Source organism: Streptomyces sp. AN091965 (assembly GCF_022698285.1).
Lineage (GTDB): Bacteria > Actinomycetota > Actinomycetes > Streptomycetales > Streptomycetaceae > Streptomyces.
The window spans coordinates 4,555,788-4,612,164 of sequence record NZ_JALDMY010000001.1 but is presented as its reverse complement, the minus strand read 5'-3'; the positions used below and the strand labels follow the sequence as shown (position 1 = coordinate 4,612,164).

General features: G+C 73.7%; 50 protein-coding genes (2 of these 50 only partly in view). 28 read left to right on the top strand and 22 right to left on the bottom strand.

The annotated features are described in order from the left end of the window. On the bottom strand, positions 1 to 338 hold the 5' end (the start) of the coding sequence (locus MQV74_RS19305; protein ID WP_242719366.1) for a FecCD family ABC transporter permease. It extends 661 nt beyond the left edge of the window; 338 of the gene's 999 nt are visible here — the first part of the coding sequence; it begins with the start codon at positions 336 to 338; its stop codon lies off the left edge, out of view. A 138-nt stretch (positions 339 to 476) separates the two neighbouring features. Here MQV74_RS19305 and MQV74_RS19300 point away from each other — a divergent pair, with 138 nt between their 5' ends. Continuing rightward, positions 477 to 1,142 carry an HAD family hydrolase gene (locus MQV74_RS19300; RefSeq protein WP_242719365.1) on the top strand — a complete coding sequence of 222 codons (666 nt, stop codon included), beginning with the start codon at positions 477 to 479 and terminating at the stop codon, positions 1,140 to 1,142. On the opposite strand, the gene MQV74_RS19295 is transcribed toward MQV74_RS19300, so the two are convergent. Further along, positions 1,106 to 1,369: a hypothetical protein gene (locus MQV74_RS19295; RefSeq protein ID WP_138960378.1), complete on the bottom strand. Its 264-nt coding sequence runs from the start codon at positions 1,367 to 1,369 to the stop codon at positions 1,106 to 1,108. The genes MQV74_RS19300 and MQV74_RS19295 overlap by 37 nt on opposite strands. A gap of 211 nt (positions 1,370 to 1,580) precedes the next feature. Between MQV74_RS19295 and MQV74_RS40820 the strand changes: the two genes are divergently transcribed. Next, positions 1,581 to 1,964: a cold-shock protein gene (locus MQV74_RS40820; protein ID WP_030363393.1), complete on the top strand. Its 384-nt coding sequence runs from the start codon at positions 1,581 to 1,583 to the stop codon at positions 1,962 to 1,964. A gap of 103 nt (positions 1,965 to 2,067) precedes the next feature. On the opposite strand, the gene MQV74_RS19285 is transcribed toward MQV74_RS40820, so the two are convergent. The 4 genes from MQV74_RS19285 to MQV74_RS19270 form a co-directional block, all read right to left on the bottom strand. After that, the gene (locus MQV74_RS19285) at positions 2,068 to 2,925 is read right to left on the bottom strand and encodes a 1,4-dihydroxy-6-naphthoate synthase (protein ID WP_242719363.1); all 858 of its coding nucleotides are present in this window, start codon (positions 2,923 to 2,925) and stop codon (positions 2,068 to 2,070) included. Then, the gene (locus MQV74_RS19280) at positions 2,918 to 3,619 is read right to left on the bottom strand and encodes a futalosine hydrolase (protein ID WP_242728860.1); all 702 of its coding nucleotides are present in this window, start codon (positions 3,617 to 3,619) and stop codon (positions 2,918 to 2,920) included. Before MQV74_RS19280 ends, MQV74_RS19285 begins: the two co-directional genes overlap by 8 nt. 2 nt (positions 3,620 to 3,621) lie before the next feature. Beyond that, on the bottom strand, positions 3,622 to 4,125 hold the full coding sequence (locus MQV74_RS19275; RefSeq protein ID WP_242719361.1) for a DUF2771 domain-containing protein: 504 nt from the start codon (positions 4,123 to 4,125) through the stop codon (positions 3,622 to 3,624). Positions 4,126 to 4,400: 275 nt separating this feature from the next. After that, complete coding sequence (locus tag MQV74_RS19270) at positions 4,401 to 5,810, bottom strand: MFS transporter (RefSeq protein WP_374120646.1); 1,410 nt, start codon at positions 5,808 to 5,810, stop codon at positions 4,401 to 4,403. 433 nt (positions 5,811 to 6,243) lie between these two features. Between MQV74_RS19270 and MQV74_RS19265 the strand changes: the two genes are divergently transcribed. The 4 genes from MQV74_RS19265 to MQV74_RS19250 all read left to right on the top strand — a co-directional run bounded on the left by MQV74_RS19265 (position 6,244) and on the right by MQV74_RS19250 (position 12,497). Continuing rightward, positions 6,244 to 7,221 (top strand): DUF3027 domain-containing protein, encoded by a 978-nt coding sequence (locus tag MQV74_RS19265; protein ID WP_242719357.1) that lies wholly within the window; start codon positions 6,244 to 6,246, stop codon positions 7,219 to 7,221. Positions 7,222 to 7,492: 271 nt separating this feature from the next. Then, positions 7,493 to 10,681: a sacsin N-terminal ATP-binding-like domain-containing protein gene (locus MQV74_RS19260; protein ID WP_242719355.1), complete on the top strand. Its 3,189-nt coding sequence runs from the start codon at positions 7,493 to 7,495 to the stop codon at positions 10,679 to 10,681. 167 nt (positions 10,682 to 10,848) lie between these two features. After that, positions 10,849 to 11,676 (top strand): calcium-binding protein, encoded by an 828-nt coding sequence (locus MQV74_RS19255; RefSeq protein ID WP_242719353.1) that lies wholly within the window; start codon positions 10,849 to 10,851, stop codon positions 11,674 to 11,676. A gap of 41 nt (positions 11,677 to 11,717) precedes the next feature. Beyond that, the gene (locus MQV74_RS19250) at positions 11,718 to 12,497 is read left to right on the top strand and encodes a calcium-binding protein (RefSeq protein WP_242719351.1); all 780 of its coding nucleotides are present in this window, start codon (positions 11,718 to 11,720) and stop codon (positions 12,495 to 12,497) included. Positions 12,498 to 12,500: 3 nt separating this feature from the next. Here MQV74_RS19250 and MQV74_RS19245 read toward each other — a convergent pair whose 3' ends face one another. Continuing rightward, positions 12,501 to 14,903, bottom strand: coding sequence for a cation-translocating P-type ATPase (locus MQV74_RS19245; RefSeq protein ID WP_242719349.1), 2,403 nt, complete (start codon positions 14,901 to 14,903; stop codon positions 12,501 to 12,503). An 81-nt stretch (positions 14,904 to 14,984) separates the two neighbouring features. After that, a complete protein-coding gene (locus MQV74_RS19240) occupies positions 14,985 to 15,260 on the bottom strand; it encodes a DUF2530 domain-containing protein (protein WP_242719347.1) in 276 nt (91 codons plus the stop codon). Positions 15,261 to 15,463: 203 nt separating this feature from the next. Here MQV74_RS19240 and MQV74_RS19235 point away from each other — a divergent pair, with 203 nt between their 5' ends. Beyond that, positions 15,464 to 16,912, top strand: a complete 1,449-nt coding sequence (locus MQV74_RS19235; RefSeq protein ID WP_242719345.1) for an NCS2 family permease — start codon at positions 15,464 to 15,466, stop codon at positions 16,910 to 16,912. 65 nt (positions 16,913 to 16,977) lie between these two features. Here MQV74_RS19235 and MQV74_RS19230 read toward each other — a convergent pair whose 3' ends face one another. After that, on the bottom strand, positions 16,978 to 17,154 hold the full coding sequence (locus MQV74_RS19230) for a ribbon-helix-helix protein, CopG family (protein ID WP_242719343.1): 177 nt from the start codon (positions 17,152 to 17,154) through the stop codon (positions 16,978 to 16,980). A gap of 167 nt (positions 17,155 to 17,321) precedes the next feature. Here MQV74_RS19230 and MQV74_RS19225 point away from each other — a divergent pair, with 167 nt between their 5' ends. Then, positions 17,322 to 17,759 carry a MarR family winged helix-turn-helix transcriptional regulator gene (locus MQV74_RS19225; protein ID WP_138960366.1) on the top strand — a complete coding sequence of 146 codons (438 nt, stop codon included), beginning with the start codon at positions 17,322 to 17,324 and terminating at the stop codon, positions 17,757 to 17,759. Positions 17,760 to 17,844: 85 nt separating this feature from the next. Continuing rightward, complete coding sequence (locus MQV74_RS19220; protein ID WP_242719341.1) at positions 17,845 to 19,191, top strand: MFS transporter; 1,347 nt, start codon at positions 17,845 to 17,847, stop codon at positions 19,189 to 19,191. 50 nt (positions 19,192 to 19,241) lie between these two features. Here MQV74_RS19220 and MQV74_RS19215 read toward each other — a convergent pair whose 3' ends face one another. Next, on the bottom strand, positions 19,242 to 19,790 hold the full coding sequence (locus MQV74_RS19215; protein ID WP_242719339.1) for a GNAT family N-acetyltransferase: 549 nt from the start codon (positions 19,788 to 19,790) through the stop codon (positions 19,242 to 19,244). 17 nt (positions 19,791 to 19,807) lie between these two features. Here MQV74_RS19215 and thpR point away from each other — a divergent pair, with 17 nt between their 5' ends. Then, a complete protein-coding gene (gene thpR, locus MQV74_RS19210; protein WP_242719337.1) occupies positions 19,808 to 20,386 on the top strand; it encodes an RNA 2',3'-cyclic phosphodiesterase in 579 nt (192 codons plus the stop codon). 289 nt (positions 20,387 to 20,675) lie between these two features. On the opposite strand, the gene MQV74_RS19205 is transcribed toward thpR, so the two are convergent. Together MQV74_RS19205 and MQV74_RS19200 are read right to left on the bottom strand one after the other, a co-directional pair. Next, positions 20,676 to 21,197 (bottom strand): NUDIX domain-containing protein, encoded by a 522-nt coding sequence (locus tag MQV74_RS19205; protein ID WP_242719336.1) that lies wholly within the window; start codon positions 21,195 to 21,197, stop codon positions 20,676 to 20,678. Further along, positions 21,194 to 22,459, bottom strand: coding sequence for a helix-turn-helix domain-containing protein (locus MQV74_RS19200; RefSeq protein ID WP_242719334.1), 1,266 nt, complete (start codon positions 22,457 to 22,459; stop codon positions 21,194 to 21,196). The genes MQV74_RS19205 and MQV74_RS19200 overlap by 4 nt, the downstream gene beginning before the upstream one ends. A gap of 238 nt (positions 22,460 to 22,697) precedes the next feature. Here MQV74_RS19200 and MQV74_RS19195 point away from each other — a divergent pair, with 238 nt between their 5' ends. The 4 genes from MQV74_RS19195 (at position 22,698) to tgmC (ending at position 25,557) form a co-directional block, all read left to right on the top strand. Further along, complete coding sequence (locus MQV74_RS19195) at positions 22,698 to 23,120, top strand: ATP-binding protein (RefSeq protein ID WP_242719332.1); 423 nt, start codon at positions 22,698 to 22,700, stop codon at positions 23,118 to 23,120. A gap of 84 nt (positions 23,121 to 23,204) precedes the next feature. Next, positions 23,205 to 23,471: a putative ATP-grasp-modified RiPP gene (gene tgmA, locus MQV74_RS19190; protein WP_242719330.1), complete on the top strand. Its 267-nt coding sequence runs from the start codon at positions 23,205 to 23,207 to the stop codon at positions 23,469 to 23,471. Then, complete coding sequence (gene tgmB / locus MQV74_RS19185) at positions 23,471 to 24,436, top strand: ATP-grasp ribosomal peptide maturase (protein ID WP_242719329.1); 966 nt, start codon at positions 23,471 to 23,473, stop codon at positions 24,434 to 24,436. Before tgmA ends, tgmB begins: the two co-directional genes overlap by 1 nt. Beyond that, positions 24,433 to 25,557: an ATP-grasp peptide maturase system methyltransferase gene (tgmC, locus tag MQV74_RS19180; RefSeq protein ID WP_242719327.1), complete on the top strand. Its 1,125-nt coding sequence runs from the start codon at positions 24,433 to 24,435 to the stop codon at positions 25,555 to 25,557. The genes tgmB and tgmC overlap by 4 nt, the downstream gene beginning before the upstream one ends. A 288-nt stretch (positions 25,558 to 25,845) precedes the next feature. Here tgmC and MQV74_RS19175 read toward each other — a convergent pair whose 3' ends face one another. Next, positions 25,846 to 26,838: an aldo/keto reductase gene (locus MQV74_RS19175; RefSeq protein ID WP_242719325.1), complete on the bottom strand. Its 993-nt coding sequence runs from the start codon at positions 26,836 to 26,838 to the stop codon at positions 25,846 to 25,848. Positions 26,839 to 26,977: 139 nt separating this feature from the next. Beyond that, positions 26,978 to 27,421 carry a MarR family winged helix-turn-helix transcriptional regulator gene (locus tag MQV74_RS19170; protein WP_242728857.1) on the bottom strand — a complete coding sequence of 148 codons (444 nt, stop codon included), beginning with the start codon at positions 27,419 to 27,421 and terminating at the stop codon, positions 26,978 to 26,980. A 447-nt stretch (positions 27,422 to 27,868) separates the two neighbouring features. On the opposite strand from MQV74_RS19170, the gene MQV74_RS19165 reads away from it, so the two are divergent. Then, positions 27,869 to 28,381, top strand: coding sequence for a carboxymuconolactone decarboxylase family protein (locus tag MQV74_RS19165; RefSeq protein ID WP_242719323.1), 513 nt, complete (start codon positions 27,869 to 27,871; stop codon positions 28,379 to 28,381). A gap of 207 nt (positions 28,382 to 28,588) precedes the next feature. Further along, entirely contained in the window at positions 28,589 to 32,092 is a 3,504-nt protein-coding gene (locus tag MQV74_RS19160) for a BTAD domain-containing putative transcriptional regulator (RefSeq protein ID WP_242719321.1), read from the top strand. Here MQV74_RS19160 and MQV74_RS19155 read toward each other — a convergent pair. After that, positions 31,996 to 33,309: a DUF418 domain-containing protein gene (locus MQV74_RS19155; protein WP_242719319.1), complete on the bottom strand. Its 1,314-nt coding sequence runs from the start codon at positions 33,307 to 33,309 to the stop codon at positions 31,996 to 31,998. The two genes, MQV74_RS19160 and MQV74_RS19155, sit on opposite strands and share 97 nt — an antisense overlap. 149 nt (positions 33,310 to 33,458) lie before the next feature. Next, positions 33,459 to 34,136: a GDSL-type esterase/lipase family protein gene (locus tag MQV74_RS19150; RefSeq protein WP_242719317.1), complete on the bottom strand. Its 678-nt coding sequence runs from the start codon at positions 34,134 to 34,136 to the stop codon at positions 33,459 to 33,461. A gap of 86 nt (positions 34,137 to 34,222) precedes the next feature. Here MQV74_RS19150 and MQV74_RS19145 point away from each other — a divergent pair, with 86 nt between their 5' ends. Beyond that, on the top strand, positions 34,223 to 35,212 hold the full coding sequence (locus tag MQV74_RS19145) for a WD40 repeat domain-containing protein (protein ID WP_242719315.1): 990 nt from the start codon (positions 34,223 to 34,225) through the stop codon (positions 35,210 to 35,212). Between the two features lie 55 nt (positions 35,213 to 35,267). Here the strand turns inward: MQV74_RS19145 and MQV74_RS19140 are convergent, their stop codons facing one another. Together MQV74_RS19140 and MQV74_RS19135 are read right to left on the bottom strand one after the other, a co-directional pair. Then, a complete protein-coding gene (locus MQV74_RS19140) occupies positions 35,268 to 36,245 on the bottom strand; it encodes an EamA family transporter (protein WP_242719313.1) in 978 nt (325 codons plus the stop codon). A gap of 121 nt (positions 36,246 to 36,366) precedes the next feature. Beyond that, a complete protein-coding gene (locus MQV74_RS19135; protein ID WP_242719311.1) occupies positions 36,367 to 39,180 on the bottom strand; it encodes an FAD-binding and (Fe-S)-binding domain-containing protein in 2,814 nt (937 codons plus the stop codon). A 511-nt stretch (positions 39,181 to 39,691) separates the two neighbouring features. Here MQV74_RS19135 and serC point away from each other — a divergent pair. Beyond that, entirely contained in the window at positions 39,692 to 40,810 is a 1,119-nt protein-coding gene (gene serC, locus MQV74_RS19130) for a phosphoserine transaminase (protein ID WP_242719309.1), read from the top strand. A gap of 82 nt (positions 40,811 to 40,892) precedes the next feature. Here serC and MQV74_RS19125 read toward each other — a convergent pair whose 3' ends face one another. Next, a complete protein-coding gene (locus MQV74_RS19125; protein WP_242719306.1) occupies positions 40,893 to 41,735 on the bottom strand; it encodes an ABC transporter permease in 843 nt (280 codons plus the stop codon). Beyond that, positions 41,732 to 42,739, bottom strand: a complete 1,008-nt coding sequence (locus tag MQV74_RS19120; protein WP_242719304.1) for an ATP-binding cassette domain-containing protein — start codon at positions 42,737 to 42,739, stop codon at positions 41,732 to 41,734. Before MQV74_RS19120 ends, MQV74_RS19125 begins: the two co-directional genes overlap by 4 nt. 132 nt (positions 42,740 to 42,871) lie before the next feature. Between MQV74_RS19120 and MQV74_RS19115 the strand changes: the two genes are divergently transcribed. The 9 genes from MQV74_RS19115 (at position 42,872) to MQV74_RS19075 (ending at position 53,259) form a co-directional block, all read left to right on the top strand. After that, the gene (locus MQV74_RS19115; protein WP_242719302.1) at positions 42,872 to 43,639 is read left to right on the top strand and encodes a TetR/AcrR family transcriptional regulator; all 768 of its coding nucleotides are present in this window, start codon (positions 42,872 to 42,874) and stop codon (positions 43,637 to 43,639) included. 31 nt (positions 43,640 to 43,670) lie between these two features. After that, positions 43,671 to 44,147 carry a PPOX class F420-dependent oxidoreductase gene (locus MQV74_RS19110; RefSeq protein WP_242719300.1) on the top strand — a complete coding sequence of 159 codons (477 nt, stop codon included), beginning with the start codon at positions 43,671 to 43,673 and terminating at the stop codon, positions 44,145 to 44,147. A 417-nt stretch (positions 44,148 to 44,564) separates the two neighbouring features. Continuing rightward, positions 44,565 to 45,368 carry a TIGR03084 family metal-binding protein gene (locus tag MQV74_RS19105; RefSeq protein ID WP_242719298.1) on the top strand — a complete coding sequence of 268 codons (804 nt, stop codon included), beginning with the start codon at positions 44,565 to 44,567 and terminating at the stop codon, positions 45,366 to 45,368. A gap of 116 nt (positions 45,369 to 45,484) precedes the next feature. Next, on the top strand, positions 45,485 to 47,188 hold the full coding sequence (locus MQV74_RS19100) for an acyclic terpene utilization AtuA family protein (protein WP_242728840.1): 1,704 nt from the start codon (positions 45,485 to 45,487) through the stop codon (positions 47,186 to 47,188). Continuing rightward, the gene (locus MQV74_RS19095; RefSeq protein ID WP_242719296.1) at positions 47,185 to 48,783 is read left to right on the top strand and encodes an acyl-CoA carboxylase subunit beta; all 1,599 of its coding nucleotides are present in this window, start codon (positions 47,185 to 47,187) and stop codon (positions 48,781 to 48,783) included. The genes MQV74_RS19100 and MQV74_RS19095 overlap by 4 nt, the downstream gene beginning before the upstream one ends. Positions 48,784 to 48,795: 12 nt before the next feature. After that, entirely contained in the window at positions 48,796 to 50,715 is a 1,920-nt protein-coding gene (locus tag MQV74_RS19090; protein WP_242719294.1) for an ATP-binding protein, read from the top strand. A 5-nt stretch (positions 50,716 to 50,720) separates the two neighbouring features. Beyond that, positions 50,721 to 51,887 (top strand): acyl-CoA dehydrogenase family protein, encoded by a 1,167-nt coding sequence (locus MQV74_RS19085; protein ID WP_242719292.1) that lies wholly within the window; start codon positions 50,721 to 50,723, stop codon positions 51,885 to 51,887. 29 nt (positions 51,888 to 51,916) lie between these two features. Continuing rightward, the gene (locus MQV74_RS19080; protein ID WP_242719290.1) at positions 51,917 to 52,666 is read left to right on the top strand and encodes an enoyl-CoA hydratase family protein; all 750 of its coding nucleotides are present in this window, start codon (positions 51,917 to 51,919) and stop codon (positions 52,664 to 52,666) included. Continuing rightward, a complete protein-coding gene (locus tag MQV74_RS19075) occupies positions 52,654 to 53,259 on the top strand; it encodes a TetR/AcrR family transcriptional regulator (RefSeq protein ID WP_242719288.1) in 606 nt (201 codons plus the stop codon). The genes MQV74_RS19080 and MQV74_RS19075 overlap by 13 nt, the downstream gene beginning before the upstream one ends. Before the next feature lie 154 nt (positions 53,260 to 53,413). Here the strand turns inward: MQV74_RS19075 and MQV74_RS19070 are convergent, their stop codons facing one another. Next, positions 53,414 to 54,514, bottom strand: a complete 1,101-nt coding sequence (locus MQV74_RS19070) for a citrate synthase 2 (protein WP_242719286.1) — start codon at positions 54,512 to 54,514, stop codon at positions 53,414 to 53,416. A gap of 326 nt (positions 54,515 to 54,840) precedes the next feature. On the opposite strand from MQV74_RS19070, the gene pdxH reads away from it, so the two are divergent. Then, positions 54,841 to 55,482 carry a pyridoxamine 5'-phosphate oxidase gene (pdxH, locus tag MQV74_RS19065; protein WP_242728838.1) on the top strand — a complete coding sequence of 214 codons (642 nt, stop codon included), beginning with the start codon at positions 54,841 to 54,843 and terminating at the stop codon, positions 55,480 to 55,482. A 46-nt stretch (positions 55,483 to 55,528) separates the two neighbouring features. Here pdxH and MQV74_RS19060 read toward each other — a convergent pair whose 3' ends face one another. Then, a protein-coding gene (locus tag MQV74_RS19060) for an alpha/beta fold hydrolase (RefSeq protein WP_242719284.1) crosses the window boundary here: on the bottom strand, positions 55,529 to 56,377 show its 3' portion. It continues 18 nt past the right edge of the window; only the last 849 of its 867 coding nucleotides appear in the window; its start codon lies off the right edge, out of view — the gene reads right to left on this strand; its stop codon occupies positions 55,529 to 55,531.

Here is a 56,377-nt window from a genome sequence, read left to right as displayed (position 1 = left end):
TGCGTGCCCGCGTACGCGATGGCGACGACCACGCCGACCGACGCGCCCTGGCTGATGCCGAGGATGCCGGGGTCGGCGATGGGGTTGCGGGTGATGCCCTGGAGCGCGGTGCCCGCGACGGCGAGCGCGGCGCCGACCATGACGCCGAGGACCGTGCGCGGCACGCGCATCTCGCGGACCACTTCGGCGGCGTCGCTGTGCCCGCCGTGCAGCAGGGCGTCGAGGACCGCGGACGGCGCGATCGCGCGGGCGCCGACGGCGAGGCTGAACAGGACGGCGAGCAGCAGGGCCACGACGGCCGCCGTCATCACGACGGCGCGTCTGGCGTTCACACGCATCGGCTGGCTCGTTTCGCAGGACGAGGGCGGCGCGGGGCCGCCGAAGAGCGGGGTGAAGATTGGTAAGGCTTGGCTAAGAAGCATAAGGGGGCCCGGCCACCCCGACCGGGCCTTCGACCCCCCGGCACAATGGGCGCCATGACCTCACGGACTGCACGGACCACCCGGGACGGCGGCGCGCTCACCGTCGGCTTCGACCTCGACATGACCCTGATCGACTCCCGGCCCGGCATCCACGCCTGTTACGTGGCGCTGTCCGAGCGGACCGGTACGCACGTGGACGCGGACCTGGCCGTGACCCGCCTCGGGCCGCCCCTCGAACAGGAGTTGGCCCACTGGTTTCCGGCCACCGAGGTCGCGGCGACGGCGGAGCTCTACCGTGAGATGTATCCCACATACGCGATCGCGGCGACGCCCGCGCTGCCCGGCGCCCGCGCGGCCGTCGACGCGGTGCGCGCGGCGGGCGGCCGCGCGATAGTGGTCACCGCCAAGTACGAACCGAACGCCAAGCTCCACATCGAGCACCTCGGCATCGCGGCGGACGCCGTGGTGGGCAATCTGTGGGCGGAGCGGAAGGCGCAGGCCCTGCACGAGTACGGGGCGTCCGTGTACGTCGGCGACCACACCGGGGACGTACGCGGGGCGCGTACGGCGGGCGCGCTCTCCGTAGCGGTGGCGACCGGGCCGTGCGACGCAGAGGAACTGCGCGCGGCGGGCGCCGACGTCGTACTCGACGATCTGAGCCAGTTCCCGGCCTGGCTCGCGGCTCACGTGGCCGATGGGCCCGCCGCTGACCTGGCCTGACGCCGCTGCACGGCGATGGACCTGAACACGCCTGCCCCGGCGATGAGGAAACCCACGCCCATCAGCATGCACACCGCATAGGCGACGGGTGGGAATGGGTCGCCGCCGAGGAACAGCGGAGCCACCGTGACCAGCGTGGCCACGGCACCGACGAAGAAAACGATCGCGCCAATCCGCACGAGGCCGTCGCCCGGTCCGGTGGAATTCGCTTGGGTTTTGTCACGCACCGGACCAGGGTAGTTCCCAGCGCGAAGGAAGAAACCGGGGACGTCTTGTCACCGGCCCCGGGACCAATAGTCTTGGTGCTGGCGGGTCGTGCGACCCGCTGTAGTGCTATCCAGAGCCGTTTTCGCCCGGCGGACGGGGACCGGAAGGGTCCACGCCGAAGGCGGCGCGGTGCCGCCGATACGACGACTAGTACGAGGACGAGGACTTCACGTGCCTACCGGCAAGGTCAAGTGGTTCAACAGCGAGAAGGGCTTCGGCTTCCTCTCCCGCGACGACGGCGGCGACGTCTTCGTGCATTCCTCCGTACTGCCCGACGGCGTCGACACACTCAAGCCCGGCCAGCGCGTGGAATTCGGCGTGGTCGCCGGCCAGCGCGGGGACCAGGCCCTTTCGGTGACGCTTCTCGACCCCACGCCGTCGGTCGCCGCGGCACAGCGCCGCAAGCCGGACGAACTGGCCTCGATCGTCCAGGACCTCACCACCCTCCTGGAGAACATCACCCCCATGCTGGAGAAGGGGCGTTACCCCGACAAGGCCTCGGGCGCGAAGATCGCGGGCCTCCTGCGCGCGGTGGCGGACCAACTGGACGTGTGACCACGGCGGACGGGCTGAAAGCCCTCGGCCAGGGCCGTGGGAATTCAGCCCGTCCGCCGTTTGAGGACGAGGCGCGGAGCGCCGATGAGGCGGGAGCCGCCCGTCAGGGGAACGAAAGCGCCCCCGGGGCCAAGGCCGGGACCAGGCCCTCCGCGGCGGCACGGGTCAGGAGGCCGCGCACCGCGGCGTAGCCGTCCTCTCCCAGGTCCGCGGTGAACTCGTTGACGTACAGGCCGATGTGCTGGTCGGCCACCTTCGGATCCATCTCCTGGGCGTGCTCCAGGACATAGGGGCGCGAGGCCTCGGGGTCGTCCCACGCCGCGCGCACCGACGCCCGCGCGGCGGCCGCGAGCTCGCGCAGCGCGTCCTCGCCGAGGGACCGCTTCGCGATGATCGCGCCGAGCGGGATCGGCAGGCCCGTCGTGGCCTCCCAGTGCTCGCCCATGTCGGCGAGCCGGTGCAGGCCGTAGTTCTGGTACGTGAAGCGCGCCTCGTGGATGACGAGCCCCGCGTCGACCTCGCCGTCCCGCACGGCGGGCATGATCCGGTCGAAGGGCAGCACGACGATCTCCCCGACGCCGTCCGCGAGGACGTCCGCCGCCCACAGCCGGAACAGCAGGTACGCCGTCGACCGCTCGCTCGGCACGGCGACCCTCTTGCCGCTCAAGTCGAGGCCCGGCTCCCGGGTCAGCACCAGCGGCCCGCAGCCCCGCCCGAGGGCGCCGCCGCAAGGCAGCAGCGCGTACTCGTCGAGGACGTACGGCAGCACGGCGTACGACACCTTGAGCACGTCGAACTCGCCGCGCTCGGCCATGCCGTTGGTGATGTCGATGTCCGCGAACGTCACGTCGAGCGCGGGCGCGTCCGGCACCCGGCCGTGCGCCCAGGCGTCGAAGACGAAGGTGTCGTTGGGGCAGGGCGAGTACGCGATGCGCAGGGCCTCGGGGGTGGTGTCAGTCATGCCTGTTCCAACTCTCCAGTACGGGCGCGAACTTCCCGAACGCCCCGGTGAGCGCGGCGAGCGCGTCGCCGATGCGCCAGGCGGCCCGGTCGCGCGGGCCCACCGGGTTCGAGACCGCGCGCACCTCGCACACGGGAAGCCCGTGCACGGCGGCGGCCTCGGCGACGCCGAAGCCCTCCATCGCCTCCGCGAGCGCACGCGGATGGCGGGCGCGCAGCGCGGCCGCGCGCTCGGCGGAACCGGTGACGGTCGACACCGTCAGGACCGTGCCCGTCGCGGCGCCCGACACGGCGGCCAGCTCCCGCACGAGGGCGCCCGGCGGCTCGTACGTGACCCGGCCGAAGCCCAGCTCGGTGACCGGCAGGAAGCCGTCGGCCGTCTCGGCCCCCAGATCGGCCGCGGTCACGGCGTCGGCGACGACCAGCGACCCCACCGGCGCGTCCGGCGGGAACCCGCCGCCGATTCCGGCGGAGACCACGAGGCCGTACGGCGTGCCGTGCGCGGCGGCGGTGGCGAGCGCGGCCGCGGTGCCCGCGGCGGCGGCCGCGGGGCCGACACCGACGGCGAGCACGTCCACGCGGCCCGCGCCGCCCGCGGGGCCGGCCCCGGCGGACAGGCCGGAGGCCACCGCGTCCCGCTCGGCGGGTACCGCGGTGGCCACCAGGACGCGTGGGCCCCGCCCGGTCCCGGTCAGGGTCAGGCGTCCTTGTCCTTCTTCAGCTTGAACGACCACAGGCCCGTGGCCTTCGGCGCGCCGCTCTCGCTCTTGCCGCCCTCAAGGAGGCTGACGGTCGTCGAGGAGCCGCCACCGCCGTACTGCTGGTTGAAGAACACGCTGCCCGGGATGACGACGTACGTCTTCTTGCTGGCCTCGGTCAGGGGCTGGCCGTTCATCAGCAGCGTCCAGCCCTTGTCGGCGATCTCCGGGTCGACGCCGAAGCGGACCTTCTCGTCGGGGTCGACGGTGATGGACTTGATGTCCTTCGTGTCCTTCAGGCAGTCCTGCACGGCGGACTGCGTGAGCTCCTTGCCGTCCTTGTAGCAGGCGGCCTCGGAGTGCACGGACTTGCTGCCGACCGTCACGGTGGCCAGCGGCGTCGGCTTGTCACAGGCCGACAGGACGAGCAGTCCGGCGGAGACGGCGCCGAGGGAGGCGACGGCGCGGCGGCTGCGCGCTGAGCGGGGTACCAGGGAGGTCATGGCGGAAGGCTATCTCCTGGCCCCTGGGCCCCTGCCGCCCGCCCCGCCGGGCCGCCTCCGGCGCGGCCTCCCCACCCACCGCTACCGCGGCGGGTTTTCTCCCACCCGCCCACCCGTTCCTGCCCCGGCGACCCGGCCCGGCCCCGACCTGGCGGCTTGCGGCCGTCGTCCGGCGGCCCGCCGCTACCGCGGCGGGTTTCTCCCACCCGCCCACCCGTCCCTGCCCCAGTGACCAGGCCGGGCCCCGGCCTGGCGGCTCCCGGCCCGTTCGTGTCCTACGCCAGCACCCTGCGATTGCCTCCCCTGCGGGCCGCCGCCAAGAGGCCTCGTACCGTCGGGAGCCAGCCGACCGCCACGATCGCCGCCGCCACGGAGAGGCCGAGCGTTCCGTTCAGGGGGAGGGCGATGCCGATGCCGCCGCCGACCACCCAGGCCATCTGCAGCAGCGTCTCGGCGCGCGCGAACGCGGACGTGCGCACCGCCTCCGGCACGTCCCGCTGGATCAGCGCGTCCAGCGACAGCTTCGACAGGGCCTGCGCGAAACCCGCGACGGCCGCCAGACAGGCGATGCCCACGGGGCTGTAGAACAGCGCCGCGCACACCGCGACCCCGAGCACCACCGCCACCACGGTCACGATGATCATCTCGGGCGCGCGCGACTTCAGCCACGCCCCGACGGCCGTGCCGAGCGCGTTGCCCGTGCCCGCGGCGACCCCGACGATGCCGAGGGACACCGCCGCGCTCTGCCCGCCGAGCGGATGCTCGCGCAGCAGGAAGGCCAGGAAGAAGATCAGGAAGCCGGAGAGCCCGCGCTGCGCGGCGTTGACGGCCAGGCCGTGCGTCACGGCGGGGCCGACCGTCCGCAGGCCGAGGCGGCTCCTGCGGGTCGAGTCCCCGCGGTCCCTGGCGCGGGCCAGGCGCAGATGCTCCTCGTCCGCCGCCAGCAGCGCCTTGCTCTCGCCCTTCGCCGAGTCCACCTTGCGGGGCAGCGTGAACGAAAGCACGGTCCCGGCGATGAACACCACGCACGCCCCGTACAGCGGCCAGCGCGAGCCGAGTGCCTGGAGCCCCGCCCCCACGGGCGCGGCCACCCCCGTCGCCAGCAGGCCGCTCAACGTCACCCGGGAGTTCGCCTTCACCAGCGAGAAGGCGGGCGGCAGCAGCCGGGGCACGACGGCGCTGCGGACCACGCCGTACGCCTTCGACGCGACGAGCACGCCGAGCGCGGCCGGGTACAGCTCCAGGCCGCCCGTCGCCACCGCGCTCGACAGGATCAGCGCGAGCAGCGCCCGCGCCAGCATCGCGCCCGCCATCGCGGCGCGGCGGCCGTGGGGGAGGCGGTCCAGGAGGGGGCCGATGACGGGGGCGAGGAGCGTGAACGGTGCCATGGTGATGGCGAGGTAGAGCGCGACGCGGCCGCGGGCCTCGTCGGTCGGTACGGAGAAGAACACCGTGGACGCGAGCGAGATGGTGATCAGCACGTCGCCCGCGCCGTTCACCGCGTGCAGCTCGATCAGCTTGCCCAGGCCGGACTCGCCCGCTCCGTGGGCGTGGGTGGCCTTGCGGATGCCGCGGGCCGTTCCGGTGAACGGCAGGTGCAGCGCGCGGGCCAGCGCACGGGCTGCCCTGCGTGCCGGGCGGGGGGAGTGCAGCCCGTGGGACGACGACGACCTGACGCCAGCCACCCAGTCATAGTGCCCCCTTCCGCGCCCGACTAGTGGCACCTCTCCCGCGCGACGTCCCCCCATGTCCCCCCACCCGCCCCTGACCAGGCACTTTTTGTCCTCAATCGCCGGACGCGCTGGATGGCTCCGACCTGGCCCCGGGGCAGGTACGGGCGGGCGGGTGGGAGGGAAAATCCGGTGGGGCGGTCCCGGGCACGGGGGGCTCGGGACTGGCGCCGGTGTGGGCCCAGGGGCCAGGAACAGGTAGCGTGCGTAACGCGCCTGCGGCGGAAGCTCTCGGCCGCGCGCCTCATGGCCATCCCGCAGAATGGATGGCGTAGGCGCGCCCGTGACGTCGGGCGCGGACGTCGACGCGGCCCCCTGGTCCGCTCCGTCCGTGCCCCCGCGTAAGGGTGGCGCACCCGTGAGACGGCGTAGGAGAGAAGCGATACCTGTGAGCGCAGCGACAACGCGAAGCCGCACCCAGCGCACCCCGCGTACCCCCGACCGCCTCTGCGCCGAGGCCGTCGGGTTCGCCCGGGCCGCGGCCGAGGAGGCCGCCGCGCCGGGGGTGGTCGGTGAGCATGTCGAGGTCGTCGTGGAGGGCGACCGCGTCGTCACGCATCTCTTCGAGTGCAAGGAGCTGGGCTACCGCGGCTGGCGCTGGGCGGTGACCGTGGCCCGCGCCTCCCGCGCGAAGGTCGTCACGCTCGACGAGACCGTGCTGCTGCCGGGCCCCGACGCGCTCCTGGCCCCCGAGTGGGTGCCGTGGAGCGAGCGGCTGCGCCCCGGCGACATGGGTCCGGGCGACCTCCTCCCGACGGACGCCGAGGACCTGCGCCTGGAGCCCGGTTACTCCGGCGAGGACGCGCCGCCGCCGAACTCCGTCCTGTCGCAGGAGCTGGCCGAGCGCGCTGACGCGGAGTACACCGACGGCACGGGCGACGCGGACGGCACGGGCGGCACGGACACCGCCCGGGACGCGGACGCCACCGACGCTGCGCCCGCCCGCGGCTCCCTCGCGGCCCTCGCCGAGGAGCTCGGCATGCGCCGCGCCCGGGTCCTCTCCCGGTACGGCCTGCACACCTCCGCCGACCGCTGGGACGAGGGGTACGGCGCGAAGACGCCGATGGCGCAGGCCGCGCCCGCGTCCTGTGTGAGCTGTGGCTTCCTGGTGCCCATCGGGGGCTCGCTCGGGCAGGCCTTCGGCGTGTGCGCGAACGAGTTCGGTCCCGCGGACGGCCACGTGGTCTCGCTCGCGTACGGCTGCGGCGGGCACTCCGAGGCCGCGGTCATGCCGAAGCCGCCGCGCCCCGCCCCGCCGGTCCTCGACGAGACGCGGGTCGACGAGCTGCCGCTGCGGCCCGCCCCCGACTCCGGCTCGGTCCCGCCCGCCGACGCGGGCGCGAACGAGGACCTGGGCCACTCCTAGCCGCCACGGTTTCCGGGGCCGGGGCCCCGGCGACCCGAGTCCTGAGCCCGGGGCGTTGCCTCGGCGGTCCCTCCTGAACGCTTCGCCGGGGTTGTCGGGGCGGTCGCCTGCGGGCTTGTCGTGGCTGGTCGCGCAGTTCCCCGCGCCCCTTCAGGGCGCTGTCGAATCTGCCTGGTCTTGGGCGGGTGGGTGGGAAAGGCCCCCGGAGGGCGCCCCGCGCGGGACGCGGTACCGTTCGCCCCCACAGCCAACCGGAGAAGGGCGACGAACCGTGAGCAAGACCGTGCGGCCTGCCACCGAGGGCACCGACCCGTTCGGCACCGCCCGTCTGCGCCGCTCCGTGCTCGAGGCCTGGGCGGCGAGCCCGGCCCGGTTCCGGGAGGACGCCAACGCCGAGGAGGACCTGGCGCTCGGCGGCTACCGCGACCGCCTGGTCGTCGAGCTCGCGCAGAACGCCTCGGACGCGGCCGCCCGCGCGGGCGTCGCGGGCCGGCTCGCGCTCACGCTCCAGGACGGCGTGCTCGCCGCGGCGAACACCGGCGCCCCGCTGGACGCGGCGGGCGTGGAGTCCCTGGCGACGCTGCGGGCGTCCGCGAAGCGGGAGGGCGACGCCCGGCGGCGCACCACCGGACGCTTCGGCGTGGGCTTCGCCGCCGTGCTCGCCGTGTCGGACGAGCCCGCCGTGGTGGGCCGTACCGGCGGGGTCCGCTGGTCCCTCGCGGAGGCCCGCGAACTGGCCGCGGAGACGGCCAGGTTCAGCCCGGGCCTCGGCGACGAGGTGCGGCGGCGCGACGGCCACGTACCGCTCCTGCGGCTTCCGCTGGCGGCGGAGGGCACCGCTCCGGACGGGTACGACACGGTCGTGATCCTGCCGCTGCGGGACGTCGCCGCCGAGGACCTGGTGACGCGGCTGCTCGCCGGTGTCGACGACGCGCTGCTGCTCGCGCTGCCCGGCCTGGAGGAGGTGTCCGTCCGCACCCCGGACGGCACGACCCGGGTCCTGCGCCGCTCCACCGACGGCGCGGACACCGTCGTGGCGGACACCCGGGAGGGCACGACGCGCTGGCGCACCGTCACTCGTGCAGGGGAGCTGGAGGCGCGGCTGCTCGCGGACCGCCCCGTGGAGGAGCGCCTGCGCCCCTACTGGCAGCTCACCTGGGCCGTGCCGGTGGGCGACGACGGCACGCCGGGGGCGCCCCGGACCAGCCCGGTGCTGCACGCGCCGACCCCCAGTGACGAGCCGCTCGGCGTGCCCGCGCTGCTCATCGGCACGTTCCCGCTCGACACCAGCCGCCGCCACGCCGCGCCGGGGCCGCTCACGGACTTCCTGGTGGAGCGGGCCGCGGACGCGTACGCCGAACTGCTGGCCGGGTGGCGGCCGGTGACGGAGGCGGTCATCGGCCTGGTGCCGGGGCCGCTCGGCCGCAGCGCGCTGGACGGCGCGCTGCGCCAGGCCGTGCTCGACCGGCTGCCGCGCACCGCGTTCCTGCCGCCCGCCGCCGGTCCGGTGCGCGAGCCCGCCGACAGTGCCGTGCGCGAGCCCGCCGACGAGTGGTCGCAGGACGCGGCCCCCGAGGCGCTGCGGCCGCGCGAGGCGGAAGTCGTGGAGGGCGCGGGCGCGGACACCGTGCGGGTCCTTGCCGAGGTCCTGCCCAGCCTGCTGCCCGCGGGCCTGGAGCGCCGGGGCGAGCTGCGCACGCTCGGCGTCGCCCGGGTGCCGCTGACCGAGGCGGTCGACCGGCTCGCCGGCCTGGAGCGGGAGCCTTCCTGGTGGCGGCGGTTGTACGACACCCTCGCCGGTGTCGACCCCGACCGGCTCTCGGGGCTGCCCGTGCCGCTGGCGAGCGGGCGTACGACGATCGGGCCGCGCCAGGTCCTGCTGCCCGCGCCGGGGGACACGGCCGCGCCCGCGGCCCTGGCCCGACTCGGCCTGAAGGTCGCCCACGCGGACGCCGCGCATCCGCTCCTGGAGAAGCTCGGCGCGCTGCCCGCCACGCCGCGCGCGGTCCTGACGACGCCCCAGGTCCGGGCGGCGGTGGCCGCGTCGCTCGACGACGACTCCTGGTACGACGGCCTCGACGAGGAGGCGGGGCTCGGCGCCGACGAGCTCGCGGACCTCGTGCTCGGCCTCGTCCGCGACGCCGACCTCGCGCCCGGTGACGAGCCCTGGCTCGGCGCGCTCGCGCTGCCCGACGAGGACGGCGAAGCCGCGCCCGCCGGTGAACTCGTGCTGCCCGGCAGCGCGTTCGCCGAGGTCATGCGCGAGGGCGAGCTGGCCTTCGTGGACGCGGACGTCGCCGGGCGGTGGGGCGAGCAGCCGCTGGCCGCCTGCGGGGTCCTCGCCTCCTTCACCCTCGTACGCGCCACGGACGTGGTCCTCGACCCGGACGACCTCGAGCCCCGCGACGGGGACTTCGCCGAGCCCGACGACGCGGGCCTGCTCGACGCGGTCGACGTGTGGTGCGAGGACGTGCTCGACCGGCTGCCGGACACGGCGGTGCCGCCCGTGGCCACGGAGATCGTGGCGGTGCGGGACCTGGACCTCGTGGCCGACGACCAGTGGCCGCGCGCGCTCGCGCTGCTCTCCCGGCCACCGCTGCGGGACGCCCTCACCCAGCCGGTGCGGGTGCTGCTCCCGGACGGCACGACGGAGAGCGTGCGTCCGTACACGGCCTGGTGGCTGCGCGGCCACCCGGTCCTGGACGGCCGCCGCCCGGCCGGGCTGCGGGCTGCGGGCGGCGATCCGCTGCTCGACGGCCTGTACGACTCCGCCGACGCGGCCGGCTTCGACGACGAGCAGGTGCTGCGCGCGCTCGGCGTCCGTACGTCCGTGGGCGCGCTGCTCGCCGAGCCCGGCGGCGCCGCCGAGCTGCTCGACCGGCTCGCGGACCCGGAGCGGACCGTTTCCCCGGCCCAGCTGCACGCCCTGTACGGGGCGCTGGCCGACGTCGACCCGGAGCAGGTCACGCTGCCGGACGAGGTGCGGGTGGTCCTGGGCGGCGAGGGCGCGGAGGTCATGTGCGTCGACACCGGGGACGCGGTGGTCGCGGACGCCCCCGACCTGCTGCCGCTGACCGCGGGCCTGCCGCTGCTTCCCGTGGCACCGTCGCGGGCCGGTGACCTCGCGGAGCTGCTCCAGGCGGAGCGGCTGAGCGCGTACGTGCGGGCGGAGGTGGACCCCGCGGCGGGCGTGGAGCACGAGGTTCCCGAGTCCGTACGGGTCCTGCTCGGCCCGGCCACCCCGGCGACGTACCGCGAGCACGAGGAGCTCGTCGTGGACGGCGTGGACCTGGAGTGGCGCCGCACCCCCGACGGCACGGTGCACGCCGCGACCGTGGAGGGCGTCGCCGCGGGCCTGGCCTGGGCGGCCCGCCAGTGGCCGCGCCGCTTCGAGGTGGCGGCGCTCCTGGAGGACCCGTCGCGGACGGGCGAGCTGGCGCGGGACCGCTGGTTCGACTAGCGCGCGGGACCGCTGGTTCGACTGGCCCTGCCAGCGGGTTTCACGGAACGTACAACCTTTGGCCATGGGTGTGGGTCTGATCTGGGAGTCAACAGACTCCTAGATCGATCGGTCCCCGTGTGACGGCTGCGGCACCACGGGGACCCTTCCTCCACCAGGGGAAAAACATGCGCATCCGTGCCACCGTGGCCGCCGTCTCCGGCGCCCTGGCCCTGTCCGTCCTCCTCGCTCCGGCCGCCCAGGCCGCCGGGCCGGACTTCCCCGTCCCGTTGAAGGACGCGCAGAAGGGCGACACCAAGATCACCAAGGCGGTGGTGAACGGCGGCAAGGACATCGTGGTAGGCACCACCGCCAAGAAGAAGTTCACCATCGCGGTCACCGCGACCGACGCCAAGGGCGTCGCGGGCGGCGGCGGTCTCCTGTGGCACGGCCGGAAGTTCGACGAGCAGAACCTCAGCGGTGTGCTCAACCCGACCGCCGACGAGAAGTGCAAGAAGCTCAGCGCCACCAGCGCGACCTGCACGGTGACCATCACGGTGAACCCGAAGGCCTCCTGGGACAAGAACGGCCTCGCCAACCACATGGCGGGCGGCGGCTGGAAGCTCTTCGCCGCCGCGGGCGGCACGGACGACGACTACGTGATCCGCACGGCGTACAAGACGGGCATCCACCTCAAGCGCGCCGCGAAGCTCACCGTCAACGCCTCTCCGGAGCCGGTGAAGAAGGGCAAGACGATCACCGTCGCGGGGGCCCTGACGCGTGCCAACTGGGACACCGGCAGGTACGCGGGTTACACCCAGCAGCCGGTGAAGCTGCAGTTCAAGAAGAAGGGCGCGAGCGCCTACACGACGCTCAAGACGGTGAAGTCCGACGCCAAGGGCAACCTGAAGACCACGGTGAAGGCCTCCGCCGACGGCACCTTCCGCTACGTCTTCGCGGGTACGTCGACCACCCCGGCCGTCACCTCCGCCGGTGACGCCATCGACGTCCGCTGACCCACCCCCGTACCGCACCAGCACCCCTGAGGAACCACCCCATGCGCATCCGCACCACCGTGGCCGCCGTCTCCGGCGCCGTCGTCCTGTCCGGCCTCGCCCTCCCGGCCGCCCAGGCCGCCGACTCGCACAAGGGCCACACCAGGATCACGAAGGTCGTCGTCAACGGCGGCAAGGACATCGTGATCGGCACGTCCGACAAGAAGATCACGATGACCGTCACGGGCACCGACCCGAAGGGCATCAAGGACGGCTTCGCCGCGCTCTGGTACGGCAAGAAGCTCGACTGGGGCCGCCTGGAGGGCATGCTGAGCCCGGCGAAGGACCCCCGGTGCACCAAGATCGACGCGAAGAGCGCCACCTGCAAGATCGTCACCGTCGCCCACCCGCGCGAGCTCAAGAACAGCACCGCGGGCACGTGGAACGTGGTGGCCGGCCTGCTGGGCAAGGGCCGGGCCGAGAACCACGTCATCAAGGAGAAGTACAAGACCGTCCGCGTCCAGCGCGCCGCCAAGCTCACCGTCGACGCCTCTCCGGAGCCGGTGAAGAAGGGTGAGGCGATCACTGTCTCGGGTGCGTTGACGCGGGCGAACTGGGAGTCGCGCACGTACGCGGGCTACGGCCAGCAGTCGGTGAAGCTGCAGTTCAAGAAGAAGGGCGCGAGCGCCTACACGACGGTCAAGACGGTGAAGTCGGACGCCGAGGGGAAGCTGAAGGCCTCGGTGAAGGCGACGGCGGACGGGTCCTTCCGGTATGTGTTCGCGGGGTCGGGGACGTCCCCGGCCGTGGTGTCGGCCGGGGACTTCGTCGACGTGCGGTAGGCGTTACGCCGCGAAGCGGCGGTCGACCCAGCGGAAGGCGAACTCCGTCGCCGCCGAGGCGACCGCCGCGATCGCGACCGCCGCCCACGGCATCGTCGTACCGACCAGCTTCAGGGCGAAGAAGTCCTGGAGGTAGGGGATGGTCAGGACCAGCAGGAAGCCCAGGCCCATGGCCGCCACCAGGCAGATCCGCCACCAGGTGTAGGGGCGGGCGATGATCGCCAGGACCCACAGCGAGACCAGGAAGAGCGTGAGCGTGGCCGCGCTGGTCTCGGCCTCGCGGGCGCCGTCGCCCACGTAGTGGTGGCGGGCGAGCAGATACGTGGCGAAGGTGGAGAGGGCCGCGATGATGCCGCCGGGCAGCGCGTAGCGCATGACTCTGCGGACGAAGTGCGGCTTGGCGCGCTCCTTGTTGGGGGCGAGCGCCAGGAAGAAGGCCGGGACGCCGATCGTCAGGGTGGACAGGAGCGTCAGATGGCGCGGCAGGAACAGGTACTCCACCTGGGAGCAGACCACCAGCAGGGCGATGACGACGGAGTAGACCGTCTTCACCAGGAACAGCGTGGCCACGCGGGTGATGTTGCCGATGACCCGGCGGCCCTCCGCCACCACTGAGGGCAGCGTCGCGAAGCTGTTGTTGAGCAGGACGATCTGGGCCACCGCCCTGGTGGCCTCCGAGCCCGAGCCCATGGACACGCCGATGTCCGCGTCCTTCAGGGCCAGGACGTCGTTCACGCCGTCGCCCGTCATGGCGACCGTGTGGCCCTTGGACTGGAGCGCGCCCACCATGTCCCGCTTCTGCTGCGGGGTCACGCGGCCGAAGACGGAGTTGGCGTCCAGGGCCTCGGCCATCTCGTCCTGGTCGGTGGGCAGCTGCCGGGCGTCCACCGTGTTCTGCGCGCCGGGCAGGCCCAGTTTGCCCGCGACCGCGCCCACGGAGACCGCGTTGTCACCGGAGATGACCTTGGCCTGGACGTCCTGCTCCGCGAAGTAGCGCAGGGTGTCGGCGGCGTCGGGCCGCAGCCGCTGCTCCAGGACGACCAGGGCCGTGGGGCGCGCCCCCGCGGCGAGGTCGGGGGCGTCCAGGTCGCCCGCGGCGCGGGCGAGGAGCAGCACGCGCAGGCCCTGGTGGTTGAGGTCCTCGATCTCGTCGAGCGCCGGGTCCCCGGCGGGAAGGAGTACGTCGGGCGCGCCGAGCAGCCAGGTCGAGCTCTCGCCGTCGCTCTCGCTGAAGCTGGCGCCGCTGTACTTGCGGGCGGAGGAGAACGGCAGCGACTCGGTGCAGCGCCACTCCTCGCTGTCGGGGTAGGCGTCGATGATGGCCTGGAGGGAGGCGTTCGGACGCGGGTCCGACTCGCCGAGGGCGCCGAGGACCTTGCGTACGTAGGTCTCGTCGGAGCCGTTCAGGGGGCGCAGCTCGGTGACGTCCATGCCGCCCTCGGTGAGCGTGCCCGTCTTGTCGAGGCAGACGGTGTCCACGCGCGCGAGGCCCTCGATGGCCGGGAGTTCCTGCACCAGGCACTGCTGGCGGCCGAGGCGGATGACGCCGATCGCGAAGGCCACGGAGGTGAGGAGCACCAGGCCTTCGGGGATCATCGGGACGATGCCGCCGACCGTGTACGCGATCGACTCCTTGAAGTTGTCGTCCTTGACGACGAGCTGGGAGATGACCAGGCCGATCGAGGTCGGGATCATCAGCCACGTCACGTACTTGAGGATCGTGGAGATGCCGGTGCGCAGCTCGGAGTGGACGAGGGTGAAGCGGCTCGCCTCCTCGGCGAGCTGGGCGGCGTAGGCCTCGCGGCCCACCTTGGTCGCCGTGAAGGCGCCGCCGCCCGCGACCACGAACGAGCCCGACATGAGCTTGTCGCCGGGCTTCTTCAGGACCGGGTCGGCCTCGCCGGTCAGCAGGGACTCGTCGACTTCGAGGCTGTCGGACTCGACCGTCTCGCCGTCCACGACGATCTTGTCGCCGGGGCCCAGCTCCACCAGGTCGCCGAGGACGATCTCGGAGGTGGAGATCTCGGCGGCCACGCCGTCGCGCCGGACCGTCGGTTTGGCCTCGCCTATGACGGCGAGCCCGTCGAGGGTCTTCTTGGCGCGCAGCTCCTGGATGATGCCGATGCCGGTGTTCGCGACGATCACGAAGCCGAAGAGGCTGTCCTGGATCGGCGCGACGAACAGCATGATCGCCCAGAGCACGCCGATGATCGCGTTGAAGCGCGTGAAGACGTTGGCCCGGACGATCTCGGCGGTGGAGCGGCTGCTGCGGACCGGTACGTCGTTGACCTCGCCGCGGGCGACCCGCTCGGCTACCTCGGCCGCGCTGAGGCCGGTGGCGCGTCCTGCCGGCGGCGGCACCGGGTGGACCGGGTCGAGCTCGGCGCCCGCGTCGATATGCGTCATGCCTTCGACGGTAAGGGTGGATCAGGGGCTTCACCCCTTGAATGTCTGAAAGATCCGACCACGGTAGGAGGGGGTTTGCCCTCAGGTCGCATCCCGTACTGCGGCGGTACGAGAAGCCTCCGCCCGCTGGATGGCCGCCTCGCGCCCCCGCACGTACCAGATGCCGATCAGGCCGAGGCCGCCGCCCGCGAGGCAGGTCCACACCCACCAGGTGGCGTCGCGGTCGTCGAACCAGCCGTAGAACGGCAGCTGGACCAGGAAGAGGACGAACCAGATGACCGTGCCGCCGGTGATGGTGGCGACGACGGGCCCTTCCAGGGGCTCCGGCGCCTCGTGCTTGGGTGTCCACTTCGCCATGCCCCCAGCTTAGACGGGGCCCTCACCGGCCCAGAGCGCGCTCCGGGACCCCTTGCGCCACAAGGCTCTACGCGCGGAGATAGCCATTTCACGCTCATGTATTCATACTGAAACGGCTTCTTAATGGCCAGTTGCTTTCGTATGAAGATACAAATACGCGCAAGCTCGGCTTATCCCGTTCAACAGAGGTCATGAGGTCCCGCATGTCCCCCTCGGCCACCGCTCCGGTCGACGCCAAGCAGCCGCCCCCGAATCCCCCGCAGGGCGGGCTCGACGGGTTCTTCAAGATCTCGGAGCGGGGCTCGACCCTGGCGCGGGAAGTGCGCGGCGGCTTCGCCACCTTCTTCGCGATGGCGTACATCATCGTGCTCAACCCGATCATCCTGGGCAGCGCGAAGGACATGTACGGCCACCAGCTGGACAACAAGCAGCTGGTCACCGCCACCGTGCTCACCGCCGCGTTCACCACGCTGCTCATGGGCGTCATCGGCAACGTCCCGATCGCGCTCGCGGCCGGGCTCGGCGTGAACACCGTGGTGGCGCTCCAGCTCGCGCCCCGCATGTCCTGGCCGGACGCCATGGGCATGGTGGTGCTCGCGGGCTTCGTGGTGATGCTGCTCGTGGCCACCGGGCTGCGGGAGCGGGTGATGAGCGCGGTGCCGCTCGGCCTGCGCAAGGGCATCGCGATCGGCATCGGCCTGTTCATCATGCTGATCGGCCTGGTCGACGCGGGCTTCGTCTCGCGCATCCCGGACGCCGCCCACACCACCGTGCCGCTCCAGCTCGGCGGCGACGGCCACCTCAACGGCTGGCCGGTGCTCGTCTTCGTCCTCGGCGTGCTGCTCACCCTCGCGCTCCTGGTGCGCAAGGTGCCGGGCGCGATCCTGCTCTCGATCGTCGTGATGACGGTTCTGGCCATGATCATCCACGCGGTCGCCGACGTGCCCTCCTGGGGTCTGACGACCCCCGAGTGGCCCGGCAACCCGGTCGCGACGCCGGACTTCGGGCTCGTCGGCGAGATCAGCCTGTTCGGCGGCTTCGAGAAGGTCGGCGTCCTCACCGGCATCCTCTTCGTCTTCACCGTGCTGCTCTCGTGCTTCTTCGACGCGATGGGCACGATCATGGGCATCGGCGACGAGGCCCACCTCACCGACGACAAGGGGAACTTCCCCGGCATCAACAAGGTCCTGTTCGTCGACGGCATCGCCGTCGCGGCGGGCGGCGCCTCGTCCTCCTCGGCCACCACCTGCTTCGTGGAGTCCACGGCGGGCGTCGGCGAGGGCGCCCGCACCGGCTTCGCCAACGTCGTCACCGGCGGCCTGTTCACCGTGGCGCTCTTCCTCACCCCGATCGCCACGATGGTGCCCTCGCAGGCGGCGACGCCCGCGCTGCTCGCGGTCGGCTTCCTGATCCTGTCGGGCTCCATCGGGCAGATCGACTGGAGCGACTACACGATCGCGATCCCGGCGTTCGTGACGATGCTGATGATGCCGTTCACGTACTCGATCACGAACGGCATCGGCATGGGCTTCATCACCTTCACCGTCCTGCGTCTCGCGGCGGGGCGCGGGCGGGAGGTGCCGGTGGCCATGTACGTGGTCTCGGCCGTGTTCGCCTTCTACTACTTGATGCCCGCGCTCGACCTCACCTAGAGCCCCGCGGGCCCCTGAGGCCGCGTGCCGTGTCCGGGTCCCGAGCCCGGGCGCGGCACGCGGCCTCAGGCGTAGAACCTCTCTGTCTCCTCGACGGACGACTTGAACCGTTCGTCGAAGTCATCACGGATGAGCGTCCGGACCACATAGTCCTGGACGCTCATTCCCCTTTTGGCGGCATGCTTGCGGAGCCGGTCGAGCAGCTCGCTGTCCATCCGCAGGCTGAGCACTATCGATGCCATGCCCGCCAGGGTCGCCGCCCCCGGACGGGCGATGCGTGACTTTCCGAATCCGGCTCACTCGTTCGGGTGACGAAAGGGTTCCACGTTCCGGTTCCTGGGCAGGTCCCGCTTCTCGTGCGCATTAATGCGGTGGTACTTAGCCTGAGTAATGAGTTACTCTAAAGACCATGCCGGACCTCTCCCATGGCGACGACGCCGCCGCCGTGAACTCACTGCGCTCCGCCGTGATGCGCCTCTCCCGTCGACTCAAGCACCAGCGGGTCGACGAGTCGCTGAGCCCGACCGAGATGTCGGTGCTCGGCACCCTCGCCCGCTGTGGCAACGCCACCCCGGGTGAGCTCGCCCGCAAGGAGCACGTGCAGCCGCCGTCGATGACCCGCATCGTCGCGCTGCTCGAAGCCAAGGGTCTGGTGCGGCTCGAACCGCACCCCGACGACCGCCGCCAGAAGGTGGTCACCCAGACCGAGCAGGCCGAGACCATGCTCGAGGAGAGCCGCAGAAAGCGGAACGCGTGGCTCGCGCGGCTCACCGAGGAGCTCGACGACGACGAGTGGGCGAAGCTCCGCGACGCCGCGCCCGTGCTGGAGAAGCTGGCCCACCTGTGACCGACTGACCACCGGCACGGCCCCCTCGGGGGCCGTGCCCCTCAGGGCCCACCCGGGCCCGGACCGCCAAGGGAGGCGAACCCCTTTGAGTACGGGATCCGGAGCAGACTCCGCCCCCGCACCAACCGCCCTCGACCAAACCGTCCGCTCCAAGACCTCCATGTTCAGCTCGCTGCGGATCCGGAACTACCGGCTCTTCGCGGCCGGGGCCGTCGTGTCGAACACCGGCACCTGGATGGCCCGCATCACCCAGGACTGGCTGGTCCTCAGCCTCACCGGGTCCTCCGCGGCCGTCGGCATCACGACGGCCATGCAGTTCCTGCCGATGCTGCTCTTCGGCCTGTACGGCGGTGTGATCGCCGACCGGTTCGCCAAGCGGAACCTGCTCTTCGTCACCCAGGGAGCCATGGGCCTCGGCGGCCTGTTCCTGGCCGCGATGACCCTCACGGGCCACGTCCAGGTCTGGCACGTCTATGTGACGGCCTTCTTCACCGGCCTCGTCACCGTCGTCGACAACCCCACCCGCCAGTCCTTCGTCTCCGAGCTGGTCGGCCCGGACCAGGTGCGCAACGCCGTCAGCCTGAACTCGGCCAACTTCCAGTCCGCGCGGCTCATCGGCCCCGCCGTCGCGGGCGTCGTCACCGCCGCCGTCGGACCCGGCTGGGCGTTCCTCGCCAACGGCCTGTCCTTCCTCGCGCCGATCGCCGGTCTGCTGCTCATGCGCACCGGCGAGCTGACCCGCAGCCCGCTCGCCCCGCGCCGCGGCAAGGGCCAGCTGCGCGAGGGCCTGGCCTATGTGCGCGCGCACCCGGAGCTGATCTGGCCCATCGTCCTGATCGGGTTCATCGGCACGTTCGGCTTCAACTTCCCGATCTGGCTGAGCGCGTACGCCGACGACGTCTTCCACGGCGGCTCCGGCATGTACGCGGCGTTCACCACGCTGATGGCGGCCGGTTCGCTGATCGGTGCGCTGCTCGCCGCCCGGCGCCGGACGTCCAGGCTGCGGATGCTCACCGCCACGGCGGGACTCTTCGGCGTCGCCCTGATCGCCGTGGCCGCCGTGCCGAACGCGTACGTCTTCGCGGCGCTGCTCATCCCCGTCGGCGCGATCGGCCTGACCGTCAACGTCACCGCGAACTCCTCGGTGCAGATGGCCACCGACCCCGAGATGCGGGGCCGCGTGATGAGCCTGTTCATGATGGTGTTCGTCGGCGGCACCCCCTTCGGCGGGCCGCTCTTCGGCTGGCTCACCGACACCTACGGGGTCCGCGTGAGCTTCGCGCTCGGCGGTCTCGTCGTCGCGGTGGCCTCGCTCGGCGTCGGCCTCGGCCTGGCGCGCGCGGCCAATCTGCGCCTGAAGGTGGATCTGCGCCGGGGCCGCCAGCACGTGCGCTTCGTGCCGCGCGAGGTGGCCCTGGCCCCGGCGGCGTGAGCCGGCCCCCCGAGCCCCGGTCCCGTACGCGGGCCGGGGCCGGGCCGCGCTCAGACCCGCATGGCCAGGACCTGGCCCGGCCAGGTGCCGTCCTTCGCCGTGAAGGTCTCCGTACGGACGAAACCGTTGCTCTCGTAGTACGCGACGAGCCTGCCGCCGTTGCCCGCGTAGCAGTCGACCCGCAGCAGGGACACGCCCTGCGCGCGGGTCTCGGCCGCGGCGCGGGCCAGGAGCGTCCTGCCCACGCCCAGGCCCGCGAAGCGCCCGGCGGTGGCGAGGTAGTGCACGTACCGCTCGGGCTCGTCGACCGGCGCCACGTAGTCGGTGGGGCTGTCGGTGAGCATCAGCATGCCCGCGGGCACCCCGTCCACCTCGGCGATCCACGGCGTGCCCGCGGCGAGGTACTTCTCCACGGACTCCACCACCCGCGGATTCGCCGACAGCGGCTCGGTGCCCCACTGCTTCGTGTACCCCTGGGCCACCAGCCACTCGGCGGCGCTGTCGAGCAGACCGAGGAACACGGGTACGTCGTCGGCGTCTCCTGTCCGTACGCGTATGGGGCCGGAGGGGGCGGAGCGATCTGTGCTGTTGCTGTCCATCAGGGCAGGCTAGCCGCATGAGACTCTTCGTGGCGGTGCTGCCCCCGGAGCCCGTGGTGGCCGAACTCGCCGGACGCGTGGACGACTTGAAGCAGCTGCCCGACGCGGGGGCGCTGCGCTGGACCGAGCGTGCCGGATGGCATCTGACGCTTGCGTTCCTCGGTGAGGTCGACGACGGGGTCGTGCCCGACCTCGGCGCGCGCCTCGGGCGGGCGGCCGGGCGCACCGCGCCGTTCGCGCTCGCGCTGTGTGGGGGTGGGCGGTTCGGGGACCGGGCGCTGTGGGCGGGGGTGGCCGGGGAGGTCGCCGCGCTTCGGCTGCTTGCGGGGCGGGTGGATGCGGCGGGGCGCAGGGCCGGTGCCCTGGCCGACGCCTCGGCCGGGGCCGGGGGGCGGGGGTTCCATCCCCACCTCACCCTGGCGCGGGGGCGGGGGGAGGTGGGGCTGCGGCCGTTCGTGGAGGGGCTCGGGGGGTTCTCGGGGAGCGGGTGGGAGGTGGGGGAGCTGGCGCTCGTCCGCAGCCACTTGCCCCGGGCCGGGCTGCGGGGGGCTCGCCCCCGCTACGAGCCCCTGACCACCTGGCCCCTCCAAGGCTGAGGGAGGCCTCTCCGGCGGGGCTTCTCCGGCGGGGCTTCTCCCAGCCACCTGTGCCACCCCACCCACCGGCCGAGCCCCGACCTGGGGGCTTGCACACCGTCCTTCGGCTGTTCGGCAGGGCACCCCGTGGGGGAGTGCAGCGGTGTGGTTAGGCTCGAAGGCGTGGATCCCAAGACCAGGAACCGGATCATGGCCGGTGTGCTCGTGCTGATGTTCGTCGTGGTGGCACTGGCGGCGGCAGCCGGAAAGTGATCGCCCTCAGTGAGGCGTAGGCGAGGACCACTGCTGATCAGATGAGGGGTGCGCCGTCGCGGAGGTACAGCGGCTGCCCCGCGTCCAGTGCCTTCAGGGCGTGCTCGAACCGGCGCCGGATGCGGTCCCGAAGGCGACTGGCGGCTTCGGCGGCCGTGACGAAGGCGGCCTCGGACAGCTCGTCGTCTCGTGGCCGCAGCCGGTGGGCCTGGTCCTCGTCCAGGGTGCCGCCGTCGAAGACGAACGCGAGCTGATCGTCCCAGGGGCCGTGTGGGGCCACCCAGTCCACCACCAGCAGCCCGAGCAGTGTGACGCGTAGGCCGAGTTCCTCCATCAGCTCACGGCGTACCGTGTCCTCCGGCGGTTCGTTGGCCTCCGCCATCCCACCGGGCAGATCCCATCCCGGTTTGTAGGTGGGGTTCACCAGGAGCACTCGGCCGGAGTGGTCCCGCATCAGCACGTCTGCCGCCACGCGCTTGCGGGCCTGCTTGGCGTTGCCCTCCGCGAGGTACGCATGCCACGCGTCGGTGTCGGCGGGGTCGGGCGCTGTGGGCCTCATGCGGTAGTGCCTCCCGGAGACGGCGGGATCAGATCGGCCAGCAGGAGCATTCTGGCGCGGCGCGCGTCATCGAACCGAGCCAGGTACTCCCGGACCGGCCGGTGCCCCCGGTGCGGCTCCAGCAGCCCGCGCAACTCGTCGAGTTGCCGCACCACCCGGATTGAACCGAGAGCCGGGCTCGTACTGAGCAGGTCGTGGCCGACGCATACTGCGGCGTCCAGGTCACCCCGGCGCACGTGGATGTCCACCAGGCTGATCCGGCCGAGAGCCAGGGAGCGTGCCCGACCCGCCTCGCGCAGCGCAACACCCTGTTCGGCGTGCGCCAGCGCCTCGTCGTACTGCTCCAGGTCACGCAGGGCCAGAGCTGACTCGCTGGCGAGCGCGGCGGCGTCGAACGGGCTCAGCCACGGGTGATCAGCGGCAGGCGTCGCCTCCATGTCACGGTGCGCGGCCTCCAGCGCGTGGCGGGCCGAGGCGTGCTGAGACGCGGCGGCCAGCGCACGCGCCCGCATGGTGTGCAGTCGCGCTGTCAGCGCGGGAATTCGAGGCCCCTGCGCGGCCAGGTCGAGCCCGGCCCGTGCCCAGCCGACAGCCCCGGCTGTGTCCCCGGTCTCCAGGGCAAGGTGGCTGCTGCTCGCAGCGATGTGTGCGGCCAACGGGAGGTCACCGGCGGTGCGGGCCAGAGGGAGGGCACGGGCGAAGTGCCGGGCCGCGCGGTCATCATGACCGGAGTCGTGAGCCATCCAGCCCGCCATTTCGGTCAGCGCGGCCGCGGCGGCGAACACTTGCGGACTGCTGCCGATGTCGACCAGCCGGGGTGCCACCTGGTCCGACAAGTGCCGGATGACAGCCCCGTACAACCGGCCGCCGCCAGTTTGCCGGTCAGCTCTGCGGAAGTGATCCATAGCCACCAAGTCGTCACCGTCCGGCGGCGGCCGGTCCGTCCTGTCGTGCCCGGCGGTTGTCGACGCGGGTTCCCACCGGCGTCGAGCCAGCCCGAGCAGCTGGCCGGGGATGTGGAAAGCGTCGGCGATCTGCTCGAACAGGGTCAGCTTCGCCACCCGGCTCTTGCCGTTCATGTACTCGTACAGTCGCCCCTGTGTGATGTCGACGGCGGCGGCGATGCGCCGTGTACTGATACCGCGCGCATTGAGCATCCGGAACACCGTGCCCATGTCCCGCTCGGCGCACGCATGGAGCAGGCGTTCGTCCCCGAGCAGACCGGCGACGACCTCACGCGGGTCCGGTGACAGACGGTCCATCTGCAACTCCCCCGAGTAGCGAGTGAATTCGATGCTAGGACCAACGTCGTTGATCTGACTCCGTGTTGGAGTCGCCTTGTGGAGTCTCCTCGCCCCCTTCGCTGCGCGTTGGCTTACTGCCAGCCGCCGGGAAGCGCGTCCGTGAACGCGCCTCGGCGCCGCCCCGCCCGCACGTTCTCCCCCCGAGGCACGTGGGCAGGGCTTCCCCCGCCGCCCAGCCCAAGGCGTGACGATGACCATGAGCAACGAGCGAGTCGGACCAGGACACCACCCACGCCAGAGCGCCACCCTCGCGAGCGAGGCCGCCACCGTTCCGGCGGCGCGTCAGATGGTCCGCGAAGTGTGCACGGAGTGGGGCATTGATCAGGACGCCGCAGAGACCGGAGCGCTCCTGATCTCCGAAATCGTCACCAACGCAGTCCGTCACGGCCACTCGCACCACGTCCGGGTGATCGCCGAGCAGCCGTGCCCCGACCGGCTCCGCGTCGCCGTGGTCGACAAGTCCCGCCGCAGACCTGAGCTGCACATCGTGGGACCGGATGCCGTCGGCGGCCGTGGCCTCCTCCTCGTGGACGCCCTCTCCGACTGCTGGGGAACCGATCTCCTTCCCTGGGGCAAGCGCGTCTGGGCTGAGGTCACGACGAAGGCCGGCGACCAATGACCGGCCCGGCCGGGCCCCTCTCGCCGTTCGGAAGCACCGGGCGGCGGCCACCACTGCTGGATCGCCTCAGAGAAGAGGACACTCATGCAACAGCCCTCGACGTCACTGGACCAGGTCAAGCCCTGGGGACTCGGACGCATGCGTCCCTACCCGGCTGCGGCCATCCTCTCCGCCGCCCGACCCGTCCTCGACCCGCACACGCAGGTCCCGGCGTGGGTCGGCCCCGACGGCACACCGCTGACAGTGGAGGCCAGGCACAAGCGGTCGGAGACATCACGGGAGACGAGTACGAAGACCAGCCTGGACGGCACGCCGGATCAGGGGAACGACCAAACCGGGGACTCTGACTGATGGCTGTGGATGGTCCGCCCGTCCTCGTCGTCACGGGCCTGGACGACTCCACCGCGGATGAAGTGATCACCGAACTGAACCAGCGTCGCGTGCCGGTGGTCCGCCTGGACCCCGGCGACTTCCCCCGCGAGGTGACCCTGTCGGGCACCTTTGACAGCATGGGGATCGACGGCACTCTCACCACCGCGTCCCGGAACGTCGACCTGGGGAACGTCCGCTCGGTGTACTGGCGGCGGCCCACCCCCTATGCCGCTGACCTCGCCATGGACAAGCAGACCGGCCGATGGGCTGTCGAAGAAGCCCGCTACGGGCTCGGCGGCATCCTCGCCGCACTCCCCGGCGCGTATTACCTGAACCACCCATGGCGCAATAGGGATGCCGAGCACAAGCCGGCGCAACTGGCCACGGCCGCCGCCTGCGGCTTCACCGTGCCACCCACGCTCATCACCAACGACCCCGACCGCGCCCGCACCTTCGCTGCCGAACATGGGCCGATCGTCTACAAGCCGCTCAGAGAAACCGAGTACGCCGACGACACCGGCCGCGCGCTGACCGTGTGGATCGAGGACGTCACCCCAGGCCAGATCGACAACCGCCTGCACCGCACGGCGCACCTGTTTCAGCAGCGCGTCAGCAAGTCCGCCGATGTCCGTCTCACCGCTGTCGGCGACAACCTCACCGCCATCCGCATAGACGGCTCACCTGGCGTGGACTGGCGTCGCCATTACGACCGGCTCACCTATACCCCCATGCCCGTCCCTCCAGCCATCGTCAAAGGCGTGCAGGCCTACCTCGACGCTTTCGGACTCGTCTTCGGCGCCTTCGACTTCGGCCTGGACCGTGATGGCGCCTGGCATTGGTACGAGTGCAACCCCAACGGTCAATGGGCCTGGTTCCCCGACCGCATCACCGCTCCCCTCACCCGAGCCATCGCCGACCACCTGCAGCACGGAGCCCTCGTATGACCGACTCTGCGGACCTGCGCCGCCAACTCGCCGCCGCCGTCTCCACGGACGACCCTGCATGGCGTGCAGCCATCGAAGCGGTGCCCCGCGAACTCTTCCTCGGCAACGCCCTGTTCCGCTTCGACGGCAGTCAGTGGACCCCCATGAGCCGCGACCAGGCCGATCCCGGAACGTGGCTGGGGCTCGTCCACCGCGATGCGACCTGGGTCACCCAGGTCGACGGCATCACCGCCGCCGACGCCACTGGGCCCGTCACCGGCCACCCCACTTCGTCCAGCACGCTCCCCTCCCTGATCGTGCGCATGTTCGACATCGCTGGGATCAGCGAGGGGCACAAAGTGCTGGAGATCGGTACCGGCACCGGCTATTCCACCGCCGTCCTGTGCAGCCGCCTCGGCGACAACAACGTGTACTCCATCGAGTACGACTCGGGCTTGGCCGCCGCGGCGGCCGACCACATCCACGCCGCCGGGTATCACCCCACCCTGATCACCGGCGACGGACTCGCCGGACACAAGGACGACGCCGAATACGACCACGTCGTGGCCACCTGTGCCGTCCGCCACATCCCCCCGGCCTGGCTCCGCCAAGTACGCGTCGGTGGAACCATCACCACCACCATCAGTGGATGGATGCTCGCCTCCGGACTCGTCCGCCTCACCGTCCAGGACGACGGCACCGCCACCGGCCGCTTCCACACCGACCAGATCAGCTACATGCTCGCCCGCCCCCACGAACGCCCGCCTCGCCCCACCTTCCACCAGCATCCCGGCCGCACCCGGGCCACCCGCGTGAACCCCGCGCTCCTGGAAGACTGGACCGGTCAGTTCCTCTCTCAGCTCGCCGCACCGTCCGCCGAACTCATGACCAACGGCACGGGGGTGATCCTCGTGGACGTCGCCACCGGATCACAGGCGTGGACCGAACCGGCAGGAGGTGCCTCGACCGTGCACCAGCACGGCCCTCTTCGCCTCTGGGACCAGGTGGAAGACGCTCTCACCGCCTGGCAGGACGCGGGGTCACCCCCACACTCCGGCCTTGGCCTGACCGTGGACCCGGACGGCACCCAACGTGTATGGCTCGGGACGCCCGACGGGCCCGTCTGGAACCTTCCGGTCTGAACCCCTTCTCCATGACAAGAGTGCCCGGCCCTCCCTGAAGGGCGCTGGGGCTGGGCGCCCCGTGGGGGATCCGGTGGGGCGGTTACGCTCGATGGCGTGGATCCCAAGACCAGGAACCGGATCATGGCCGGTGTGCTCGTGTTGATGTTCGTCGTGGTGGCACTGGCGGCGGCAGCCGGAAGGTAGCTGCCCCCGCCGGGCGAGGCGCGTACGACGGGCGTGGAGCGGGCCGGGGCGCCGCCGGGGCGGGGCGGGATCCAGCCCAGGATCCGCCCCGTGGTCCCGGGGCTACCAGGCGAAGGCCTCCGGGGACGGGCCCGGGCCCGGGAAGATTTCGTCGAGGGACGTGCGGAGCTCCGCGGTGAGGTCGAGGTCGACCGCCCGGAGGGCCGACGTGAGCTGCTCGGCCGTGCGCGGCCCGACGATCGGCCCGGTGACGCCGGGGCGGGTGAGCAGCCACGCCAGGGCCACCTCGCCGGGCGCGAGGCCGTGCTTGTCGAGCAGGTCCTCGTACGCCTGGATCCGCGCCCGCACGCTGTCGTCGGCCAGCGCCTCCGCGGCCCGGCCCTCGGCCCGCCGCCCGCCGCTGACCTCCTTCTTCAGGATGCCGCCGAGCAGCCCGCCGTGCAGCGGCGACCAGGGGATGACGCCGAGGCCGTACTCCCGCGCGGCCGGGACGACCTCCATCTCGGCGCGCCGCTCCGCGAGGTTGTACAGGCACTGCTCGCTGACGAGGCCGTAGCTGCCGAGGCGGCGCGCGGTCTCGTTGGCCTGGGCGATCTTGTAGCCGGGGAAGTTGCTCGACCCCGCGTACAGGATCTTGCCCTGCTGTACGAGGACGTCGATGGCCTGCCAGATCTCCTCGAACGGGGTGTTCCGGTCGATGTGGTGGAACTGGTAGACGTCGATGTGGTCGGTCTGGAGGCGCCGGAGCGAGGCCTCGACGGAGCGGCGGATGTTCACGGCCGAGAGGAGGTCGTGGTTGGGCCAGGGCGGGGTCCCGTCGGCGGCCATGTTGGCGTACAGCTTCGTGGCGAGCACGACCTTGTCGCGCCGCCCGCCGCCCCGGGCGAACCAGCTGCCGATGATCTCCTCGGTGCGGCCCTTGTTCGCACCCCAGCCGTACACGTTGGCGGTGTCGAAGAAGTTGATCCCCGCGTCCAGCGCGGCGTCCATGATGGCGTGGCTGTCGGCTTCGTCCGTCTGCGGCCCGAAGTTCATGGTCCCGAGGGTGAGTCGGCTGACCTTGAGTCCGGTGCGTCCCAGCTGCGTGTACTTCATGGGGTCCAAGCCAACGGCTTGAAGTGCGCTCGAAGCAAGGGGCCCGGGGGAACGCCTCTCTGCCGCGTGCAGCCGCGCAGTACGACGACGCGTACGGGCCGAGGACGCGTACGGACGTGCGCGCCGCACCTCCGTGAGGTCACGCCCCGCCCAGCCACCCCGCCGCGTCCAGGCGGAACGCCTCCGCCGGGACGACCGCGCGCAGGTCGTCCTCCAGGGCGCGTACGCGGCCGGGGCCCAGGGTCCGCGCCCACTCGGCGCGCAGCTCGTCGAAGACCGCCGCCGAGCGGGCCAGGGCGTCGAGGCCGTGCGGGGTGAGGCGGACCAGTTTGCGGCGGGCGTCGGCGGGGTCGGCGGCGCGCTCGGCGTAGCCGAGGGCGATGAGGCGGTCGACGGTCTTGCCCGCGGCCTGCTTGGAGACGCCGAGGCGGCGCCCGACGTCGCTGGCCGTGGCCCCGGCGGCGCCGATCGCCTGCATCGCGAAGCCGTGCGCGGGGCGCACGTCCGGGTGGCCCTGGCGGGCGAGCTCGGCGTGCAGGCGGTCGATCAGGGTGCGGAAGCCCGCGAAGAGGAGCAGCGGCAGCTCGTAGCCGGGCGTCTCCCGCCCGGCCCCCTCTTCGGCCGCCGTTCCCTCGTCCGTCCCGTCGCCTTTCCCTGCCGCCGTCCTGACGGTCTTCCCGTCGGCCGTTCGTGTGGTCGTCCTGTCGGTCGTCCCGTCGCCCTTCCCTGCGGCCGTGCTGACGGTCGTCCCGTCGCCCTTCCCCGCGGCCGTGCTGACGGTCTTCCCGTCGGTCGTCACGGCCTTCCCTGTGGTCGTGCGGGCGGGCTTGCTGCCGGTCGTCTCCGCGGGCTTCCTGTCGGTCGTCTCCGCAGGCTTTCCGCCGGTCGTCTCTGCGGGCTTCCCGTCGGTCGTCCCGTCGGCCTTGCCCTCAGCCGTCCTGGCGGCCATCCCTCGGGGCTTCCCCTTTTCGACAACCTGGTTTACCTTCTTTTCGTCAACCATGTTGTCCACCTTAGGGAGTCGTCCGCCTTGTTCGCCCCGCACACCCCGGACACCGCACCGCCCGCCGCCCGCCCCGCCATGGAGGCCGTGACCCGCGCCTTCGGGCGGCTGCCCGACGCCGTCGCCAAGCTGGCCGCCTCGCCCGAACTGCTCACCGGGTTCCTGGAGCTGAGCGAGGCCTTCGAGCGCTCCACGTTGGCTCCGCTCGCTCGGGAGACCGTCGTCATGACCGTCGCCGTACGCAACGACTGCCATGTGTGCGTCACCCTGCACACCGGCAAACTGCGGAAGCTGGGCGCGGGCACCGACCTCATCAGGGCCCTGCGCGAGGAGCGCCCGCTGCCCGCGGGCCACGAGGACCTCGAAGCCGTACGCCGCTTCGCCCTCCGCGTCCTCGCCACCGCGGGCGGCGTCGACGACGAGGAGGTCCAGGAGTTCTTGGACCACGGCTACACCGAGCGGAACGCCCTGGAGGTGGTCCTCGGCATCGGCACGTACACGATGTCCACCCTCGCGAACCGGCTCACCCGCGCAGCCTGACCCCCGGGCCTGCGCAAACAGCATGACCCGCCGGGAATGGGCAGCGAATTGACGCGGGGTGAGCCGCCCGCGTCCAATGGACGCCGCGGCCGACACGCCGGGCTCGGGGGAGAACGAGCGCGGTGAGGACCGGCCCTGGGGGGAACACCATCCCGCCGCGTTGACCGGCGCGGCCGCGTCCCCCTGCGCCGAAGGGGGAACGCTGTGATGGAACTGCGCGTACTGGGGGCGGTGGAGGCCTGGGACGACGGCCGCCGCGCCGACCTGCGCGGCCCGCGCCACCGGGCCGTCCTGGCCCGGCTGCTCATGGCCCGCGGCCGGGTCGTGCCGCTCGACCAGCTCATCGACGACCTGTGGCGGGACACCCCCGCCGAGCGGGCGCTCGGCTCCCTGCGCACCCTCGTCTCCACGCTCCGCAAGGCACTCGAACCCGGCCGCCCCACCCGCACCCCGCCCCGCACCCTGGTCACCGCGCCGCCCGGCTACGCGCTGCGCCTCGACCTCGCGGCGGTCGACGCCTGGCGCTTCGAGGACCTCGTGCGCCGGGCCGCGGAGCCGTCCGCGCCGGGCCGGGCCGCCGAGACCAGGGACCGGCTCACCGCCGCCCTGGAGCTGTGGCGGGGCGGCGCGTACGCGGAGTTCGCGGCGGAGGCCTGGGCCGCGCCCGAGGTGACCCGGCTCAGCGAGCTGCGGCTGCTCGCGGCCGAGCGCCTCGCCGACGCGGAGCTCGCCCTCGGCGCGGCCGCCCGGGTCGTCGCCGACCTGGAGGCCCACACCCGGGCCCACCCGCTGCGCGAGGAGGGCTGGCGGCTCTTCGCCCTCGCCCTGTACCGCACCGGGCGCCAGGCCGACGCCCTCTCCGCCCTGCGCACGGCCCGCGCCGTCCTCAAGGAGGAGCTGGGCATCGACCCCGGCCCCGCGCTGCGGACCCTGGAGGAGGACATCCTCCGCCAGTGCGGAAGCCTGGCGGGGGCCGTGGAGCACGTCGTCCCGCCGTCGGCCGTCGTTCCCGCCGCGGGCGGCCGTCCCGCCGGGCGGGACACCTGGGCACGGCCCGAGGCGCCCCGCACCGCTCAAGAAGCCCCCGCCGAACTGCCCGGCAGAGCCGAGGCCCTGGAGCGCCTCGCCCAAGAGGCCCAGCACGCGGCCAAGGGCGGCGCGCTCCGCGTGGCCCTCGTGGGCGGCGCCCCCGGCACCGGCAAGACCGCCCTCGCCGAGGCGGCCGCGCACGCGCTCACCGCCACCCACGGCTGGACCGCCACCCGAGGGCGCTGCCCGGAGGAGACCGGCGCCCCGCCCGCGCACCCCTGGGCGGAGCTCCTGCGCACGCTCGTCGCCGACGGGCACCCGGCCCCGCCCGCCCTCGCCCCGCTCCTCGACCCCGCCGCCGGAGCGGGGGCCGGGGCCGACGCCGAGGCCGCCCGGTTCCGTACGCACACCGCCGCCACCGCGCACCTCGCCGCCGTCGCCCGCCGCGCCCCCCTCGCCGTCGTCCTGGAGGACCTGCACCACGCCGACGACGACACCCTCACGCTGCTGCGCCGACTGCCCACGGCCCTGGCGGAGAGCCCCGTCCTGCTCCTGGTCACCTTCCGCACGGAGGAGCTGACCGACGCGGTCCGCGACACCCTCGCCGCGCTCGCCCGCTGCGAACCGGCCCGGATGGAACTCCAGGGCCTCGACGCGACCGCCGTCGGCGCCGTCCTGCGCGAGCTGGCGGGACACGCCGGGGAGCCCGCCCCCGACCTCGACGAGGACACCGTCCGCCGCCTCGCCGAGCGCACCGGCGGCAACCCCTTCTTCGTACGGGAGACCGCACGGCTGCTCGCGGCCGAGGGCGTGGAGGCCGCCCTGACCCGGGTCCCGCCCGGTGTGGCCGATGTGATCCGGCACCGGCTCGGGGCGCTGAGCTCCGGCGCGCAGGGCATGCTGCGGCGGGCGGCCGTCGCCGGAACGGACCTCGACATCGATGTCTTTCTGGAGATGTGCGCCGCGGACGGCGAGGGCGGCCCGGCCCACCACGGCGGCTCCGCCGTCGAACACCTGGAGGAGGCCCTGGGCTCCGGCCTGCTCGGCGAACCGGGGCCCGGCCGCCTCCGCTTCGCCTCCGCCCTCGTCCGCGACACCCTCTACCAGGAGACCTCCCGGCTGCGCCGCGCCCACTGGCACGCCCGCGCCGCCGACGCCGTGGAGCGGCTGCGCCCGGACGACCTGGGCGCGCTCGCCCACCATCGCCTGGAGTCCGCGGGCCCCCGCGACGTGGAGGGCGCCGTCCGGCACGTGGACGCCGCCGCCACCGCCGCCCGGCAGGGCGGCGACCACCAGGAGGCCGCGCGGCTGTGGCGGCGCGCGCTCGTCGTCCACGAACGCCTCGGCACCGCCCCGCTGGTGGCCGGTCCCGAGGGCCCCGCGCTCGTCGTCGGCCTGGTCCGCAGCCTCACGTCCGCCGGTGACTTCCAGGGCGCGCGGGCCCAGCGCGTCAGCGCCCTGGAGCGCTTCCCCGCGGGCGGCGCCCCCGAAGCCCTCGCGCGCCTCGTGGCCTGCGACGACATGCCCACCCTCTGGTTCCACCGCGACTACGCCGCCGGGCCCGACCCGCGGGTCACCGGGGCGGTGGAGCGCCTCCTCGCCGAACTACCGGATTCCGAGGTCGAGTTGCGGTGCCGGATGCATGCCGTCCTCGCCCGCGAGCTCGACGGCTTCGGCGGGGAGCGGGCGGTGCGCGCGGCCGCCGAGGCCGAGCGCCTCGCCCGCCGCACCGGCGATCCGCGGCTGCTCGTCCACGCGCTGAACAGCCGCCTCCTGCAGACGTACGGCGCCGCGGGGCTCGCACCGCGCCGCGCCCGCGTCGCCGAGGAGATGCTGTCCGTCGCCCGGGGCGCGGGCCTCGGCGCGGCCGAGGCGGTGGCCCGTACCGCGCTGCTCCAGGCGCACGCCGCCCGGGCCGCGTTCCGCGAGGCGGACGAGCAGGCGGCGGCCGTGCGCGGGCTTGCCGCCGGGCTCGGCATGCCGGCGCTCGGCCTCGTCCCCACCCTGTACGGGGCGCTGCGCCCGGCGGCCGCCCACCGGCACGACGAGGCCGGGCGGCGCTACGCCGCCGCGCGCGACGGGATCGGCGGGCTCGGCCTGTGGGGCGCCGAGCACGCCGTGTACGGGCTCGCGCTGTTCTGCCTGCGCCAACAGGACGGCCGCCTGGCCGAGCACGTGGACCTGTCGCTGCGCGAGTACGAGACGTGGGGGCGCGGCGCGGGCTGCGGCGCCACCCACGCGCTGACCCTCGCCGCCGCCGGGCGCGGCGCGCGGGCCCGCGCGCTGCTGCCCGAACTCCTCACCATGCGCCGGGACTTCCTGTACGAGCTGCGCCTCGCGGCCGCCGGGCTCGCCGCCGTCCGGCTCGGCGAGGACGACCTCGCGGAGGCGGCGTACGAGGAACTCCTGCCCGCCGCCGACGAGTTGGCGGGCGCCGGGTCCGGGATGGTCACGCTCGGCCCGGTCGCCCAGTACCTCGGGGAGATCGCCGAGCACCTGGGCCGCGCGGACGACGCCGTCTCGCACTACTGCCAGGCCCTGTCCCTGGCGCGCCGGGCCGGCGCCCCGCACTGGCAGGACCAGGCTCAGCGGGGGCTGCGCAGGCTGGCTCCGGCGTCCGCGTTCCGGGCCCCGTCGTCCGGGTCCGCCTTCCGGGTGCCCGCGCCCGCGCCCGCGCCGTAGGCGAGGCGCCGCAGCAGCGCCTCCGCCGGGCCCCGCCGTCCGGCCTTCTCCAGCGCGTACGCGCCCGCGACGGTCACCAGCCACACGGCCGTCGCGACGAGAGCCATGGTCGCGCTGCTCAGGTGCGCGCCGAGGCCGAGGCCCCAGGCCGCGAGGAGCGGGGCGAAGAGGAGGGAGTGGGCGAGGTAGCAGGACATCGACCGCTTGCCGACGGCCGCGACCGCCGCGACGGCCGGGGCGCCGGGGCGCGGGGAGCGGTTCGTCCACCACACGACGAACAGCGCGATCGCGGCCACGTATCCGATGCCGCCCGCGGTGCCGGTGAGGTCCCGCAGCGTCGTCAGGGCGCCCTCCTCGCTCTGCGCGTCGTCCGGTACGCGGAGGGCCCCGACGTGGGCGAGGGCCGCGGGCAGCGCGCCGAGCCAGCCCACCGCGACGCCGATCACCGCGGTGCGGCGCAGCAGCGGCAGATGGCGGCCCGGCTCCTCCAGGATCCGCCGCCGCGCGGCCCAGAACCCCAGCAGGAAGACGAGGTACCCGCCGCCGACCAGGGACAGCAGCGAGGCGCCGAAGGTGACGAAGAGGCCGGTCGTGCCGCGCGTGCCGGCAGCGGTGAGCCAGCTGTTCTCGTCCGCCCCGTAGGCGAGGTAGCCGGGCTCGGCGCCCGCGTCCCCGAGCGACCACAGGTCCCCGCGCAGCAGCGCGGCGACGACCGGAGCCAGCGTGAGCAGGAGCGTCTGCGCGACGCCGATCCAGATCCACCACTTCAGGGCCCGGTCGCTCCTGCGCACGAAGATCCAGCCGAGGACGAGGCTCAGGACGCCGTAGAAGCCGATGATGTCGCCCGCCATCAGGAGCGCGGAGTGCGCGAGGCCGATGGCGACCATCCACAGGCTGCGCCTGCGCAGCACGCCCACGGCGGCCCGCCCGGTGGTGCCGTGCCCGGTCTGGCGCAGATACATCTGCGTCATCCCGTACCCGAAGAGGAACGCGAACAGCGGGTAGATCCGCAGGTCCAGGGTCATGATCATCAGGAACTGCACCACGTGGTCGAGCCACGACCCGTCCACGGGCTGCCACCCCGAGGGCCCGTGCTCGGCCCGCCACAGGTGGAAGGCGGTGTTCGACAGGGCGATGAGCAGCAGCATCAGGCCGCGCGCGACGTCCGGCGCGAGGGCCCGCTCGGTGGCGCGAGTGGGAGGAGTCAGGACCGTCATGCCCCGAACCTAGGAAGCGGGCCGTCTCCCCGGCGTCGGCCTTCCGGCTAGGAGCGGATGCCGAAAGGCGAGGGCCGGGGCGCCGAAAGACGGCGGGGCCGCGCCGAAGGACGACGGCCGGACGGGGGACGCCGGTCCGGACGGTGGCCCTAGCGCGGTGCCGGGACCGTCCCGAGGTCCCAGGCCTGGGCCAGGGCGGACGCGTAGGCGTCGGCCAGTTTCTGTTCCCCGCGCTCGTTGGGGTGCGTGCCGTCGTAGGTGTCGTAGTGGATGTCGTACGGGTCCGGGGGCGAGGCCAGGAGGAGGGCGGACGCCGGGGTGTCCAGGTCGGCGACCGTCTTGGCGAGGAGCTCGTTGAAGCGGGCGACCTCGGCGGCGAAGGCGGCGTCGTCGTGCGCGCGGACGTTGGGGATGACGGGGAGCACGGCGATCGCGACGCGCGGGTTGGCGGTGCGGGCGGCGGTCACGAAGGCCCGGACGTTCGCGGCGGTCTGCTCGGCGTTGGTGTAGAAGCCGAGGTCGATCAGGCCGAGCGAGACGAGCAGCACGTCCGCGCGCTCGCGCCGCACGGCGTCCTCGATCAGCGGCGCCATGTGCTGCCAGCCCTCGCCCCAGCCCGCCAAGTGGCGCCGGGGGAAGTCCGGTTGGGCGTACGCGTACGACGTGGGGGCCTCTGCCACCTTGTCGTAGAGGGCCTCGCGGGGGCCGACGACCTTGAAGGGGGCGCCGAGCGTGGCGCACAGGTGCTGCCACATCCAGTAGCGCCAGGTGTGTTCCCCGGCGCTGCCGATGGTCATCGAGTCGCCGACGAACATGAACCTGAGCATCCGCTCATCATCGCGGATCGCGCCCGTGCGCTGCGATGTGAGCCTTGCCACCTGCCGTCGTGGCGCGGGGTGGCAGGCTGGGAGCCATGCGTTCTTCGAGGGTGTGCGCGGCCGGGGCCGCGGCGGTGGTGGCTGCGGTCCTGGTGGCGTCCGGCGGCCCCGCCCTGGCCGACGGCAAGGCGGGCAACGACGGGTTCACCATCGAGGACCCGCGCATCACCGAGTCCAGCGGCCTGGTGCCCTCACGCGCGCACCCCGGCGTCTACTGGACCCACAACGACCAGGACAGCGGCGCCTACCTGTACGCCGTCGACAGCAGGACCGGCAAGACCGTCGCCCGGATCACCCTGACCGGCGTCGGCAAGCCGCGCGACGTCGAGGCCATCTCGATGGGCCCCGACGGCAGCCTGTACGTCGGCGACATCGGCGACAACCTCGGCGGCAAGTGGTCCTTCGTGTGGGTCTACAAGCTGCCCGAGCCCAAAGAGCTCAAGGACCAGTCCGTCCGCGCCACGCAGTACGTCGTGAAGTACGCCGACGGGCCGCGCGACGCCGAGGCGCTGATGGTCCACCCCAAGACGGGCCGCGTGTACATCGCCGACAAGAAGGAGGACGGCGGCTCCCTCTACGAGGGCCCGGCCCGCCTGTCCACCTCCGGCACCAACGTCTTCCGCCGCGTCGCGAGCACCGACCTGTGGGTCACCGACGGCGCCTTCTCGCCCGACGGCAAGCACCTCGCCCTGCGCGGCTACTTCGGCGGCGTCGCCTTCGCCTGGCGCGGCGAGGGCAGGATCAAGCGCGAGGGCCGACTGCGCGTCCCGCTCCAGCGCCAGGGCGAGTCCGTGACGTACAGCCCCGACGGCAGCCACCTGATGTACGGCACGGAGGGCGGGCAGAGCGACGTCGAGGCCGTCGAGGTGAAGGGTGCGGGGGGCGGGGGCGGCTCGTCGGACGGCGGGGGCTCCGGTGACGGGGGCGGTGGTTTCAGTGGCGGCGCGACCAAGGGGGCGGTGGTCCTGGGCGCGGTGGTGCTCGCAGGGTTGGGCTTGCGGAGACTGTTCCGGCGCAACGGGTGACGGGGCGTTCTCGGCGCCCCGAAGGGCGCGGGGAACCGCGCGCTCAGCCTTCGGCTCAGGCCTTCGCCCGGCCGCGCCCCACCTGTGTGCGCACCGCGCCCATGCTGGCGGCGATGACCAGGGTGATGGCCAGGCCCTCGACGAGGGTCAGGCCCTGGTCGAGGATGAGGAAGCCGGCGACGGCCGCGATGGCCGGTTCCAGGCTCATCATGACCGCGAAGGTGGACGCGGGCAGGCGCCTGAGGGCGAGGAGTTCGAGGGTGTAGGGCAGCACGGAGGACATCACGGCGACGGCCGCGGCGAGGCCGAGCGTGCTGGGCACGGTGAGCTTGGACCCGGACTCCACGATGCCCAGCGGCAGGGCGAGCACCGCGCCGACGGCCATGGCCAGGGCGAGCCCGTCGGCCTGCGGGAAGCGGCGGCCGGTGCGGGCGCTGAAGACGATGTACACCGCCCAGGCGGCCCCCGCGCCGAGCGCGTAGGCGACACCGGCCCGGTCGAGGCCGCCGAAGCCGCCGCCCCCGCCGAGCAGGAAGACGCCGCAGAGGGCGAGCCCCGCCCAGACCACGTTCACCAGGCGGCGGGAGGCGAGGACGGAGAGCGCGAGCGGGCCGAGCACCTCCAGGGTGACGGCGGGGCCGAGCGGGATGCGGGCCACGGCCTGGTAGAAGAGGCCGTTCATGGCGGCGAGCGTGACGCCGAAGGCCAGGACCGTGCCCCAGTCGGCGCGCGAGTGCCCGCGCACCCGGGGGCGGCACACGAGCAGGAGGATCACGGCGGCGAAGAACAGCCGCAGCGTCACGATGCCGAGCGCGCCCGCGCGCGGCATCAGGCTGACGGCGACGGCCCCGCCGAACTGCACGGAGACGCAGCCCGCGAGCACCAGACCGAGGGGCCCGAGCGCGGCGCCGCGCGCCCCGCCGCCCCCGGTGGCGGGCACGGCACCGGCCGCCCCCGCCGCCTCCGGCTGCCCCACCGTGGCGGGCGCGGCCACGGCCGCCTCCACCGCCCCGTCCGTCCGCGATACGTTCACGCCGAGCCCGCCTCACAGTCCATCTTCATGCACTCTTGCGTACAAGGTAATGGACCACGTCTGGGATGTCGAAGTAGTTCGCAGCGTACGAAGCCCGAGGCCGGCCGTTAAGCCCCGTCGGCTAGGCCCCCTCGTCCAGGGCCTCGGCGAGGACCTCCGCCAGATGGCGTCCGCGCACGCCCGCCAGCTGCTCCAGCTGCGTACGGCAGGAGAACCCGTCCGCCAGGACCGCCGCGTCCGGGCCCGCCTCCGCCACGGACGGCAGGAGCTGCTCGTCGGCGCAGGCCTTCGACACCTCCCAATGGCCCTTCTCGAAGCCGAAGTTGCCCGCGAGGCCGCAGCAGCCGCCGCTCAGGGTGCCCGTCAGACCCGCCTTCTCCCGCAGCCTGCGGTCGGCCGCGTCGCCCAGGACCGCGTGCTGGTGGCAGTGGGTCTGGCCCACCACCGGCCGGTCCAGGCGCGGGGGCCGCCAGTCGGGGGCGTACTCCTCCAGGGCCTCGGCGAAGGTGCGCACGGAGTCGGCGAGCACGCGCGCGTGCGGGGACGCGCCCGCGAGGTCCACCAGGTCCGCCCTGAGGGCCGCCGCGCAGCTCGGCTCCAGGACGACGACCGGCGTGCCCGCCTCCAGGAACGGGCGCATCCGGGCGAGGGTCCGCCGCTGCACGGCACGGGCCCGGTCCAGCTGGCCCGTCGAGACGTACGTCAGACCGCAGCACACGCCCCCCGGAGGAACGTGCACGGTCAGGCCCGCGGCCTCCAGGACGCGTACGGCCGCCTGCCCCACGGCGGGCGCGAGGTGATCGGTGAACGTGTCCGGCCACAGCACCACCGCCCGCCCCGCCCCCTGCGCGCGCGGCCGCCCGCGCCACCAGCGGTGGAACGTGCGCGGAGCCACCCGCGGCAGCGCGCGGCGCGGCTCGACGCCGCCCAGGCGCTTGGCGAGGGCCGCGAGCGGGGGCAGCGCGGCCAGGGCGTTGACCAGGCGCGCGGTGCGGGTGGCCGCGACGGCGCGCAGCCAGCGCGGCAGCCAGCCGAGCGCGTAGTGCGCGGCGGGCCGCACCCGGCCCGCGTAGTGGTGGTGCAGGAACTCCGCCTTGTACGTGGCCATGTCCACGCCCACCGGGCAGTCGGACGCGCAGCCCTTGCAGGACAGGCACAGGTCGAGGGCGTCCCGCACCTCCGTCGAGCGCCAGCCGCCGGTGACGACCTCGCCCGCGAGCATCTCGTGCAGCAGGCGGGCCCGGCCGCGCGTGGAGTGCCGCTCCTCGCCCGTCGCGCGGAACGACGGGCACATCACGCCGCCGCCCGCCGCCGCCGTCGTCGTGCGGCACTTGGCGACGCCGACGCAGCGGCGCACGGCGGCGGAGAAGTCGCCGTTGTCGTGCGGATAGCCGAAGGCCGTGACCGGCGGGCCCACCGGTTCGCGCGGCAGGACGGCGAAGCGGAGGTCGGCGTCGAGGGGCGCCGGGCGGACCAGCATGCCCGGGTTGAGCAGGCCCGCCGGGTCCCAGAGGTCCTTGGCCCGCTCGAAGAGCCGCACGAGGTCCGGCCCGTACATCCGCGGCAGCAGCTCCGCGCGGGCCTGCCCGTCGCCGTGCTCGCCCGACAGGGAGCCGCCGTGCGCGACGACCAGGTCGGCGAGGTCCTCCGAGAACCGCCGGAAGCGGTCCACGCCGGGGCCCGTGAGCAGGTCGAAGTCGATGCGGACGTGGATGCAGCCGTCGCCGAAGTGGCCGTACGGGGTGCCGCGGAGGCCGTGCTCGGCGAGGAGGGCGCGGAAGTCGCGCAGATAGGGGCCGAGGCGGGCGGGCGGGACCGCGCAGTCCTCCCAGCCGGGCCACGCCTCGCTGCCGTCCGGCATCCGGGTCGCCGTGCCCGACGCGTCCTCGCGCACCCGCCACAGGCCGCGCTGCGCCGCCGGGTCGGTGACCACCACGGCGTCCGCGCAGTCCGCGGCCCGCGCGATCGCGGCGGCCCGCGCGCGTGCCTCGGCCGGGGTCGTGCCGCCCGTCTCCACGAACAGCCAGGCGCCGCCCTTGGGCAGTCCCTCGGCGTCCCGTACGAGGTCCGCGGCCATGCCCTCGACCGTCAGCGGCCCGTACGGCAGGAGCCCCGCGGCCGCCTGGGCCGCCGCGCTCTCGTCGGCGTACCCGAGGACCGCGAGCGCGCGGGCGCGCGGCGCCTCGACGAGCCGGACGGTCGCCTCCGTGAGCAGGCCGAGGGTGCCCTCGCTGCCGCAGAAGAAGCGGGTCAGGTCGGGGCCGCCGCCCTCCGGGAGCAGGGCGTCGAGGGCGTAGCCGGAGATGCGCCGGGGCAGGTCGGGAAAGCCCGTCCGCAGTGGGGCGAGATGGTCGTCGACCAGGGCGCGCAGCCCCTCGGGGGCGCCGTCCCAGGTGCCGGGCGCGAGCGTGACGGCGGTGCCGTCGCCCCGGACGACGGCCAGCTCCCCCACGTTGTCCGCCGTCGTCCCCCACGCCACGGAGTGCGCTCCGCAGGAGTTGTTGCCGATCATGCCGCCGAGGGTGCAGCGGCTGTGGGTCGAGGGGTCCGGGCCGAAGGTGAGGCCGTGCGGGGCCGCGGCGGCCCTGAGCGCGTCCAGGACCACGCCGGGCTGCACCCGGGCCGTGCGGGCCTCCGGGTCCAGCTCCACGATCTCCGTCATGTACGTGGTGAAGTCCAGGACCACGCCCGTGCCCGTCGCCTGCCCGGCGATGGACGTGCCCGCGCCGCGGGCCACCACGGGTTCGCCGTGGGCGCGGCAGACGGCCAGGGTCGCGGCCACGTCCGCCGCGTCGCGCGGGGTGACCACGGCGGTCGGGGTCCTGCGGTAGTTGGACGCGTCCATGGTGACCAGGGCCCGCGCCCCGGCCGTCCCGTCCACGCCACCCCGCACCACGCCCCGCAACGCCCGCACCAGCTCCGTCTCCACACCCATGCCCCGGAGCCTGCCCGCACGCCCCACCCGGGTAACGGCCCGGGCCTGGGCGGGGACCTGGGCGGGGGGCGCCTGCACGCCGTGCGGGGCGGGGCCTGGGCGAGGCCCTGCGGAACGGCCGTGCGGCACCTCGGCGCTGTGCCCACCCGTCCCGCCCTGCGGGACGATTGCCCACAGCGGCGTGGGCGCACCGCGGGGCGGGCCCGCCGCCCGCCCCCGTCTGGAGCTCAGGGGCCACCCATCGCCCCCTCCCAGGTCAGGGCAAAGGGCCCTCACCCAGGGCCCGACCCCGCACAGCCCACGAGCCGGCCCTGGCCCGCAGCGCGGGGCAGTCCCGCCGCCCGCCCCCGCCCGGGGGCGTGGGGGTCCGGTCTCGCAAGGCCGGGGAGAAGCGGGTGGGTGGGTGGGAAAGGCCCGCCCAAGGCCCCCGTGGGACGCCGCCGCGGGACGGGGTGTCTCGGGGGGTGGACGGGGCCCGCGCAGGGGCGCGGGGGCCGGATAGGCTCGCGGCGTGGCTGAGATCGAGATCCCCGCAGACATCAGGCCCACCGACGGACGCTTCGGCGCGGGCCCCTCCAAGGTGCGACCGGAGGCGCTGGCGGCCCTGGCCGCCACCGGCACCTCCCTGCTCGGCACCTCGCACCGCCAGGCCCCGGTGAAGAACCTGGTCGGCCGCGTCCGCGAGGGCGTGCGCGACCTGTTCCAGCTGCCGGACGGCTACGAGGTGGTGCTGGGCAACGGCGGGTCCACCGCGTTCTGGGACGTCGCGACGCACGGTTTGATCGAGAACAAGTCGCAGCACCTCTCCTTCGGCGAGTTCTCCTCCAAGTTCGCGAAGGCGGCGAAGCTCGCCCCGTGGCTCGCGGAGCCGACGGTGATCGCCTCGGACCCGGGCACGCACCCCGAGCCGGAGGCCGAAGCGGGCGTGGACGTCTACGCGTTCACGCACAACGAGACCTCCACCGGCGTCGCCGCCCCGCTCGCGCGGGTCGCGGGCGCGGACGAGGGCGCGCTGGTCCTGGTGGACGCCACGTCGGGCGCGGGCGGCCTGCCGGTCGACATCGCCGAGACGGACGTGTACTACTTCGCCCCGCAGAAGTCGTTCGCGTCGGACGGCGGCCTGTGGATCGCCGCGTTCTCCCCGGCCGCCCTGGAGCGGGCGCGGCGGGTGCACGCGAGCGGCCGCCACGTGCCGGAGTTCTTCAGCCTGCCCACGGCGATCGACAACTCGCTCAAGAACCAGACGTACAACACGCCCGCGCTCGCCACGCTGTTCCTGCTCGGCGAGCAGCTGGACTGGCTCAACGGCCGGGGCGGCCTCGACTGGTCGGTGCGCCGCACCGCCACCTCGGCCCGCACCCTGTACGGCTGGGCGGAGGAGTCGAAGTACGCGACGCCGTTCGTGACGGACCCGGCGAAGCGCTCGCAGGTGATCGGCACGATCGACTTCGACGACGAGATCGACGCGGCGGCGGTCGCGAAGGCGCTGCGCGCGAACGGCATCGTGGACACGGAGCCGTACCGCAAGCTGGGCCGCAACCAGCTGCGCGTGGCGATGTTCCCGGCCATCGACCCGGCGGACGTCGAGGCGCTTACGCGCTGCGTGGACTACGTGATCGAGAAGCTGTAACGGCACCTGCGCACCCCAGCACCCCGAAGGGCCCGGAACGCGTCGAGCGTGCCGGGCCCTTCGCCGTCCCTGGATCCGGAACTCACTTGCTGAGCGCCTTGAACTTCCGTACGGCGAGCGGCAGGAACAGCGCCGTCACGGCCAGCGGCCACACCACCGACATGAGGACGGCGTGCTGCTCGATCCAACTGGCGCCGCCCGCACCCGGGTTGCCGAACAGCTCGCGGGCGGCCGTGCCCGTCGACGAGACCGGGTTCCACGCGGCGACGGGCCCCAGCCAGTCGGGCATCAGGGACGGCGCCACGAACACGCTGGAGATCATCGTGATCGGGAAGGTCACCGCGTACAGGCCGCCCGCCGCCTGCGGGGACGGCACGACGAAGCCGAGCCACACGCCGACCCAGATCAGGCTGAAGCGCAGGAGGAGCAGCAGGGCGAAGGCGGTCAGGGCGTTGCCCACGCCGTTGTCGGGGCGCCAGCCGATGGCCACGGCCGTGAGCGCGAGGATCGTCAGCTCGGCGCAGGCCACGACGAGGTCGGCGACGCCGCGCCCGGCGGCCACGGCGGAGGGCGCCATCGGCATGGAGCGGAAGCGGTCGATGACGCCCTTCGACGCGTCGGTGGCGACGCCCATCGCGGTGTTCATGAAGCCGAAGGCCATCGTCATCACGAACATGCCGGGCATCAGGAAGTCCTTGTAGTCCCCCACGCCGCCGGGCACCTTCATCGCCTCGCCGAACACGAAGCCGTACAGGAGCACGCTGATGATGGGGAAGCCCAGCTGCCAGGCGATCAGGATGGGCTGGCGCTGGAAGTGGGTCAGATAGCGCCGGGCGATGTTCAGGGTGTCGACGACGACCCAGTAGGCGCGCCCGCGCGCGGGGTCCGCGGCCAGGGAAGGCTCGCGTGTCAGTACGTCGCTCATGCCGCCGCCTCCGTCCGGTCTGCCGCCGCCTCGATCCGGGGCGGCCGCTCGCTCTTCGCCCCCGTCAGTTTCAGGAACACGTCGTCGAGGCTCGGCCGCCGCAGGCCCACGTCCTCCACGGCGATGCCCTCGTCCCGCAGGGTGCGGGCGACGTCGGCGAGGGCGCCGACGCGGTCGGTGACCGCGGCCCGCACGCGCCGCTCGGCGTCGACCGTCTCCGGTTCGCCGTCGGCGACGCGGGCCACGGCCTTCACCGCGGCGGGCAGGTCGGCGGCCTCGCTGACGACGACCTCCAGCTGGCTGCCGCCGACGGTGGCCTTGAGGCCGTCGGGGGTGTCGTCGGCGATGGCGCGGCCCCGGTCGATGACGGTGATGCGGGACGCGAGCCGGTCGGCCTCCTCCAGATACTGGGTGGTGAGCAGGACGGTCGTCCCGCTCGCCACCAAGTCCCGTACGGAGTCCCAGACCTCGCTGCGGCCGCGCGGGTCGAGGCCGGTGGTGGGCTCGTCGAGGAAGAGCACGGACGGGGCGAGGATCATCGAGGCGGCGAGGTCGAGGCGGCGCCGCATGCCTCCGCTGTACTGTCCGGCGCCCTTGTCCGCGGCGGCTTCGAGGCCGAACTGTTCGAGCAGTTCCCGGGCCCGGCGCTCGGCACGGCGCGGGCCGAGGTGGAAGAGGCGGCCGAACATCTCCAGGTTCTGCCGGCCGGTGAGGATCTCGTCCACGGCCGCGTACTGACCCGTCAGGCCGATGCGGCTGCGCACGACGGCCGGTTCGCGCACGACGTCGGCGCCGCCGACCTCGGCGTGGCCGCCGTCGGGGCGGATCAGGGTGGCCAGGACGCGGACGGCCGTGGTCTTGCCCGCGCCGTTCGGCCCGAGCAGGCCGTGGACCGTGCCGTGGGCGACGGTCAGGTCGAAGCCGTCCAGGGCCTTCTTCTCGCCGTACCGCTTCTCCAGGCCGCGGGCCGCCACCGCGTGCTCCCCGCGTGTGCGCTCGCTCATAGAAGCTCCACCGTCCGTTCCCCTCGTCTCGTCACGCTCGTGCCGAACCCTTGCCGGACCCCGCCGAGTACACCGTACCCAATGGAGAGTACACCGTACCCAGTTTCTGTCCGAGGGCTTATCGTGAGATCCATGAGGACCACGGAGACCAGCGGCAGCGGCGACATCAAGCGCAGCCTCGAACTGCTCTGGGGCGAGGGCGAGCGGCCCACTCGCGGCCCCAAACCGGCCCTGACCCTGGACCGGATCGTCACCGCCGCGGTCGCCCTCGCCGACGCCGAGGGCATCGCCGCCGTCTCCATGCGCCGCCTGTCGCAGGAGCTGGGCACCGGCACGATGTCGCTGTACCGCTATCTGCCGGGCAAGGCCGAGCTGCTCGACCTGATGCTCGACCACGTCCAGGCGCCCACCGACGACGAGGACGCCTTCGCGGGCGGCTGGCGCGCCGGCGTCGAGGCGTACGCCCGCGAGGCCCTGGACCGCTACCACGCACACCCCTGGCTGCTCCAGGTCAACCAGTCGCGGCCGGTGCTCGGCCCGAGCGCCGTCGGCGGCCTGGAGAAGGTCCTGTCCCGCATCAAGCCCATGGGCCTGCGGGACCCCGAGCTGGTCTCGATCCTGATCCTGGTCGAGGGGTACGTCTCCGGGGTCGCGCGCATGCGCACCCAGTCGGTGGAGGCCGACGCCGCCGGGCTCTCCGAGGCCGCGTTCTGGGAGAAGCAGGGGCCGGTGCTCGGCCGGATCATGACCAGCGGCAAGTACCCGCTGGTCGCCGGGCTCTCCGACGACACGTTCGGCCCGGACTTCGACCACTTCGAGTTCGGCCTCCAGCGGATCCTGGACGGACTCGACGCCCTGGTCGAGCAGCGCGAGCGCACGGCGGGGCAGCAGCGGGGGTGACAGACCGGGCCGCCCGTGTCTGTATGGAGGGATGAAGCCGAATCCCGCGCGTCCGGCGAGCCCGGAGCTCGCCCGGTTCGAGAAACAGCAGGCGGTCCTGCTGACCAGCCACAAGAAGGACGGCACCGGCGTCGGCACCCCGGTCCACTTCGCGGTCGACGGCGACCACGCGTACTTCCGCACCTTCGGCAAGGCGGGCAAGGTCAAGCGGCTGCGCCGGGACCCTCGGGTGGAGATCGCCCCCTCGACGCTGCGCGGCAAGCCCACCGGGCCCGGGATCACCGCGCGGGCGCGGCGCCTCGAACGCGGCACCGGGGAGGACGCGCGCGCCTCCCGCCTCATCGCCCGCAAGTACCCCGTGCAGCAGGGCGTCCTCGTGCCCCTGTGGCACAAGCTCCGCCGGGACGCGACCCTGCACTACGAGATCCGGCCCGTCACGAGCCCCGGAGCCGGGCCCGCCGAACGCGCACCGGACCAGGGACCCGGCGAAACGCCCCCCGCCCCCTAGGGCCTGTCCGATGGGTCGGCGCGGCGATCCGGCGTCGCGCCCGACCTCGGAGCGGGACCGGACGGCCTTCCCGCACGGTTCGCGGGCGGCGACGCCCCGGCCGTCGGACAGGGCGGCGACGATCAGCAGGCCGCGTCCGGCCACGTCCGTGGCGGCGGGCTCCCGGGAACCGGCTGCTGCCCCGGGCTCGGCTTCGCGGTCGAGCAGGAGGTGCCGGACGCCGTGCGTGCGGCGTACGAATCCCTCATCCGTGTCCCTCATCCGTGACGGCTTCACCAGTCGCCTCATCGCTTCGTGAGCCGGACTTCCGGCCGGAAAGCAGCCCCCTCCACCGTAAATAACCAAGCACGCTTGATTGTTTCTCCGGGCGCTGCCATGCTCCCAGGGCACACCGCCGTGCCCTGAGGGGAGCGCACCGTGTCCGACGCCCGCGCCGTCATCGGCGTACTCGACGATCTGCGCGACGAGAGCGACGAACTCGACCGCCTCGTCGGCGACTTGGAGCCCCAGCGCTGGGCCCTGCCCACGCCCGCGCCGGGCTGGACCGTCGCCCACCAGATCGCGCACCTCGCCTGGACCGACCGGGCCGCGCTGCTCGCCGCGACCGATCCCGACGCGTTCGCCGCGGAGGCGGCCGCTGCCCTGGCCGCGCCGGACACCTTCGTCGACGACGGCGCCCGCGAGGGCGCGGCCCGGCCGCCCGCCGTCCTCCTCAAGAGCTGGCGCACCGGGCGCGACGCGCTCCAGCAGGCCCTGCGCGCGGCCCCGGCCGGGGCCCGATTCCCCTGGTACGGGCCGCCCATGGCGCCCGCCTCCGTCGCCACCGCGCGGATCATGGAGACCTGGGCCCACGGCCAGGACGTCGCCGACGCGCTCGGCGCGACCCGCGCCCCCACGGCCCGCCTTCGGCACGTCGCCCGGATCGGGGTGCGGGCGCGGGACTATGCCTTTGCGGTGCACGGGCTTGCCGCGCCCGGCGAGGAGTTCCGGGTCGAACTGGTCGCGCCCGACGGGGTGTTGTGGGCGTACGGGGATGAGGGGGCCGCGCAGCGCGTCACCGGGGCCGCGCTCGACTTCTGCTTGCTGGTGACTCGGCGGGCTCACCGCGATGACCTCGAACTGCGCGCCGAGGGCTCCGACGCCGACCGCTGGCTGGACATCGCCCAGGCGTTCGCGGGGCCGCCGGGACCGGGGCGGTCGACGAACGGGGCCGGCCGGTGACGGGCGGGCGTGAGGAAGGCCGTGCGGTCGAAGCCGGGGGTCATGGGCGGGCGGGTGGGAGGGACGCCGCGCGCGGCGCGGCTGAGGGCACCCACCGGCGGGCGGCCGAAGAGCGACTGCCACCGGCCGCGCCCCTGCGCATCGGCAACGCCTCCGGCTTCTACGGCGACCGGTTTGACGCCGTGCGGGAGATGCTCACCGGCGGCCCCCTCGACGTCCTCACCGGCGACTACCTCGCCGAGCTGACCATGCTCATCCTCGGCCGCGACCGCCTCAAGGACCCCGACCTCGGCTACGCCAAGACCTTCCTGAAGCAGATGGAGGAGTGCCTCGGCGAAGCACACCACCGGGGCGTGCGCATCGTCGCCAACGCGGGCGGCCTGAACCCGGCCGGGCTCGCCAGGGCCCTGCGGACGGCGGCCGCCCGCTTCGGCCTGCCCACCCGCGTGGCGCACGTGGAGGGCGACGACCTGGGCGCCCGCTTCCCCGGCGCCCTCACCGCCCACGCCTACCTCGGCGGCTTCGGCATCGCCGAGGCCCTGCGCGCGGGCGCCGACGTCGTGGTGACGGGGCGGGTCACCGACGCCGCCCTGGTCACCGGGCCCGCCGCCGCCCGCTTCGGCTGGGCCCCGGACGCGTACGACGAGCTCGCGGGCGCCGTCGTCGCCGGGCACGTCCTGGAGTGCGGCACCCAGGCGACCGGCGGCAACTACGCCTTCTTCGCCGAGCACGACCCCGCCACGCTGCGCCGCCCCGGCTTCCCGCTCGCCGAGGTCCACGCGGACGGCTCCTGCGTCATCACCAAACACGACGGCACCGGCGGCGTCGTGGACGTCGGCACGGTCACCGCGCAGCTCCTCTACGAGACCTCCGGCGCCCGGTACGCGGGCCCCGACGTCACCGCGCGCCTGGACACCGTACGGCTGCGCCAGGACGGGCCCGACCGCGTCCGCGTCGACGGCGTGCGCGGCGAACCCCCGCCCCCCGACCTCAAGGTCGGCCTGAGCCGTCTGGGCGGCTATCGCAACGAGGTCGTGTTCGTGCTCACCGGCCTCGACGTCGACGCCAAGGCCGAACTGGTCCGCGCCCAGGTCGAGGGCGCCCTCGGCGGCGCCAAGGCCCGTCCGGCCGAGGTGCGCTGGGAGCTCGCCCGCACCGACCACCGCGACGCCGCCACCGAGGAGAGCGCGAGCGCCCTGCTCCGGCTGGTCGTCCGCGACCCCGACGCGGCGGCCGTGGGCCGCGCCCTCACCGGCGCGGCCGTGGAGCTCGCGCTCGGCAGCTACCCGGGCTTCCACGTCACGGCCCCGCCCGGCGCGGGCACGCCGTACGGGGTGTTCGAGGCGGCGTACGTGCCCGCGGGCACCGTGCGGCACGTGGCGGTCCTCCCGGACGGGCGGCGCGTGGACGTACCGGCGGCGGCCCGGACCCGCGACCTGGTGGACGCCGAACCGCCCCCGCTGCCCGAGCCGTTGGCCGCCGCGGGGCCGACCCGCAGGGTTCCGCTCGGATACGTGGCGGGCGCCCGCAGCGGCGACAAGGGCGGGGACGCGAACGTGGGGGTGTGGGCGCGCACCGACGAGGCGTGGCGGTGGCTGGCCCACCGGCTCACGGTCGAGGAGTTCCAGGAGCTGATCCCCGAGAGCCGGACGCTGAAGGTCACCCGGCACCTCCTGCCCCGCCTGCGCGCCCTCAACTTCACCGTGCACGGCATCCTCGGGGAGGGCGTCGCCTCCCGGTCCCGCTTCGACCCCCAGGCCAAGGGCCTCGCCGAATGGCTGCGGTCCCGGTACCTGGACATACCGGAGGTGCTCCTGTGACCGTCCTCGCGTCCGCGCTCGACACCGCGGGCCCCGAGTACGCCGCCCACCGCGAGGCCATGCTCGCCAGGCTCGCCGAGCTCGACGCCGAGCAGGCCAAGGCCCTGGAGGGCGGCGGCGAGAAGTACGTCCGGCGGCACCGGGGGCGCGGCAAGCTCCTCGCCCGGGAGCGGATCGAGCTGCTCCTCGACCCGGACACGCCCTTCCTGGAGCTGTCCCCGCTCGCGGCCTGGGGCAGCGAGTACCCCGTCGGTGGCTCGATGGTGACCGGGATCGGCGTCGTCGAGGGCGTCGAATGCCTCATCACTGCCAACGACCCGACCGTGCGCGGCGGCGCCAGCAACCCCTGGACGCTGAAGAAGGCCTTCCGCGCCCACGAGATCGGGCACGCGAACCGGCTGCCCTCGATCCACCTCGTGGAGTCCGGCGGCGCCGACCTGCCCTCGCAGAAGGACATCTTCATCCCGGGCGGCGCCCTCTTCAAACACCTCACGCGGTCCTCGGCCGCGGGCATCCCGACCGTCGCCGTCGTCTTCGGCAACTCCACCGCGGGCGGCGCCTACGTCCCCGGCATGTGCGACCACGTGATCATGGTCAAGGAGCGTGCGAAGGTGTTCCTCGGCGGCCCGCCCCTGGTGAAGATGGCCACCGGCGAGGAGAGCGACGACGAGTCGCTCGGCGGCGCCGAGATGCACGCCCGCACCTCCGGCCTCGCCGATCACCTCGCGCAGGACGAGCACGACGCGCTGCGCCGGACCCGCCGCGTCGTCGCCCGCCTCAACTGGCGCAAGGCGTACGCCGATCCGCCGCCCGCCGAACCGCCGCGGTACGACGCCGACGAACTCCTCGGCATCGTCCCGGCCGACCTGCGCACCCCCTTCGACCCGCGCGAGGTCATCGCCCGGATCGTCGACGGCTCCGACTTCGACGAGTTCAAGCCCCTGTACGGAGCCTCGCTCACCACCGGCTGGGCCCGGCTGCACGGCTACCCGGTCGGCATCCTCGCCAACGCCCAGGGCGTGCTGTTCTCCGAGGAGTCGCAGAAGGCCGCGCAGTTCATCCAGCTCGCCAACCAGCGCGACATCCCGCTGCTCTTCCTGCACAACACCACCGGCTACATGGTCGGCAAGGAGTACGAGCAGGGCGGCATCATCAAACACGGCTCGATGATGATCAACGCGGTGAGCAACAGCCGGGTCCCGCACCTCTCGGTGCTCGTGGGCGCCTCGTACGGCGCCGGGCACTACGGCATGTGCGGCCGCGCCTACGACCCCCGCTTCCTCTTCGCCTGGCCCAGCGCCAAGTCCGCCGTCATGGGCCCGCAGCAGCTCGCGGGCGTCCTGTCCATCGTCGCCCGGCAGTCGGCCGCCGCGAAGGGGCAGCCGTACGACGACGAGGCCGACGCGGCCCTGCGCGCCATGGTGGAGCAGCAGATCGAGGCGGAGTCCCTGCCGATGTTCCTCTCCGGCCGGCTCTACGACGACGGCGTGATCGACCCGCGCGACACCCGCACCGTCCTCGGCATCTGCCTGTCGGCCCTGCACACAGCCCCCTACGAAGGCGCACGCGGCGGCTTCGGCGTCTTCCGCATGTGAGAGGCGGTCCCCGTGATCTCCAAGCTGCTCGTGGCCAACCGGGGCGAGATCGCCGTCCGGGTCTTCCGCACCTGCCGGGAGCTCGGCATCGCCACCGTCGCCGTGTACTCCGACGCCGACGCGCGCGCCCTGCACGTCCGCGAGGCCGACGAGGCCGTACGCCTGCCCGGCGCGGCCCCGGCCGCCACCTATCTGCGCGGCGACCTGATCGTGGCCGCGGCCCGGGCGACGGGCGCGGACGCGGTCCACCCCGGCTACGGCTTCCTGTCGGAGAACGCCGCGTTCGCCCGCGAGGTCGCCGGGGCGGGGCTCACCTGGATCGGGCCGCCCCCGGAGGCCATCGAGGCCATGGCCTCCAAGACCCGCGCGAAGGAGCTGATGGGGCTCGCGCCGCTCGCCCCGGCGGACGTCACGGAGGCGGACCTGCCGGTCCTGGTGAAGGCGGCGGCCGGAGGCGGCGGCCGCGGCATGCGCGTCGTACGGGAACTCCGCGACCTCACGGGCGAGTTGGCGGCCGCGGGGGCGGAGGCCGCGAGCGCCTTCGGGGACGGCGAGGTGTTCGTCGAGCCGTACGTGGAGGGCGGGCGGCACGTCGAGGTGCAGCTCGTCGCCGACGCACACGGCACGGTCTGGCCGCTCGGGACGCGCGACTGCTCCCTCCAGCGCCGCCACCAGAAGGTCATCGAGGAGGCCCCGGCGCCCGGTCTGCCCGACGCCCTCGTCGAGCGCCTGCACGAACTGGCCGCCCGCGCCGCCCACAAGGTCGGTTACCGGGGCGCAGGCACCGTCGAGTTCCTCGTCGCCGCCGACGGCACCCCGCACTTCCTGGAGATGAACACCCGCCTCCAGGTCGAGCACCCGGTGACGGAGGAGGTGTGCGGCCTCGACCTGGTGGCGCTCCAGCTCCGCGTCGCCGAGGGCCACGCCCTTCAGGGGCCGCACCCGCCCCGGCCCGTCGGGCACGCCGTCGAGGCCCGTCTGTACGCGGAGGACCCGGCGGCGGGCTGGGCCCCGCAGACCGGCACGCTGCACCGCGTCGCCGTGCCCGACGGGGTGCGCCTGGACACCGGGTACGCGGACGGCGACACGGTCGGCGTGCACTACGACGCCATGCTCGCGAAGGTCGTCGCGTACGCGCCCACGCGCGCCGAGGCCGTCCGCAAGCTGGCGGGCGCCCTGGAGCGGACCGTGGTCCACGGCCCTGTCACCAACCGCGAGCTGCTCGTCCGCTCGCTGCGCCACCCCGAGTTCACCGCCGGGCGCATGGACACCTCCTTCTACGACCGGCACCTGCCCGAGCTGACCGCGGCGGACGCGGGCCCCGACGTCCGGTACGCCCCGCTGGCCGCCGCCCTGGCCGACTCCTGCGGCCGCTCCCGCTTCGGCGGCTGGCGCAACCTGCGCTCCCAGCCGCAGGTCAAGCGGTACCGCGACGCGGCGGGCACCGAGCACGAGGTCCGCTACACGAGGACCAGGGACGGCCTCCTTGCGGACGGCGTCCGCGTCCTCGACGTGACGTCCGACCGCGTGGTCCTCGAAGTGGACGGCGTACGCAGGGAGTTCCCGGTCGCCCGGTACGGCGACTCCGGGCGCGTCCACGTCGGGAACGTGGCCCTCGTGCCGCTGCCCGCCCTGCCCGAGCCCACCGTCCGGCAGGAGCCCGGCTCGCTGCTCGCCCCCATGCCGGGCACGGTCGTCCGGGTGGCCGAGGGGCTCGCGGAGGGCGCCGAGGTCACCGCCGGGCAGCCGCTGATCTGGCTGGAGGCCATGAAGATGGAGCACCGCGTCACCGCCCCCGCGGCCGGCACCCTGACCGCGCTGCACGCGGAGCCGGGCCGGCAGGTGGAGGTGGGCGCACTCCTGGCCGTCGTACAGGAAGCCGTACAGGAACAGGAAGCAGAGCCCACGTCTCGGGAGGAAGTCTCAGCATGACCGGCATGAGCACAGTCCTGGAAACCGAGGAACACACCGCGCTGCGCACCGCCGTCGCCGCGCTCGGCCGCCGCTACGGCCGTGACTACCTGACCCGCGTCGTCAGCGAGGGCGCCCACCCCGACGCACTGTGGGCGGACGCCGCCAAGCTGGGCTATCTCGGCGTGAACCTGCCGGAGGAGTACGGCGGCGGGGGCGGCGGAATCACCGAACTCTCCCTCGTCCTCGAAGAGTTGGGCGCGGCGGGCTGCCCGCTGCTCATGATGGTGGTGTCCCCGGCGATCTGCGGCACGGTGATCGCCCGCTTCGGCACCGACGCGCAGAAGCGGGCCTGGCTCCCGGGCCTCGCCGACGGCAGCCGCACCATGGCGTTCGGCATCACCGAGCCGGACGCGGGCTCCAACTCCCACCGCATCACGACGACCGCCCGCAAGGACCCCGGCTCCGGCGACTGGCTCCTGACCGGCCGCAAGGTGTTCATATCGGGTGTCGACATCGCGGACGCCACGCTGATCGTGGGCCGCACCGAGGACGCCCGCACCGGCCGCCTCAAGCCGTGCCTGTTCATCGTGGACCGGGACGCGCCGGGCTTTCAGCGGCGCGCCATCCCCATGGAACTCAAGGCGGCGGAGAAGCAGTTCGAGCTGGTCCTCGACGACGTCCGGCTGCCCGCCGACGCGCTCGTCGGCGACGAGGACGCGGGCCTCCTCCAGCTCTTCGCGGGCCTCAACCCCGAGCGGATCATGACGGCCGCGTTCGCCCTCGGCATGGGCCGCTACGCGCTGGCCCGCGCGGTGGAGTACGCCAAGGACCGCACCGTGTGGAAGGCCCCCATCGGCGCGCACCAGGCGATCGCCCACCCGCTCGCCCAGGTCCACGTCGACCTCGAACTCGCGGGCCTGATGACCCGCAAGGCCGCGCTCCTGTACGACAGCGGGGACGACGTGGCGGCGGGCGAGGCCGCGAACATGGCGAAGCTCGCCGCCGCCGACGCCTGTGTGAAGGCCGTCGACCAGGCCGTCCACACCCTCGGCGGGAACGGTCTGACGGCGGAGTTCGGCCTGGCCTCGCTGATCGTCGCGTCCCGCGTGGCCCGGATCGCCCCGGTGAGCCGCGAGATGATCCTCAACTACGTCTCGCACCAGACCCTGGGCCTGCCCAAGTCCTACTGACCCCGCACCCCGTGGGAAGGGAAGTGCCCATGACCGTGGTGACCGCGTCGAAGCCCGAGCGGGGCGTCGTGACCCTCACCCTCGACTCGCCCGCCCACCGCAACGCGCTCTCCGCCGACCTGGTCGCCGAGCTGACGGCCGCCCTGGAGCGGACCCGGGCGGACGACGGCGTACGGGCCGTGGTGCTCACGCACACCGGCTCGACGTTCTGCTCCGGCGCGGACCTGCGGCAGCCGCCCGACCCGGCGGCGTTCGTGGCGCTGATGCGGCGGATCCTGACCCTGCCCAAGCCCGTGGTGGCGCGGGTGGCCGGACACGCGCGGGCGGGCGGCCTCGGCCTCGTCGCCGCCTGCGACATCGCGGTCGCGGGCGGCGGAGCGGCCGGGGCCGCCTCCTTCGCCCTGACCGAGGTGCGCATCGGGGTCGTCCCCGCCGTGATCTCGATCCCGCTCCTGGCCCGCGTCGACGCCCGTGCGGCGGAGCGCTACTTCCTCACCGGCGAGCGCTTCGACGCGGCGGAGGCGGCCAGGATCGGCCTGGTCACCGCGTACGACGACGACGTCGACACGGCCCTCGCGCCCGTCATCGACGGCCTGCGCAAGGCGGCCCCCAAAGCGCTGGCCGACACCAAGAAACTCCTCACGGCTAAGGTTCTGACCGCATTCGACGAGGAGTCGGACGCCGTCATCGCCCTGTCCGCGCGTCGCTTCCGCTCGGCCGAGGCACAGGAGGGCATGGCGGCGTTCCTGGAACGACGGGAGCGCCCATGGGTGCTGTGACGGAGGCCGACCGTTCGCCCAAGCAGGACCGCAGCCGGGCCACCCGGCAGCGGCTCCTGGAGGCGGCCGTGGCCTGTCTGGCCGAACACGGCTGGACCGGCTCGACGGTCACCGTCGTGTCCGAGCGCGCCGGGGTGTCCCGGGGCGCGGCCCAGCACCACTTCCCGACCCGCGAGGACCTCTTCACGGCCGCCGTGGAGTACGTCGCCGAGCAGCGCTCCGCCGCCCTGCGCGGCCTCTTCCCCGAGGGCGCCCGCGCCGCCGACCGGACCGCGGTCGTCCGCGCCCTCGTCGACCTCTACACCGGGCCGCTGTTCCGCGCCGCCCTCCAGCTGTGGGTCGCCGCCTCCAACGAGCCGCAACTGGGGCCGCGCGTCGCGGAGTTGGAGGCTCGCGTCGGCCGCGAGACCCATCGCATAGCCGTCGAGCTCCTCGCCGTCGACGAGTCCCGCCCCGGCGCCCGCGAAACCGTCCAGGGCCTCCTCGACATGGCCCGCGGCCTCGGCCTCGCCAACCTCCTCACGGACGACGCCGCCCGCCGCGACCGGGTGGTCCACCAGTGGAGCCGACTGGTCGCGGGGGCGCTGGGGTAGCCCTGCCGGAGGCCCCTTCCCGGAACTGGGGGCTCCGCAGTTCCAGCCCGTCCGGCGTCTGAGGACGAGGCCGAAGGCCGACGAGGGCGGGGTGCCAGGGGCAGCAGCCCATGGTTCCGGGAAGGGGCGGGGTCGGGGAAGCTCCCGGCAGGGCTCAGCCCGTGAGGTCGGCGTAGCCCTGGATGTCACGCGGGCCGCGGGCCGCAGGCCCCACGTACCGGGCGGAGGGCCGCACGAGCCGCCCCGTCCGCTTCTGCTCAAGGATGTGCGCCGACCACCCCGCCGTACGCGCACACGTGAACATCGACGTGAACATGTGCGCCGGCACCTCCGCGAAGTCGAGCACGATCGCCGCCCAGAACTCCACGTTCGTGGCGAGCACCCGGTCGGGCCGCCGCGCGTGCAGCTCGTCGAGCGCCGCCTTCTCCAGCGCCTCGGCCACCTCGAAGCGGGGCGCGCCCAGCTCCCGCGCGGTCCGCCGGAGCACCCGCGCCCGCGGGTCCTCGGCCCGGTACACCCGGTGCCCGAAGCCCATGAGCCGCTCGCCCCGGTCGAGCGCCTGCTTCACGTACGCCACGGCGTCCCCGCTGCGCTCGATCTCCTCGATCATGCCGAGCACCCGGGAGGGCGCCCCGCCGTGCAGCGGCCCGGACATGGCCCCGACGGCCCCGGAGAGCGCGGCCGCGACGTCGGCGCCGGTGGAGGCGATGACCCGCGCGGTGAACGTGGACGCGTTCATGCCGTGCTCGGCGGCGGACGTCCAGTACGCGTCGACGGCCTGGACGTGCCGCGGGTCGGGCTCGCCGCGCCAGCGCCGCATGAACCGCTCGACGACGGTCTCGGCCTTGTCGATCTCCCGCTGCGGCACCATCGGCAGGCCCTGCCCGCGCGCGGACTGCGCGACGTACGACAGGGCCATGACGGCGGCCCGCGCGAGGTCGTCGCGGGCCTGCGCCTCGTCGATGTCGAGCAGCGGCCGCAGGCCCCACACGGGGGCGAGCATGGCGAGCGCGGACTGCACGTCGACGCGGATGTCGCCGGAGTGGACGGGGATGGGGAACGGCTCGGCGGGCGGCAGGCCCGGGTCGAACGCGCCGTCGACGAGGAGCCCCCACACGTTGCCGAAGGAGACGTCCCCGACCAGGTCCTCGATGTCGACGCCCCGGTAGCGCAGGGCACCACCTTCCTTGTCCGGTTCGGCGATCTCCGTCTCGAACGCGACGACTCCTTCAAGTCCGGGTACGAAGTCGGACATCAGGCGGCTCCTCATGATGTGGACGAGATGTGTACGACAGAGGCGTGCGACCAGTGGCCTCGCGATGCTCTGGGGTAACCCGGTGATGCCCCGCGCGGCCGGAGGTCACCCAACCGAAACGGTTTCGGCACGATAACCCTTGGTGCCACCCTTCGCGATGGACTGCGGCACTCAGTGCCACACATCACCTCATGGAGGGGCGCGCGGGGGCCGTGCGCCCGCCGACTGCCGCTTCGTGCCCCGGCATTCGTATACGGCAAGATGACCGCGTGACCGAGTCCCGCGCCACCGCCTCCGAGTCCTCAGCAGCCGTAGACCTGGCCGCCATGCGTGCGCAGTACCGCACCGACGGCATCGCGGAGGCCGACTTCCCCGGCGATCCGTTCCAGCAGTTCGAGCGCTGGTTCCAGCAGGCGGCCGCGGAGGCGGCGGACCCGGCCGGTGTCCTCGCCGAGCCGAACGCGATGGTCGTGTCCACGGCCGACGCCGAGGGGCGGCCGAGCTCACGCACGGTGCTCCTGAAGGGCTTCGACGAGCGCGGCTTCGTCTTCTTCACCAACTACGAGTCCCGCAAGGCCCGGGACATCGCCGAGAACGCGCGGGTGTCGCTGCTCTTCCCCTGGCATCCGATGGGGCGTCAGGTGATCGTCGAGGGCGTGGCGGAGCGGACCGGCCGGGAGGAGACCGTCCGCTACTTCCGCAGCCGCCCGCACGGCTCCCAGCTGGGCGCCTGGGCCAGCGCGCAGTCCTCGGTGATCGCCACGCGCGCCGAACTGGACGCGGCGTACGCGGACTTGGCCGCGCGCTATCCCGAGGGCGAGCAGGTCCCGGCGCCGCCGCACTGGGGCGGCTTCCGCGTCCGCCCCGAAACGGTCGAGTTCTGGCAGGGCCGCACCAACCGCCTCCACGACCGCCTCCGCTACACCCGAACCACCAACACCTGGACCTTGCAACGCCTCTGCCCCTGACGCTCCACGGGACCCACGAATCCCCGGCGTGCGCCGCAGGCCGGGCCTAGAGGTCCGTGAGGGCCCGGTCGAGGAAGGGCTCGATGGCTTCGCGCCAGCCATCGGGGCGGTCGTAGTGCACGAGGTGCCCCGCGTCGGCAACCTCCGCATAGGCCCCACGCGGCAGCACCCGCACCATCTCCTGGGCCTCCGCCCGCCCCAGCTCCCCGTCGAGGCCGCGGACCACGAGGGCGGGGCAGCGGACCTGGACGAGCTCCTCCCAGTGCGCGTCGTACACCCACGTCTCGCGGGACTTGAGCATCTGCGCGGGGTCGAAGACGGGCCGCCAGCCGTCGGGCCCCTCGGCCATGACCTCGGCGAAGAAGGCGCCCCGCGAGGGGTTGGGCCGCTCCACCCAGGGGTCGTCCTCGCCGAACCACTTGCGGACGTCCGCGAGCGTCGCGAACGGCACCGGCCAGGACTTGAACCAGGCCTCCCACTCCCGCTGCGAGGCCGCCCCGAGCGCGGAGGCCCGCATGTCGCAGATGATCAGGCCCCGGACGAGGTCGGGGCGGCGCGCGGCCAGCTGCCAGGCGGTGAGGGCACCCATGGAGTGCCCGATGAGCACGGCGGGGGAGAGGGCGAGCTGCTCCAGGGCGGCCTCGGCGTCGTCGACGTAGGCCTCGCGGGTGTAGGGGCCGTCGGCGGGCTTCTCGCTGCGGCCGTGGCCGCGCTGGTCGATGGCGACCGCGCGGTGCCGCTCGGCGAGCCAGCGTGCGGTGCCCGCCCAGTGCGAGGCGCGTCCCATGAGCCCGTGCAGCAGGAGCACGCCGCCCCGCGGCTGCTCGGCCTCCCTGGATTTGGGAGGGTCGGCGTACTCCCAGGCCGCGAGGCTCACGCCGCCCGCGCCGGTCAC

What these genes read in the sequence shown, in the direction of transcription:
- MQV74_RS19300 (WP_242719365.1), top strand. Translation starts at nt 477, where the DNA reads ATGACCTCACGGACTGCACGGACCACCCGGGACGGCGGCGCGCTCACC.
- MQV74_RS19285 (WP_242719363.1), bottom strand. Translation starts at nt 2,925, where the DNA reads ATGACTGACACCACCCCCGAGGCCCTGCGCATCGCGTACTCGCCCTGC.
- MQV74_RS19275 (WP_242719361.1), bottom strand. Translation starts at nt 4,125, where the DNA reads ATGACCTCCCTGGTACCCCGCTCAGCGCGCAGCCGCCGCGCCGTCGCC.
- MQV74_RS19255 (WP_242719353.1), top strand. Translation starts at nt 10,849, where the DNA reads ATGCGCATCCGTGCCACCGTGGCCGCCGTCTCCGGCGCCCTGGCCCTG.
- MQV74_RS19250 (WP_242719351.1), top strand. Translation starts at nt 11,718, where the DNA reads ATGCGCATCCGCACCACCGTGGCCGCCGTCTCCGGCGCCGTCGTCCTG.
- MQV74_RS19245 (WP_242719349.1), bottom strand. Translation starts at nt 14,903, where the DNA reads ATGACGCATATCGACGCGGGCGCCGAGCTCGACCCGGTCCACCCGGTG.
- MQV74_RS19240 (WP_242719347.1), bottom strand. Translation starts at nt 15,260, where the DNA reads ATGGCGAAGTGGACACCCAAGCACGAGGCGCCGGAGCCCCTGGAAGGG.
- MQV74_RS19235 (WP_242719345.1), top strand. Translation starts at nt 15,464, where the DNA reads ATGTCCCCCTCGGCCACCGCTCCGGTCGACGCCAAGCAGCCGCCCCCG.
- MQV74_RS19230 (WP_242719343.1), bottom strand. Translation starts at nt 17,154, where the DNA reads ATGGCATCGATAGTGCTCAGCCTGCGGATGGACAGCGAGCTGCTCGAC.
- MQV74_RS19225 (WP_138960366.1), top strand. Translation starts at nt 17,322, where the DNA reads ATGCCGGACCTCTCCCATGGCGACGACGCCGCCGCCGTGAACTCACTG.
- MQV74_RS19215 (WP_242719339.1), bottom strand. Translation starts at nt 19,790, where the DNA reads ATGGACAGCAACAGCACAGATCGCTCCGCCCCCTCCGGCCCCATACGC.
- thpR (WP_242719337.1), top strand. Translation starts at nt 19,808, where the DNA reads ATGAGACTCTTCGTGGCGGTGCTGCCCCCGGAGCCCGTGGTGGCCGAA.
- MQV74_RS19205 (WP_242719336.1), bottom strand. Translation starts at nt 21,197, where the DNA reads ATGAGGCCCACAGCGCCCGACCCCGCCGACACCGACGCGTGGCATGCG.
- MQV74_RS19200 (WP_242719334.1), bottom strand. Translation starts at nt 22,459, where the DNA reads ATGGACCGTCTGTCACCGGACCCGCGTGAGGTCGTCGCCGGTCTGCTC.
- MQV74_RS19195 (WP_242719332.1), top strand. Translation starts at nt 22,698, where the DNA reads ATGAGCAACGAGCGAGTCGGACCAGGACACCACCCACGCCAGAGCGCC.
- tgmA (WP_242719330.1), top strand. Translation starts at nt 23,205, where the DNA reads ATGCAACAGCCCTCGACGTCACTGGACCAGGTCAAGCCCTGGGGACTC.
- tgmB (WP_242719329.1), top strand. Translation starts at nt 23,471, where the DNA reads ATGGCTGTGGATGGTCCGCCCGTCCTCGTCGTCACGGGCCTGGACGAC.
- tgmC (WP_242719327.1), top strand. Translation starts at nt 24,433, where the DNA reads ATGACCGACTCTGCGGACCTGCGCCGCCAACTCGCCGCCGCCGTCTCC.
- MQV74_RS19175 (WP_242719325.1), bottom strand. Translation starts at nt 26,838, where the DNA reads ATGAAGTACACGCAGCTGGGACGCACCGGACTCAAGGTCAGCCGACTC.
- MQV74_RS19160 (WP_242719321.1), top strand. Translation starts at nt 28,589, where the DNA reads ATGGAACTGCGCGTACTGGGGGCGGTGGAGGCCTGGGACGACGGCCGC.
- MQV74_RS19155 (WP_242719319.1), bottom strand. Translation starts at nt 33,309, where the DNA reads ATGACGGTCCTGACTCCTCCCACTCGCGCCACCGAGCGGGCCCTCGCG.
- MQV74_RS19150 (WP_242719317.1), bottom strand. Translation starts at nt 34,136, where the DNA reads ATGCTCAGGTTCATGTTCGTCGGCGACTCGATGACCATCGGCAGCGCC.
- MQV74_RS19145 (WP_242719315.1), top strand. Translation starts at nt 34,223, where the DNA reads ATGCGTTCTTCGAGGGTGTGCGCGGCCGGGGCCGCGGCGGTGGTGGCT.
- MQV74_RS19135 (WP_242719311.1), bottom strand. Translation starts at nt 39,180, where the DNA reads ATGGGTGTGGAGACGGAGCTGGTGCGGGCGTTGCGGGGCGTGGTGCGG.
- MQV74_RS19125 (WP_242719306.1), bottom strand. Translation starts at nt 41,735, where the DNA reads ATGAGCGACGTACTGACACGCGAGCCTTCCCTGGCCGCGGACCCCGCG.
- MQV74_RS19120 (WP_242719304.1), bottom strand. Translation starts at nt 42,739, where the DNA reads ATGAGCGAGCGCACACGCGGGGAGCACGCGGTGGCGGCCCGCGGCCTG.
- MQV74_RS19115 (WP_242719302.1), top strand. Translation starts at nt 42,872, where the DNA reads ATGAGGACCACGGAGACCAGCGGCAGCGGCGACATCAAGCGCAGCCTC.
- MQV74_RS19110 (WP_242719300.1), top strand. Translation starts at nt 43,671, where the DNA reads ATGAAGCCGAATCCCGCGCGTCCGGCGAGCCCGGAGCTCGCCCGGTTC.
- MQV74_RS19085 (WP_242719292.1), top strand. Translation starts at nt 50,721, where the DNA reads ATGAGCACAGTCCTGGAAACCGAGGAACACACCGCGCTGCGCACCGCC.
- MQV74_RS19080 (WP_242719290.1), top strand. Translation starts at nt 51,917, where the DNA reads ATGACCGTGGTGACCGCGTCGAAGCCCGAGCGGGGCGTCGTGACCCTC.
- MQV74_RS19075 (WP_242719288.1), top strand. Translation starts at nt 52,654, where the DNA reads ATGGGTGCTGTGACGGAGGCCGACCGTTCGCCCAAGCAGGACCGCAGC.
- MQV74_RS19070 (WP_242719286.1), bottom strand. Translation starts at nt 54,514, where the DNA reads ATGTCCGACTTCGTACCCGGACTTGAAGGAGTCGTCGCGTTCGAGACG.
- pdxH (WP_242728838.1), top strand. Translation starts at nt 54,841, where the DNA reads ATGCGTGCGCAGTACCGCACCGACGGCATCGCGGAGGCCGACTTCCCC.